Annotated in this window: 61 protein-coding genes (2 of these 61 running past the window's edge); 31 read left to right on the forward strand and 30 right to left on the reverse strand. The window is 54.7% G+C overall.

Going from position 1 to position 54,996, the window contains the following annotated elements; all coding sequences use genetic code 11:
- A protein-coding gene (locus FEE96_RS18430; RefSeq protein WP_138164598.1) for a primosomal protein N' crosses the window boundary here: on the reverse strand, positions 1-1,887 show its 5' portion. It extends 309 nt beyond the left edge of the window; the window shows 1,887 of its 2,196 coding nt (coding positions 1-1,887); its start codon is at positions 1,885-1,887; its stop codon lies beyond the left edge, outside the window.
- 125 nt (positions 1,888-2,012) lie between these two features.
- Here FEE96_RS18430 and fsa point away from each other — a divergent pair, with 125 nt between their 5' ends.
- Positions 2,013-2,666 (forward strand): fructose-6-phosphate aldolase, encoded by a 654-nt coding sequence (gene fsa / locus FEE96_RS18435; protein WP_138164599.1) that lies wholly within the window; start codon positions 2,013-2,015, stop codon positions 2,664-2,666.
- Positions 2,667-2,814: 148 nt separating this feature from the next.
- Here fsa and FEE96_RS18440 read toward each other — a convergent pair whose 3' ends face one another.
- Together FEE96_RS18440 and FEE96_RS18445 are read right to left on the reverse strand one after the other, a co-directional pair.
- Positions 2,815-3,999: a hypothetical protein gene (locus FEE96_RS18440; RefSeq protein ID WP_138164600.1), complete on the reverse strand. Its 1,185-nt coding sequence runs from the start codon at positions 3,997-3,999 to the stop codon at positions 2,815-2,817.
- 145 nt (positions 4,000-4,144) lie between these two features.
- Complete coding sequence (locus tag FEE96_RS18445) at positions 4,145-4,546, reverse strand: NUDIX hydrolase (protein ID WP_138164601.1); 402 nt, start codon at positions 4,544-4,546, stop codon at positions 4,145-4,147.
- 790 nt (positions 4,547-5,336) lie between these two features.
- Here FEE96_RS18445 and FEE96_RS18450 point away from each other — a divergent pair.
- The 4 genes from FEE96_RS18450 (at position 5,337) to FEE96_RS18465 (ending at position 8,479) form a co-directional block, all read left to right on the forward strand.
- Complete coding sequence (locus FEE96_RS18450; RefSeq protein WP_138164602.1) at positions 5,337-6,044, forward strand: DUF484 family protein; 708 nt, start codon at positions 5,337-5,339, stop codon at positions 6,042-6,044.
- Positions 6,041-6,961, forward strand: a complete 921-nt coding sequence (locus tag FEE96_RS18455) for a tyrosine recombinase XerC (RefSeq protein WP_138164603.1) — start codon at positions 6,041-6,043, stop codon at positions 6,959-6,961. The genes FEE96_RS18450 and FEE96_RS18455 overlap by 4 nt, the downstream gene beginning before the upstream one ends.
- A 101-nt stretch (positions 6,962-7,062) precedes the next feature.
- Entirely contained in the window at positions 7,063-7,650 is a 588-nt protein-coding gene (locus tag FEE96_RS18460; protein WP_138164604.1) for a cytochrome P460 family protein, read from the forward strand.
- 121 nt (positions 7,651-7,771) lie between these two features.
- Positions 7,772-8,479, forward strand: a complete 708-nt coding sequence (locus FEE96_RS18465; RefSeq protein ID WP_138164605.1) for a CDP-alcohol phosphatidyltransferase family protein — start codon at positions 7,772-7,774, stop codon at positions 8,477-8,479.
- A gap of 6 nt (positions 8,480-8,485) precedes the next feature.
- On the opposite strand, the gene FEE96_RS18470 is transcribed toward FEE96_RS18465, so the two are convergent.
- Both FEE96_RS18470 and FEE96_RS18475 read right to left on the reverse strand, forming a co-directional pair.
- On the reverse strand, positions 8,486-9,322 hold the full coding sequence (locus tag FEE96_RS18470) for an EamA family transporter (RefSeq protein WP_138164606.1): 837 nt from the start codon (positions 9,320-9,322) through the stop codon (positions 8,486-8,488).
- Between the two features lie 7 nt (positions 9,323-9,329).
- Positions 9,330-9,782 (reverse strand): methylated-DNA--[protein]-cysteine S-methyltransferase, encoded by a 453-nt coding sequence (locus tag FEE96_RS18475; RefSeq protein WP_138164607.1) that lies wholly within the window; start codon positions 9,780-9,782, stop codon positions 9,330-9,332.
- A gap of 197 nt (positions 9,783-9,979) precedes the next feature.
- On the opposite strand from FEE96_RS18475, the gene FEE96_RS18480 reads away from it, so the two are divergent.
- Together FEE96_RS18480 and FEE96_RS18485 are read left to right on the forward strand one after the other, a co-directional pair.
- Positions 9,980-10,411: a hypothetical protein gene (locus FEE96_RS18480; RefSeq protein ID WP_138164608.1), complete on the forward strand. Its 432-nt coding sequence runs from the start codon at positions 9,980-9,982 to the stop codon at positions 10,409-10,411.
- A 229-nt stretch (positions 10,412-10,640) separates the two neighbouring features.
- The gene (locus FEE96_RS18485; protein ID WP_138164609.1) at positions 10,641-11,009 is read left to right on the forward strand and encodes a hypothetical protein; all 369 of its coding nucleotides are present in this window, start codon (positions 10,641-10,643) and stop codon (positions 11,007-11,009) included.
- 64 nt (positions 11,010-11,073) lie between these two features.
- Here FEE96_RS18485 and FEE96_RS18490 read toward each other — a convergent pair whose 3' ends face one another.
- Both FEE96_RS18490 and ileS read right to left on the reverse strand, forming a co-directional pair.
- On the reverse strand, positions 11,074-12,030 hold the full coding sequence (locus FEE96_RS18490; RefSeq protein ID WP_138164610.1) for a P1 family peptidase: 957 nt from the start codon (positions 12,028-12,030) through the stop codon (positions 11,074-11,076).
- The gene (gene ileS / locus FEE96_RS18495; protein WP_138164611.1) at positions 12,030-14,936 is read right to left on the reverse strand and encodes an isoleucine--tRNA ligase; all 2,907 of its coding nucleotides are present in this window, start codon (positions 14,934-14,936) and stop codon (positions 12,030-12,032) included. Before ileS ends, FEE96_RS18490 begins: the two co-directional genes overlap by 1 nt.
- Positions 14,937-15,288: 352 nt before the next feature.
- On the opposite strand from ileS, the gene FEE96_RS18500 reads away from it, so the two are divergent.
- On the forward strand, positions 15,289-15,774 hold the full coding sequence (locus FEE96_RS18500; RefSeq protein WP_138164612.1) for a hypothetical protein: 486 nt from the start codon (positions 15,289-15,291) through the stop codon (positions 15,772-15,774).
- Positions 15,775-15,821: 47 nt separating this feature from the next.
- On the opposite strand, the gene FEE96_RS18505 is transcribed toward FEE96_RS18500, so the two are convergent.
- Positions 15,822-16,322, reverse strand: a complete 501-nt coding sequence (locus FEE96_RS18505) for an Lrp/AsnC family transcriptional regulator (RefSeq protein WP_138164613.1) — start codon at positions 16,320-16,322, stop codon at positions 15,822-15,824.
- 213 nt (positions 16,323-16,535) lie between these two features.
- Here FEE96_RS18505 and trxB point away from each other — a divergent pair, with 213 nt between their 5' ends.
- From trxB to FEE96_RS18535, 6 genes are all read left to right on the forward strand, one after another.
- Positions 16,536-17,480, forward strand: coding sequence for a thioredoxin-disulfide reductase (trxB, locus tag FEE96_RS18510; RefSeq protein WP_138164614.1), 945 nt, complete (start codon positions 16,536-16,538; stop codon positions 17,478-17,480).
- On the forward strand, positions 17,480-17,983 hold the full coding sequence (locus FEE96_RS18515) for an RES family NAD+ phosphorylase (protein WP_138164615.1): 504 nt from the start codon (positions 17,480-17,482) through the stop codon (positions 17,981-17,983). The genes trxB and FEE96_RS18515 overlap by 1 nt, the downstream gene beginning before the upstream one ends.
- A gap of 61 nt (positions 17,984-18,044) precedes the next feature.
- The gene (locus FEE96_RS18520; RefSeq protein ID WP_138164616.1) at positions 18,045-19,736 is read left to right on the forward strand and encodes an adenylate/guanylate cyclase domain-containing protein; all 1,692 of its coding nucleotides are present in this window, start codon (positions 18,045-18,047) and stop codon (positions 19,734-19,736) included.
- 295 nt (positions 19,737-20,031) lie between these two features.
- Complete coding sequence (locus FEE96_RS18525) at positions 20,032-21,747, forward strand: bifunctional sulfate adenylyltransferase/adenylylsulfate kinase (RefSeq protein ID WP_138164617.1); 1,716 nt, start codon at positions 20,032-20,034, stop codon at positions 21,745-21,747.
- A gap of 378 nt (positions 21,748-22,125) precedes the next feature.
- Entirely contained in the window at positions 22,126-23,250 is a 1,125-nt protein-coding gene (locus tag FEE96_RS18530) for a glycosyltransferase family 10 domain-containing protein (RefSeq protein WP_138164618.1), read from the forward strand.
- Between the two features lie 55 nt (positions 23,251-23,305).
- Positions 23,306-24,178, forward strand: coding sequence for a glycosyltransferase family 10 domain-containing protein (locus FEE96_RS18535; protein WP_138164619.1), 873 nt, complete (start codon positions 23,306-23,308; stop codon positions 24,176-24,178).
- Positions 24,179-24,199: 21 nt separating this feature from the next.
- On the opposite strand, the gene FEE96_RS18540 is transcribed toward FEE96_RS18535, so the two are convergent.
- The 3 genes from FEE96_RS18540 to FEE96_RS18550 form a co-directional block, all read right to left on the reverse strand.
- The gene (locus FEE96_RS18540; RefSeq protein ID WP_138164620.1) at positions 24,200-25,084 is read right to left on the reverse strand and encodes a PhzF family phenazine biosynthesis protein; all 885 of its coding nucleotides are present in this window, start codon (positions 25,082-25,084) and stop codon (positions 24,200-24,202) included.
- A gap of 62 nt (positions 25,085-25,146) precedes the next feature.
- The gene (locus FEE96_RS18545; protein WP_138164621.1) at positions 25,147-25,371 is read right to left on the reverse strand and encodes a DUF1150 family protein; all 225 of its coding nucleotides are present in this window, start codon (positions 25,369-25,371) and stop codon (positions 25,147-25,149) included.
- Positions 25,371-25,787, reverse strand: coding sequence for an Hsp20 family protein (locus FEE96_RS18550; protein ID WP_138164622.1), 417 nt, complete (start codon positions 25,785-25,787; stop codon positions 25,371-25,373). The genes FEE96_RS18545 and FEE96_RS18550 overlap by 1 nt, the downstream gene beginning before the upstream one ends.
- Before the next feature lie 177 nt (positions 25,788-25,964).
- Between FEE96_RS18550 and FEE96_RS18555 the strand changes: the two genes are divergently transcribed.
- On the forward strand, positions 25,965-26,189 hold the full coding sequence (locus tag FEE96_RS18555) for a YdcH family protein (protein WP_138164623.1): 225 nt from the start codon (positions 25,965-25,967) through the stop codon (positions 26,187-26,189).
- A 234-nt stretch (positions 26,190-26,423) separates the two neighbouring features.
- Here FEE96_RS18555 and FEE96_RS18560 read toward each other — a convergent pair whose 3' ends face one another.
- From FEE96_RS18560 to FEE96_RS18575, 5 genes are all read right to left on the reverse strand, one after another.
- On the reverse strand, positions 26,424-26,840 hold the full coding sequence (locus FEE96_RS18560; RefSeq protein ID WP_138164624.1) for a VOC family protein: 417 nt from the start codon (positions 26,838-26,840) through the stop codon (positions 26,424-26,426).
- A gap of 76 nt (positions 26,841-26,916) precedes the next feature.
- Positions 26,917-27,231 carry a DUF1272 domain-containing protein gene (locus tag FEE96_RS18565; RefSeq protein WP_138164625.1) on the reverse strand — a complete coding sequence of 105 codons (315 nt, stop codon included), beginning with the start codon at positions 27,229-27,231 and terminating at the stop codon, positions 26,917-26,919.
- A gap of 35 nt (positions 27,232-27,266) precedes the next feature.
- The gene (locus FEE96_RS18570; protein WP_138164626.1) at positions 27,267-27,488 is read right to left on the reverse strand and encodes a hypothetical protein; all 222 of its coding nucleotides are present in this window, start codon (positions 27,486-27,488) and stop codon (positions 27,267-27,269) included.
- Between the two features lie 116 nt (positions 27,489-27,604).
- On the reverse strand, positions 27,605-27,739 hold the full coding sequence (locus FEE96_RS24010) for a hypothetical protein (protein ID WP_281278371.1): 135 nt from the start codon (positions 27,737-27,739) through the stop codon (positions 27,605-27,607).
- Positions 27,740-27,809: 70 nt separating this feature from the next.
- Positions 27,810-28,106: an SMI1/KNR4 family protein gene (locus FEE96_RS18575; RefSeq protein ID WP_138164627.1), complete on the reverse strand. Its 297-nt coding sequence runs from the start codon at positions 28,104-28,106 to the stop codon at positions 27,810-27,812.
- Positions 28,107-28,334: 228 nt separating this feature from the next.
- Between FEE96_RS18575 and purE the strand changes: the two genes are divergently transcribed.
- Together purE and FEE96_RS18585 are read left to right on the forward strand one after the other, a co-directional pair.
- Positions 28,335-28,823: a 5-(carboxyamino)imidazole ribonucleotide mutase gene (purE, locus tag FEE96_RS18580; RefSeq protein ID WP_138164628.1), complete on the forward strand. Its 489-nt coding sequence runs from the start codon at positions 28,335-28,337 to the stop codon at positions 28,821-28,823.
- Positions 28,816-29,895: a 5-(carboxyamino)imidazole ribonucleotide synthase gene (locus FEE96_RS18585; protein ID WP_138164629.1), complete on the forward strand. Its 1,080-nt coding sequence runs from the start codon at positions 28,816-28,818 to the stop codon at positions 29,893-29,895. Before purE ends, FEE96_RS18585 begins: the two co-directional genes overlap by 8 nt.
- Positions 29,896-29,956: 61 nt before the next feature.
- On the opposite strand, the gene FEE96_RS18590 is transcribed toward FEE96_RS18585, so the two are convergent.
- Genes FEE96_RS18590 through FEE96_RS18600 form a run of 3 tightly spaced genes read right to left on the reverse strand, consistent with a single transcriptional unit; the run spans position 29,957 to position 32,041 of the window.
- A complete protein-coding gene (locus FEE96_RS18590; protein ID WP_138164710.1) occupies positions 29,957-30,760 on the reverse strand; it encodes an esterase/lipase family protein in 804 nt (267 codons plus the stop codon).
- A gap of 41 nt (positions 30,761-30,801) precedes the next feature.
- Positions 30,802-31,650 (reverse strand): DMT family transporter, encoded by an 849-nt coding sequence (locus FEE96_RS18595; RefSeq protein ID WP_138164630.1) that lies wholly within the window; start codon positions 31,648-31,650, stop codon positions 30,802-30,804.
- 34 nt (positions 31,651-31,684) lie between these two features.
- Positions 31,685-32,041: a hypothetical protein gene (locus tag FEE96_RS18600; protein WP_138164631.1), complete on the reverse strand. Its 357-nt coding sequence runs from the start codon at positions 32,039-32,041 to the stop codon at positions 31,685-31,687.
- Positions 32,042-32,226: 185 nt separating this feature from the next.
- On the opposite strand from FEE96_RS18600, the gene FEE96_RS18605 reads away from it, so the two are divergent.
- Together FEE96_RS18605 and FEE96_RS18610 are read left to right on the forward strand one after the other, a co-directional pair.
- Entirely contained in the window at positions 32,227-32,520 is a 294-nt protein-coding gene (locus FEE96_RS18605) for a putative quinol monooxygenase (RefSeq protein WP_138164632.1), read from the forward strand.
- A complete protein-coding gene (locus tag FEE96_RS18610) occupies positions 32,520-32,945 on the forward strand; it encodes a MarR family winged helix-turn-helix transcriptional regulator (RefSeq protein WP_138164633.1) in 426 nt (141 codons plus the stop codon). The genes FEE96_RS18605 and FEE96_RS18610 overlap by 1 nt, the downstream gene beginning before the upstream one ends.
- A 41-nt stretch (positions 32,946-32,986) precedes the next feature.
- On the opposite strand, the gene FEE96_RS18615 is transcribed toward FEE96_RS18610, so the two are convergent.
- Both FEE96_RS18615 and FEE96_RS18620 read right to left on the reverse strand, forming a co-directional pair.
- Positions 32,987-33,217, reverse strand: a complete 231-nt coding sequence (locus tag FEE96_RS18615; protein WP_138164634.1) for a hypothetical protein — start codon at positions 33,215-33,217, stop codon at positions 32,987-32,989.
- Between the two features lie 360 nt (positions 33,218-33,577).
- A complete protein-coding gene (locus FEE96_RS18620; RefSeq protein ID WP_138164635.1) occupies positions 33,578-34,198 on the reverse strand; it encodes a glutathione S-transferase family protein in 621 nt (206 codons plus the stop codon).
- Between the two features lie 216 nt (positions 34,199-34,414).
- On the opposite strand from FEE96_RS18620, the gene FEE96_RS18625 reads away from it, so the two are divergent.
- Positions 34,415-34,705: a PilZ domain-containing protein gene (locus FEE96_RS18625; RefSeq protein WP_138164636.1), complete on the forward strand. Its 291-nt coding sequence runs from the start codon at positions 34,415-34,417 to the stop codon at positions 34,703-34,705.
- Positions 34,706-35,283: 578 nt separating this feature from the next.
- On the opposite strand, the gene groL is transcribed toward FEE96_RS18625, so the two are convergent.
- Positions 35,284-36,936: a chaperonin GroEL gene (groL, locus tag FEE96_RS18630; protein ID WP_138164637.1), complete on the reverse strand. Its 1,653-nt coding sequence runs from the start codon at positions 36,934-36,936 to the stop codon at positions 35,284-35,286.
- Positions 36,937-36,999: 63 nt separating this feature from the next.
- Complete coding sequence (locus FEE96_RS18635; protein WP_138164638.1) at positions 37,000-37,287, reverse strand: co-chaperone GroES; 288 nt, start codon at positions 37,285-37,287, stop codon at positions 37,000-37,002.
- A 362-nt stretch (positions 37,288-37,649) separates the two neighbouring features.
- Here FEE96_RS18635 and FEE96_RS18640 point away from each other — a divergent pair, with 362 nt between their 5' ends.
- The gene (locus FEE96_RS18640; RefSeq protein WP_138164639.1) at positions 37,650-38,675 is read left to right on the forward strand and encodes an acyltransferase family protein; all 1,026 of its coding nucleotides are present in this window, start codon (positions 37,650-37,652) and stop codon (positions 38,673-38,675) included.
- On the opposite strand, the gene FEE96_RS18645 is transcribed toward FEE96_RS18640, so the two are convergent.
- Positions 38,672-39,346, reverse strand: coding sequence for a DUF2161 domain-containing phosphodiesterase (locus FEE96_RS18645; RefSeq protein WP_138164640.1), 675 nt, complete (start codon positions 39,344-39,346; stop codon positions 38,672-38,674). The two genes, FEE96_RS18640 and FEE96_RS18645, sit on opposite strands and share 4 nt — an antisense overlap.
- A 142-nt stretch (positions 39,347-39,488) precedes the next feature.
- On the opposite strand from FEE96_RS18645, the gene FEE96_RS18650 reads away from it, so the two are divergent.
- Positions 39,489-40,472: a TraB/GumN family protein gene (locus FEE96_RS18650; protein ID WP_138164641.1), complete on the forward strand. Its 984-nt coding sequence runs from the start codon at positions 39,489-39,491 to the stop codon at positions 40,470-40,472.
- Between the two features lie 242 nt (positions 40,473-40,714).
- The gene (locus tag FEE96_RS18655) at positions 40,715-41,635 is read left to right on the forward strand and encodes a manganese-dependent inorganic pyrophosphatase (protein WP_138164642.1); all 921 of its coding nucleotides are present in this window, start codon (positions 40,715-40,717) and stop codon (positions 41,633-41,635) included.
- A 68-nt stretch (positions 41,636-41,703) separates the two neighbouring features.
- Here FEE96_RS18655 and FEE96_RS18660 read toward each other — a convergent pair whose 3' ends face one another.
- Entirely contained in the window at positions 41,704-42,510 is an 807-nt protein-coding gene (locus FEE96_RS18660) for a M48 family metalloprotease (protein WP_246079515.1), read from the reverse strand.
- 150 nt (positions 42,511-42,660) lie between these two features.
- Between FEE96_RS18660 and FEE96_RS18665 the strand changes: the two genes are divergently transcribed.
- Positions 42,661-43,212 (forward strand): ankyrin repeat domain-containing protein, encoded by a 552-nt coding sequence (locus tag FEE96_RS18665; protein ID WP_138164643.1) that lies wholly within the window; start codon positions 42,661-42,663, stop codon positions 43,210-43,212.
- 104 nt (positions 43,213-43,316) lie between these two features.
- Here FEE96_RS18665 and FEE96_RS18670 read toward each other — a convergent pair whose 3' ends face one another.
- Positions 43,317-44,927 (reverse strand): putative bifunctional diguanylate cyclase/phosphodiesterase, encoded by a 1,611-nt coding sequence (locus FEE96_RS18670; RefSeq protein WP_171021753.1) that lies wholly within the window; start codon positions 44,925-44,927, stop codon positions 43,317-43,319.
- A 527-nt stretch (positions 44,928-45,454) separates the two neighbouring features.
- On the opposite strand from FEE96_RS18670, the gene FEE96_RS18675 reads away from it, so the two are divergent.
- The 6 genes from FEE96_RS18675 to FEE96_RS18700 all read left to right on the forward strand — a co-directional run bounded on the left by FEE96_RS18675 (position 45,455) and on the right by FEE96_RS18700 (position 50,154).
- Positions 45,455-46,330, forward strand: a complete 876-nt coding sequence (locus tag FEE96_RS18675) for a TIGR01459 family HAD-type hydrolase (protein ID WP_138164645.1) — start codon at positions 45,455-45,457, stop codon at positions 46,328-46,330.
- Positions 46,331-46,430: 100 nt separating this feature from the next.
- The gene (locus FEE96_RS18680; RefSeq protein WP_138164646.1) at positions 46,431-46,874 is read left to right on the forward strand and encodes a MaoC family dehydratase; all 444 of its coding nucleotides are present in this window, start codon (positions 46,431-46,433) and stop codon (positions 46,872-46,874) included.
- A 199-nt stretch (positions 46,875-47,073) separates the two neighbouring features.
- On the forward strand, positions 47,074-47,586 hold the full coding sequence (locus FEE96_RS18685) for a hypothetical protein (protein WP_138164647.1): 513 nt from the start codon (positions 47,074-47,076) through the stop codon (positions 47,584-47,586).
- Positions 47,587-47,720: 134 nt separating this feature from the next.
- Positions 47,721-48,653 (forward strand): bifunctional riboflavin kinase/FAD synthetase, encoded by a 933-nt coding sequence (locus FEE96_RS18690; protein WP_138164648.1) that lies wholly within the window; start codon positions 47,721-47,723, stop codon positions 48,651-48,653.
- A complete protein-coding gene (locus FEE96_RS18695; RefSeq protein ID WP_138164649.1) occupies positions 48,650-49,120 on the forward strand; it encodes a YcgN family cysteine cluster protein in 471 nt (156 codons plus the stop codon). Before FEE96_RS18690 ends, FEE96_RS18695 begins: the two co-directional genes overlap by 4 nt.
- On the forward strand, positions 49,120-50,154 hold the full coding sequence (locus tag FEE96_RS18700; protein WP_138164650.1) for a threonine aldolase family protein: 1,035 nt from the start codon (positions 49,120-49,122) through the stop codon (positions 50,152-50,154). The genes FEE96_RS18695 and FEE96_RS18700 overlap by 1 nt, the downstream gene beginning before the upstream one ends.
- Before the next feature lie 48 nt (positions 50,155-50,202).
- Here FEE96_RS18700 and FEE96_RS18705 read toward each other — a convergent pair whose 3' ends face one another.
- Both FEE96_RS18705 and FEE96_RS18710 read right to left on the reverse strand, forming a co-directional pair.
- Complete coding sequence (locus FEE96_RS18705; RefSeq protein WP_138164651.1) at positions 50,203-51,024, reverse strand: alpha/beta fold hydrolase; 822 nt, start codon at positions 51,022-51,024, stop codon at positions 50,203-50,205.
- Positions 51,024-51,623, reverse strand: a complete 600-nt coding sequence (locus FEE96_RS18710; RefSeq protein WP_138164652.1) for a 2-hydroxychromene-2-carboxylate isomerase — start codon at positions 51,621-51,623, stop codon at positions 51,024-51,026. Before FEE96_RS18710 ends, FEE96_RS18705 begins: the two co-directional genes overlap by 1 nt.
- Positions 51,624-51,731: 108 nt before the next feature.
- On the opposite strand from FEE96_RS18710, the gene FEE96_RS18715 reads away from it, so the two are divergent.
- Entirely contained in the window at positions 51,732-52,754 is a 1,023-nt protein-coding gene (locus FEE96_RS18715) for a ribose-phosphate pyrophosphokinase (RefSeq protein WP_138164653.1), read from the forward strand.
- A 130-nt stretch (positions 52,755-52,884) separates the two neighbouring features.
- Here the strand turns inward: FEE96_RS18715 and FEE96_RS18720 are convergent, their stop codons facing one another.
- Both FEE96_RS18720 and FEE96_RS18725 read right to left on the reverse strand, forming a co-directional pair.
- Entirely contained in the window at positions 52,885-54,438 is a 1,554-nt protein-coding gene (locus tag FEE96_RS18720) for an ATP-binding protein (protein ID WP_212744795.1), read from the reverse strand.
- Positions 54,439-54,720: 282 nt separating this feature from the next.
- On the reverse strand, positions 54,721-54,996 hold the 3' portion of the coding sequence (locus FEE96_RS18725) for an H-type lectin domain-containing protein (protein WP_138164655.1). The gene runs 75 nt beyond the window's last position; only the last 276 of its 351 coding nucleotides appear in the window; its start codon lies off the right edge, out of view; its stop codon occupies positions 54,721-54,723.

Consider the following 54,996-nt stretch of genomic DNA (forward strand, 5'->3'; position numbering starts at 1 on the left):
TTGGCGTTCCGCGGCTTCGGCCTTCCAGAACCCTTCTTCATCCCCTGACAGGATAGCGCGGATCACCGGGTGCTCGGGTTGGAAGCTCTGCAACAGGGCCTCGCCTGGTTTCTCGGCCCGCCCAGCGCGGCCGGCCACCTGCCGCATCAGTTGGAACGTCCGCTCGGCTGCGCGTAGGTCTGATCCTTGCAGGCCCAGATCAGCATCAATCACGCCGACCAGTGTTAGCAGTGGAAAGTTGTGCCCTTTCGCCACCAGCTGGGTGCCTAAGATTATATCGGCCTCACCCTTGGCGATCTCGGATATCCGTTCTTTCAATGCCCGGGCCGATCCAAACAGGTCCGAGCTGAGCACTGCGATCCGGGCGTCGGGAAACACGCTTGCGGCCTCCTCACCCAGCCGTTCGATGCCCGGGCCAACCGGGGCCATTTTGCCCTCAACCTCGCAGGACGGACAGACGGTGGGCAGTGGTTTGGTCTCGCCGCATTGGTGGCACATCAAGCGGTTCTGGAACCGGTGCTCGACCATGCGCGCATCACAATGGTCACAGGCCACCTGCTCACCACAGGCCCGACAAATCGTCACCGGCGCAAAGCCGCGACGGTTCAAGAACAGCAGCGATTGCTCGCCGCGCTCCAACCGTTTGCTCATGGCCGAGCGCAGAGTGGGTGAGATCCAGGTCGCTGGGGCCAGTTTTTCAGTACGCATATCGATGGCGCGCATGTCCGGCAACACCGCAGCACCAAAGCGTGCGGTCAGGTCTAATCGGCGGTATTTACCTGCTTCGGCATTGGTCCAGCTTTCCAGGCTTGGCGTGGCCGAGGCCAAAACCACCTGCGCCGAACACATCGCCGCGCGCAGCACCGCCATGTCGCGGGCGTTGTACAGCACGCCATCCTCTTGCTTGTAAGAGGTATCGTGTTCTTCATCGACAATGATGAGTCCGAGGTTCTGGAAGGGCAGAAACAGCGAGGAGCGCGCGCCGATCACCAGTTGCGCATTGCCCTGCCCCACCATGCGCCAGACCCGGCGACGTTCGGTCATCGTCGCGCCGGAATGCCACTCTGCCGGGGTCGCGCCAAAGCGCGCCTCGACCCGGGTCAAAAATTCAGCCGTCAGGGCAATTTCGGGCAGTAGAACCAGCGCCTGTCGTCCCGCTCGCAGACAAGAGGCCACGGCTTCAAGGTAGACTTCGGTTTTGCCGGACCCGGTAACGCCCTTGAGCAGCGTGGTGCCATAGGCCCCCGATTGCACGGCCGCGGCCAGAACCGCCGCGGCCCCTGCCTGATCATCAGTCAGGGTTTTCCCCGGCAGTTCCGGATCCAGATGCGGATAGGGCAAATCGCGGGGGGCTTCTTCCTCGCGCAGCGCGTCCTGCTTTACCAGTCCCTTGACCACCGACGGTGTCACCCCGGCCAGATCCGACAGCTCCTTGGGGGTGAAAGCTAGCCCGCCGTAATCCTCGAGTGCGGCCAGAACCCGCGCGCGGGCATCGGTCATCCGTTCGGGTTCACTCAGCCCACGGCGCAAAACCTTGCGCATCGACACCGGATCAGACAGCCCCGGCGCACGGGTGGCCAGCCGCAGCATCGAGGACATTGGCGTCAGGGTGTAATCTGCGGCACGGCTGAGGAACTGGCGCATCTCTTCACGCATGGGGGCCACATCCAACACACGATTCACCGACCGCAGCTTGGCCGAATCGAAATCGCCCTGCCCCGGCCCCCAGATCACCCCCAAAACTTTTCGCGGCCCCAGTGGCACCTCGACATAGGCCCCACGAAAACAGCCGCCCTCAGGCGCGCGGTAATCCAGAACCCGATCAAGCGGTTGCGTGGTCAGAACCCCGACCCGCTCGCCTGCATGAAAAAACTCCTGTTCGCTCACGCTGCTGCCTTTCATCCTCAGGGGTTTTTAATGCCTCGCTATTGCGTTAAAGGCTAGCGCAAACCTACGCCGCTGCGTTAAAGGTTAGCGCAAACAATGGCCAACCCATCTAAAGGATCCGTCTGATGAAATTCTTCGTAGATACCGCTGAAATCGACGCCATTGCCGAGCTGAATGAACTTGGCATGGTGGACGGTGTGACCACCAACCCGTCGCTGATCAAGAAATCCGGACGTGACATCATCGAAGTCACCAAGGAAATCTGTGATCTGGTAGACGGTCCTGTATCGGCCGAAGTCACCGCTGTTGACGCTGAGACCATGATCGCCGAAGGCCGCAAACTGGTGGAGATCGCTGAAAACATCGCCGTCAAAGTGCCGTTGACTTGGGATGGGTTGAAAGCCTGTAAAACCCTGACCGACGACGGTTACATGGTCAATGTCACCCTGTGCTTTTCGGCCAATCAGGCGCTGCTGGCGGCAAAAGCGGGCGCAAGCTTCATCTCGCCTTTCATCGGTCGTCTGGATGACATCAACCTGGATGGAATGGAGCTGATCGAAGATATCCGCACTATCTATGACAACTATGGTTTCGACACTGAAATCCTGGCGGCCTCTATCCGCACTGTGAATCACGTGCTCGACTCTGCCCGTCTGGGTGCCGACGTGATCACTGCCCCTCCTGGCGTGATCAAATCGCTGATCAACCACCCGCTGACCGACAAAGGCCTGGCGCAGTTCTTGGCTGACATCAAAGCGGCAGACATCAAGATCCTGTAAGGTCACCGACAACGACAAGATTGAGGGAGGCGCCAAACGGTGCCTCCCTTTTTTTGAAGCGTCGCCTCAATGATCTACTTTTGGGCGTCAGTGAACTGTGGATCTCGCCGCACCTCTCAAAACACGATGCCGCCTTCTGCAAATGAGGTTAGCCGAGCTCTGAGGCCAGCGCCCCAAGGCCCTTTCCTATGCCGTCGGCGGCTTTGACCAGATTTTGCCCGCCCGCAGCAATCGTCGAAACGCCTGCAGAGAGACCAAGGCTACCGATCCAGACCGCCCATTTAGCCCAGGTGGGATCTTTGTGGCGCAGTGCATCCACAGCCTTTTGGGTGCTGTCGCGAAATTTCTCGGCCGGTTTCAGTCTGGCATCAAAGTCTTCGATGTCTTTGATAAGCTGTGATGTAGCTTTGCGCGCCTGCTCCATCGCCTCAAACAGACCGTCAATCTTCTTGCTTTTGTATTTTCGGTCTTTGACCATTTTACCAAGCTTTTTGTCGATCTCCTTGTCGAGTTTGCTTTGCTGATCGAGGATTTTGTTTAGCTCTTTGCCCAGCTTGGCAGCTTCCAGATCAAGGTTCTTGAGCTTGGCCTTGTAGGTTTCAAGATGTTTGTCGACCCGGTTGAAACCCGAAGTTTCTATCATCAGGAAATCAGCCAGAAACTCTTTGCCGATTTCCTTGGCCTTCACCTTGGCTTTTGATTGCTTGGTATAAGCTGCAACGAGTTCCTTGATCGCCTTTTCGAGGTTCTTATGAACCTTCTCCAGATCTGAGGTGACTTTCTGAATTGCCCTTGCCACAGAGACGACGCTTTGGGCGATGCCATAGATACTTGCCGCGATAGAGACCCCGCCTGTCACCGCACCTGCCGCAAGTGACGCGGTGCTGCCGATGGCACAGGCGCTGCCGATAACGATCGTGCTCACCACTTTTAGACGATATTTCTTACGGTCTTTGTTGGCCTGTTTCCACTTACTAAAGTGGGCATTGGCGACACCTTCGATCGACTTCTGGTACTTCGCGAAGATCTTGTTGATGTCAGCGTCGAACTCTTTGCATTCCTTGTCGGTCAGCGGCATGACCGACCCGAGGTTATCAGCGGCTTGCACACGCAGACTGACTTCGCCCAGCAATTTTTTGTACTCTTTGGTTGCGTCATCATAAAGTTTGGCAACAAATCTGGCGTCGGTATCGAGCTCTTTGGCAACGCTGCTGTCAACTTCGCAGCTCGCTACAAAGGTCATTTTCCCCAGCTCGACGAATTTTGGTTTTACTATCTTGGCGACCTCGTTTTTGACGTCAGCCTTTATAATCGTTAGTTTTTCCTTGCCCACGCAAAGCGCTCCTTTTTGCACCTCTCAAAAGTGTAACGGATATTTGCCAAACCTGTCTTCCTTTAATTTCAGATTTCCAAGACGGCCCTTTAGACGTGAGACAGAGGCTATAGATTTGGGTCAAGGCAACCGCAGTTCGGTTGTTTTACTGAACCATCAGGCTGGCAAACACATCCTGATAGGACTCCAATGCGAGGTCCGGTAACGCAGAGGCAAGGCTAAATGAAGCCCAGCGCAACTCGCTATGTTCATCGCCTAAATTGGCGGGCTCTTTGTCCCATTCTTCAACGATAAAGAGGTGAAACGTCACATCGGTTCCATCCGATTGCTGGCGGTCATAAAGCCGTGTCAGCAGCCTCACTGATTTGGGTACAATGCCAATCTCTTCGAACAGTTCCCTTTGCAGGGCTTGTTCTAGCGTTTCACCCGTTTCGACATGCCCGCCAGGGAAGCTCCAAGTGTTGGGATATAGACGTCGGTTGGCACAGCGCCGGGCCATCAGGACTTGCCCATTTCTAACAAGTAACCCGTTTACGATATCTACCATGCAAGACACATCCAATAACCCTTTCGCGAAACGAACCATTTCCAATCACTGCAGGCCTCAAATGGTTACTCGCAATGCAGGCATGACCAGACCTGCGTCTTTACAGATATACGAAAATGGGAAATTGGCATGTACGAATGTATTTCGTAGTAATTGTAATTTTTTATGTGTCGGTTCAAATTGTTTTCTGTCGTGGCCTTGGGAATATTCTTGCTCGCGGGTGCCTCAACCGCGCAATCGCAAATCAGTGGAACATATGAGGGAGTCATTCATAGTTCCGGCAAAAACTATCCGGGATTGACTGAATTCAAACAGACCGCATCAGGTGAGTTTACAGGAACCTATGTATTTCAGGGGCGGTCCCAGTACGAAACCGGAACCCTCTCGGACTGCAAGCTTAAGCGTTTAGTTTTGCAGTGCATTTGGACAGATGCCTATGGATCGGGTGATTGGCGGGTAAAATTCTCACGCGACTTTGTAAAGTTCCAAGGCCTGTGGTTTGGGAGTGTTGGGCAGATAGAAGAATTCGGCAATAAAGGTGGCATGCGGTGGAATGGCGTCCGAAAGCAGTCGCTTTCTTCATCAAGTACCGGCGCGTAGGTGTTTTCTAGATACGAGATAGAAGACTCGGCCCCCGCTTTTGATACACGCCGGATCAATTCAAGCTTAGTCGCCATTTGAGAGCATGTTACGCCCCGCACTGCGCAAAAAACTGCCCCTGCATAAAAAATCCCCACTTTTCATTAAAACCCGTGTTATACCGTGCGCCAAACCCAGCAGAGGTCAAAGAATGAGCAGCAGTCCCGTCCTAGAAGAATCCCTACGCAAAGCAATTGTCGACAAGCCCGATGCAGTGCTTGAAGATCAAACCGTGATGAACGCGCTGGTTTCGGCCAATGAACGTTCCATGGGGGCCAATATCGTCGATCTGCGTGGCATTGCCATGGACCGGATGGAGGCACGTCTGGACCGCCTGGAAGACACTCACCGGTCAGTGATTGCGGCAGCTTATGACAATCTGGCGGGCACCAATCAAATTCACCGCGCTGTGCTGCGGCTGATGGATCCCACAAATTTTGAAGACTTCCTCCAAAACCTGCGGGGCGAACTGTCCGAGATCATGCGGCTTGATGCTATCACTCTGGTCCTGGAATCGGCCCAGAACGATCAGACCAACGCCGTAGAGCGCATGGGTGAGGTTCTGAATATTGTCGAACCTGGCTTTATTGATGACTACATCAGCCAGGGTCGCGGCGGCATGGTCCGCCCTGTCACTCTGCGTCAAATGCAGGGTGGGATGCCGCAGCTTTATGGCGACAAGGCTGACTGGGTCCGTTCCGAGGCCTGCCTGAAGCTGGACTTTGGTGACGGGCGCCTGCCCGGCCTGCTGGTTATGGGCGCCGAAGACCCTCATCAGTTCACCCCGCAGCATGGCACTGAACTGCTCACCTTTTTTGGCGGCGTGTTTGAGCGATCGATGCGTCACTGGCTGTCGTGAGCCTGATCTCGCCAGCTTGTCGTGATGCGTTGCAGAACTGGCTGGCCAGCAAAAAGGCGCTGAATGGTGCCGCTGAAAATACCCTGACCGCGTATAATGGTGACGTGAGCGAGTTCCTGTCGTTCATGACATTGCATTTTGGTACGCCTCAGGGGTTGGGCGCTCTACAGTCGATCTCTACCGCCGACATGCGCGCCTGGATGGCAGAGACGCGCAACAGTGGCACTGGCGCCCGCTCGCTGGCCCGCAAGCTGTCAGCCGTCAAAAGTTTCTACCGCTGGCTGGCAGAACGTGAAGGGTTTGAACCCACTGCCGTTTTGATGGCCCGCACCCCCAAGTTTCAAAAGAAACTGCCGCGTCCGCTGGCCGCTGATGCTGCCAAGGCTGTACTGGATACAGTTGAATTTCAGTCAGGCTCAGACTGGGTCGCCGCCCGTGATGTGGCTGTGGTTACCCTGCTTTATGGATGTGGGTTGCGGATTTCCGAGGCGCTGGGATTGCAAGGTAAAGACGCCCCGATTGCAACGGTAATGAGAATAGTCGGTAAGGGCGGCAAGGAACGCATCGTTCCTGTGATCGACGCCGCCCGCACTGCAGTTGACCGTTACTTGGCCTTGTGTCCGCACCCACATGAGGCGAATGGACCACTATTTCGTGGGGTGCGCGGTGGCGCACTGAACCCCCGCATTATTCAGGGTGTCATGGCCAAGACCCGTGCCCAATTGGGGCTACCTGCCACGGCCACCCCACATGCCTTGCGCCACAGCTTTGCCACCCATCTGCTGGAGGCCGGCGGCGACCTGCGATCTATCCAAGAATTGTTGGGACACGCGTCACTGTCCACAACTCAGGCCTATACAGCCGTTGATAGCGCACACCTGATGGACGTTTACAACCGCAGCCACCCCAAGGCCTGATGCGTCACGGGCTTGTGTAGCATCGTGCACAGCAAGGCCGCCAAAAACCTGTAATTTTGTTCTGCCTATCTGGTGAGAGCAAAACAACAGGAGCCAACACTATGACCCATGTCTTGAAATTTGCGACTGTATTGTCAGCCATGATATTCTCTGGCGCTGCCGCGCAGGCACAGGATTGCCCCGTTTCAATCACTGAACCGTTTGATCTGGAGGCCGCTGACATTGCCAGCATCTATGACTGCATCGGCGATAAAATGCCCGAAGGATACAGCAAAGGCGGCGATATGGTGGCCAAAGACTACCGCAATTGGACCGTCACCGGCACCCGGCATGGCGTGGCTGGAGCCCATGGTAACCGGTTGCTGATGACCTATGCCAACGACATTGCTGCCGAACAATATCTGAAGTTTGCCGAAGATGGTGTCGTGATGCCGGTTGGATCAATATTGGCCAAGGAAAGCATCAAGATCAACAAGAAGAAACAGGCCGCTGTGGTGGGGCCTTTGTTTATCATGACCAAACTGGAAGCCGGCGCCGCCGCTGAGACCAATGACTGGTTGTACGGTGGGATCCAGCCCAATGGGAAACCCATGAAGTTCCGCCAAGCATTCTGTCACGACTGCCATAGCAGCTGGGAAGATCAGGATTTTCTGGCTTATCCACTGGAAGAGGTACGGGTCGGCAACTGACGCTTTCAGCTGCGACAACACCTGGCAAGGTAGCAGGATCCAAGTCTACGCACTGATGGAAATTCGCCGATCTGACAGCTGGCCTCTTGCAGGCCGTGGGGAAATTCGCCATCACATGTAAATGACTCCACAGATCCGCGCCCTTAGTGTCCATCTTTTCACCGCCACTGGCGCCGTTCTGGCGATGCTGGCGATGTTGGCAGCTGTTGAACAGGAATGGAGCCTGATGTTCCTGTGGCTTGTGGTGGCTTTTGCCGTCGACGGTGTTGACGGCCCCCTCGCCCGCCATTTCGATGTTAAAACCTATGCGCCTGAATTTGACGGCGTGTTGCTGGATCTGATCATCGATTATCTGACCTATGTGTTCATTCCTGCCTTTGCCCTGTTTAATTCGGGTTTGATGGCTGGCTGGACAGGCTGGTTTGCGATCATTGTCATCACATTTGCCAGCGCGATGTATTTTGCCGACACCCGGATGAAGACCAAAGACAATTCGTTTGCCGGTTTTCCTGGCTGCTGGAACATGCTGGTCTTGGTGATCTTTGCGCTACAGCCCAGCCACTGGACCAGCCTCGCACTGGTCACCCTGCTATCTGTCGGCATGTTTGTTCCACTGAAATTCATCCACCCCGTCCGCACCGAACGCTGGCGCTGGGTCTCGCTGCCCGTGGCACTGGCCTGGACCTTCTTTGCTGGATGGGCTGCATGGGTCGATTTTCACCCGCAAAGCTGGGCGCATTGGGGATTGGTTGTGACATCCCTGTACCTGCTGTTTGTCGGCATTGTTCAGCAGATTATCCCTGCTCGGTCCAAGTCCAGCGCAAGCTGAAGCTCGCTAGATCCGCGTCAACACCACACCGCCAACGATCAATACGGTGGCTGCTGCTTTGGCGCGGTCAAACTTCTCGCGAAACACCACCACACCAATGAGCACGGCAAACAGGATCGATGTCTCGCGCAGTGCTGTCACCAGTGCAATTGGGGCCTGTGTCATCGCCCAAACAGCGATCCAATAGGCCCCCAGCGACGCCCCGCCTGCCATGCAGCCGCGCAGCCAGACCCGACGTCGCGCCGACAGCACAGACGGACCGCGCCGCCACAGCGCCCATGAGCCAAAAATCACCCCATCGATCAGGAACATCCAGGCGACAAAAACAGTGGCGTCGCCAGCCGCGCGGGCGCCCAGCCCATCAATCAGGGAATAGCAGGCCGTCATCAGAGCTGATGCAAAAGCAAATCGCAGCATATGCTGGCTTTCGCCATTGCTGAACACACCGCGCGCCATCGCGATGATCCCGCAGCCGAGCGCCGCAATTCCCACGTACTCAAGCACAGACAACTGATCGGACAGGAAAAACACCCCTACGAGTGCCACCAACATGGGCGCCAACCCGCGGGCAATTGGATAGACCCGGCTTAGATCACCGTGTTCATACGCTGAAGTCAGAAAGAACTTGTACAGCGAATGCACCAAGCCCGAGGCCAGCAACCACAGCCAGACCTGCCCCTGTGGCATCGGCAGCACGAGGGCCATCAGCAGCCCCATCGCCCCTTGCGAGGTCGACAGGATGAACATCGCCTGAAACTTGTCGCCGCCCGTTTTGACCAGCGCATTCCATCCCGCATGCAAAAAGGCCGCAAACATTACGGCCAGAAATATTGTCGCGCTCATGCGGCCCTCAAATCAGCAGCCCGGCTGCGCCTTCGTGTTTCAGCAATGTGACCTTGGTCTCGACACCACCAGCACCAGAGAACCCGCCCAATCCGTTTGCCCCCAGAACACGGTGACATGGGATGATCACCGGGATTGGGTTGGCCCCACAGGCATTACCTACCGGCTGCGCAGAGCCACCCAGGTCACGCGCAATATCGCCATATGTCAGGGTCTCACCAAAGGGGATGGCCGACATGGCATCGCAAACGGCACGCTGGAAATCAGAGCCCTGCACATAAAGCGGCAGATCGAAAAGCTGCAATTCCCCTGCAAAATAGGCCTGCAGTTGATCCAGCGCCGCATCCAGCAGCGCAGTTCTGGCAGTGCCTTCGCTGGACCAGCTCAGGCGTACAATCGCGCCGTCCTGCTCTTCAAGTGAGAGCAATCCGACGGGTGTATGAAGGGAAGCAATGGGCATAAGGCGCACCCTCATTCATTCCTACCGCCAGCGCAAGAGGCGACAGATCTTAACACCTTCATCAATGAAATCAGCCGACGGATAGCAAACAAAAGGTACCCGGATCGCCTGCGCGTTAACCTTTACTAAAATTTGCGCCCCAGTTTTCCTAAAATTCAAGTAAACCTTAGGAAGGATTTAAACGAAGAGCGAAGCAAATGATCTCAGCAGTCTCCGGCAGCATCAACGTCTACAAGCCCGTTCAGCGGACCGTTAAGTCCGCGATGGTCCAGGCCGACGCGATTGCCTCGTTGGAGACCAACAAAGAGATCATCCGCACCTCCATCGCTGCCAAGACTGTTGAAGATCAGCGCCAAAAGTACCTGCAGACCGAATATGTAGGCCCAGCGCGTGAAGCCGCCCGTCAGGCCGCGCTTGGTGGTGCACAGGCGCAGCTGTTGTTGACACCACACGTTGGACCCGCCCGCGCCGAGGCCCGTCTGACTGCTCTGGGCAAAGCGCCAAACGGTGCCGCGGTCCTGCAGTCCGATGCTCAAGACCTTCGGTCGGGTTGTTATGCAGGTCCAAAACCTGTCAGCGTGATTCAAGCGGATCAGCAATACCGCTTGGCACTTGGCGTGCTATCGTAAGTTCCGCTGCACGGATTGGCGGCCCAAATGCCCGGTCCGCTAAAGTTTTAGGCGATATATGGTTTCTCCCGGAGGAAATTCCCTCAGCCCTTTCAGCCCTTTGTTCATCTAAGATAAATTCTAATCAGTCTGGGCAGGCTCCGACCGTCCTCGTCATCCATTTTCTAGTAGTTTCACCGTAATTTGGTGACAGCACACATTTGCCATCACTCTACGTTGGAGAAACTCTATGAACTCGGTCTCATCAGTTGGCGGCCTTAGCAACGCGCTTAACTCTACAACCAACAGTAAACAACCTGGCCCCCCAGATCATGCCAAAGCCTGGGGTTGGCGGGCTAAACAAGCTGCCGCTGCCGAGGAAACACAGACCGCGCAAACGGCCACGGTCACCGACGCAACAGCGACAACCGAAACGCCGGACGCTGTGACACCCGCGACTGCAATGGACGAGACATCGCAGGATGCGGCGGCAACCCTGCCTCCGCCAGACGAGGCGGACATGGGATCGGTCATTGCCGGTCTGATTGCAGGATCATCCGAGACAACCACAGTTGACGCCAGCGCCGAATACAACGTCGTTCAGACCCTGCTCGGCTAAGACAAGGGGCAACCCAACACCTTGGGTTGCTTTTCTCATCACCTCACGGCCGTCAAAAGACAGTTCACAACTTGAGAGATCGGATCAGGTTTGGACGATCTTTTAACGCGTCGTAGCCTTGCATGTCTCTTGCCGCTAAAAGCGCGTTTAAGATGGCCTCTTCCGTGGCTTCGATCACCGCTTCGAACAGCGGCGAACACTGGTCGTTGGGCATGGCGCCAGACGCGCTGGTGAAGGCCAAAGCATAATCACCGGATCCATTTGACAGGCTGGAGCCAATGCGCGCCAGTCCCGCAAAGCTGCGCGTTGCCAGACGGGTTAGATTGCGCGCACAAAGCGGTGCATCGGTGGCTATGACGATGACGATGGACCCATCAGCATCTGCTTCGGATGTTTCATGGAGATCTTGCCCATTGACCCGCAGTGTGCCGCCAAAATTGGACTGCACCAACACCCCTAGGGTATGCCCCTCTACCTGACGCGACGCGGTGCCAATTCCGCCCTTCAGACCAAACGAGATAGTCCCTGTGCCAGCCCCAACTGCGCCCTCTGCGACGGGACCTTTGGATGCTGTGTTTAGCGCCACGCGCATTTCTTCAATCGATGGGCGTGCAGCACGAATGTCATTGAGCCGCCCGTCATTGGTTTCGCCAACCACGGCATTGATAGAGGTCACCAGTTTGTTTTCGGGATGTGCCAGAGTATGCTGCACCAGCGCCTCTACTGCCCGCCCGGTGGCAAGCGTATTGGTCAGCAGGATTGGGGTTTCCAGCTCACCCAGCTCTTGCACCTGGGTGGCGCCAGCAAATTTACCAAACCCGTTGAGCACCGACAGACCTGCCCGTGGTCGGTTGGTAAATACATTGTCAGAATGAGGCAGGATCGCAGTGGCACCTGTGCGGGTCCGCTCCCCTTCGATCAGAGTGACATGGCCGACTTTAACACCGGCCACATCAGAAATGGCGTTTAAGGGACCGGGCGCAAAGCGCCCGATCTTGATGCCATGTTCACGGGCGCGCATTAGCCCAGCGCATCATTACAGCGTCCACAGACATCCGGGTGCGCATGATGGCCTACGTCTGGCAGGATCTTCCAGCACCGTTGGCATTTGTCGCCTTCTGCCTTCTCGAACACCACCGAGATCCCGTCATATTCGGGCATACGGAAGGCTTCGGCCGGGGCCGGATCACCCGTCAGAACAACACCAGAGGTGATGAACAGATCATCCAGTGGCACGGTGCGCAGGATCGCAACGACCTCGGGATCTTCGACATGCACCACTGGCGCGGCCTCAAGGCTGGAACCGATCACCTTATCCTGACGCTGCAACTCCAGCGCCGCCGTGGTCACCCGGCGCACGCGGCGGACTTTGGCCAGGTTCTCGGCCAGTGGCTCGTCCAGCCAATCGGCAGGTGTATGTGGGAAGTCCGTCAGGTGGATCGATGCATCCTCTTCCGAATACCGCTCTAGCCAGACCTCTTCCATGGTGAACACCAGGATTGGTGCCAGCCATGCAGTGATACGGTGGAATAGCATATCCAGCACGGTCCGCGCCGAACGCGCTGCCAGTGTGTCGCCATCGCAGTACAGCGCATCCTTACGCACATCAAAGTAGAAGCTGGACAGGTCTACAGTGGCAAAGTTGAACACGGCAGAGAATACACCCTGGAAATCAAACGCCTGATAGCCACTGCGCACTTCGTGATCCAATTCGGCCATGCGGTGCAGAACCCAGCGCTCCAGACGCGGCATGTCTTCTGGCTCAACCTTTTGTGCTTCATCAAACCCATCAAGACTGCCGAGCATGAACCGCATGGTGTTGCGCAGGCGGCGATAGCTGTCGGCCACACCTTTCAGGATTTCCGGGCCGATCCGCTGATCTGCCGTGTAATCGGTTTGGGCCACCCAGAGACGCAGGATATCCGCACCATATTGCTGGATGATCTTCTCCGGCACGATGGTGTTGCCCAGCGATTTGGACATCTTGTTGCCCTTGGCATCCAGAGTGAAGCCGTGGGTTACAACATTGCGATAGGGCGCACGACCAGTTGTTCCGCAGGCCTGCAACAGCGAGGAATGGAACCAGCCGCGGTGCTGGTCGGTGCCTTCCATATAGACATCTGCAATGCCATCCTTGGTACCATCTTCGCGGTCACGCAGCACAAAGGCATGAGTCGAACCGGAATCGAACCAAACGTCGAGCACGTCGAACACCTGTTCATAGTCGTCCGGGTTGGCGGCATCCCCGATGAACCGCTCTTTGGCGCCATCCATGTACCAGGCATCCGCGCCTTCGGCCTCAAAGGCCTCGACAATACGGGCGTTGATGGCAGCGTCTCGCAGCAGGAAGTCCGGATCCGTTGGCAGCAAGCCTTTTTTGACAAAGCAAGTCAGCGGCACGCCCCAGGCGCGTTGGCGGGACAACACCCAATCAGGGCGGCTTTCGATCATCGAGAACAAGCGGTTGCGGCCCTTTTGCGGGGTCCATTTGACCAGTTCGTCGATCGAGGTCAGCGCCCGGTCCCGGATGGTTTTACCATACTGGTCCTGGCCGTCACCGATTTCACGATCCACCGAGGCAAACCACTGTGGTGTGTTGCGGAACACAATCGGTGCCTTGGAGCGCCAGGAATGCGGATAGCTGTGAGTGATACGACCACGGGCAATGATGCCGCCTGCCTCGACCAGCTTGGCGATGACGGCGTTGTTGGCCTTGCCCTCTTTGCCTTTGCGGTCAAAGATCTGCAGCCCGGCAAAGAACGGTACATGCGGCAGGAACTCAGATTCTTCACCCACGTTATGGGTCATCCGGTCCAGCCAGTTGCGCGCCATGAAACATTCATAGTCGTCCGCGCCGTGGCTGGGCGCGGTGTGCACAAAGCCTGTACCCGCATCATCGGTAACATGATCACCGTCGATCATCGGCACATCATAGTCCCAATAACCGTTGGCTTCATCCAAGCCCGCAAAGGGGTGGTTCAGGATCAGCCCGTCAAACTCAGATGGTTCAACATCGCGGACCTTATTATAGGCCGTGACCCGCGAACGGTTCATCGTATCTGCGACCAGTGCATTGGCAAACAGATACAGCTCACCCGGCTTGGTCCAGCTTTCTTCCTCGGTCGACTCAACGCGGTACAGACCGTAAGCGACCTTGTTGTTATAGGCGACGGCTTTGTTGCTGGGGATCGTCCACGGTGTTGTGGTCCAGATCACCACACGGGCCTCAGCCAGATCACCACTCGCGTTCTGGAAGCCAAACGGCACCCAGATGGTGTGGCTTTTGTGATCGTGGTATTCGATCTCAGCTTCGGCCAGCGCGGTTTTTTCCACTGGCGACCACATCACAGGCTTGGAGCCCTGATACAGAGTGCCGTTCATCAGGAACTTCTGGAATTCACCGGCAATCACCGCTTCGGCGTGATAGGCCATGGTCAGATATGGGTCTTCCCAGTTCCCAGCAATGCCCATGCGCTTGAACTCTTCGCGCTGGATATCCACCCAGCCCTCGGCAAACTTGCGGCATTCTTGGCGGAAGTCGACGACATCTACATCGTCTTTGTTCTTGCCTTTTTGGCGATACTTTTCTTCGATCTTCCACTCAATGGGCAGACCGTGACAATCCCAACCCGGCACATAGCGCGCGTCAAAACCCATCATCTGGTGGCTGCGCACGATCATGTCTTTGATGGTTTTGTTCAGCGCGTGACCGATGTGCAAATGCCCATTGGCATAGGGAGGACCGTCATGCAGCGTAAAGGGCTCGCGACCCTCTTTCTCGCGCAGGCGATCATAAACGCCAATTTTTTCCCAGCGTTCCAGCCATTGAGGCTCGCGCTTGGGCAGACCTGCGCGCATTGGGAAGTCGGTTTTGGGCAGGTTCAGCGTGGATTTATAGTCGGGTGTTTCGGGCGTGTCGGCGCACATGGGGGCGTCCTTTGGATGGTCTGTTCGTGAATATCAATTGCGGTCGGTGTGACGGATCAAACACCTTGGCCCGGCGTCTCATGGTTCAGAGAGCCGGGGATATAATTCGAATAATGATGGCCGCACGGTGGGTCATAGGCGCGTTATAGGCTGAGGTGGTCCAAGGGTAAAGCGCAGAAGCTTGTTAAGAGGTAATCGCCGGACCAACTGGAATTTCTTTGGCAGGTCCTGTTGAAGGGCAATTTACACGTTCTTAGATGCTGGGTGCGGCCAACCCGAAACCGGATCGGTATCCCGATGGTTTTCGCCAACTGAAGCAGTACAGCCAAAACGGCCACCCGAAAGAAAAAGAATGAAACTCAAGACACTCGCCCCCCTTGTCACTGCTGCGCTTGTTGCAGCCAACCTGGCCGTCGGCTCGTCCGCTCAGGCAGGACGCTGGGCTGAAGAGACCAGGCTTGATGGTTTGAGCCATCGATCAGCAGAACATGTCGTGCTGGAACTGGACCGCAGGAGTCACGACGACCCGAGCGCGATTGCAGTCAGCTGTGTGCGAGGGCAAGAAACACTGGTGATCGATACCCGCGGCTACCAACCTGAAAGATCAACTCTGATCACCATCATGACCGACGGGCGGCCCCATAAAATCCGCGCACGAACGTCGGGTAAAACCAGCTCGCTTTATGCTGATCCTAACCGGGATCTGCTGAGGGATCTGGCCAAAGCCGACGACATCGTGATTGGGTTCAAAGACCGGCGCGGGAAAATGAGAACCGCCAAAAGCGAAAACACCCGACGGGGTGTTCTGTTGACGCTGTTCACAGCGGATTGCAGATGATCACTTGGGGAGACTCTCTGCGCCTTCCCAGCCACCCAATTTATCAGCTAGGCCTCTTTGGCCAGTCGCTCTTCCAACACCTCAAACGGCACACCAGGTTCATCCTTAGCACCGCGGATCACCAGTGAGGTCTTAACCGAGGCCACATTTGGCGTGCTCAGCAAATCCCCTGTCAGAAAGCTCTGGAAAGTGCTCAGATCCGGGGACACGCATTTCAAAATGAAATCCACTTCACCGTTCAGCATGTGGCACTCGCGCACCAAGGGCCAGCTGCGGCATTTCTCTTCAAAGGCGCTCAGCTCGACTTCGGCCTGACTTTCCAACCCGACCATGGCAAAAACCTGCACTTCGAATCCCAGTTCACGTGCATTTACTTCAGCATGGTAGCCTCGGATAAACCCGGCCTCCTCCAGCGTGCGCACCCGGCGCAGACAGGGTGGCGCAGATATGCCAACCCGTTTGGCCAGCTCCACATTGGTCATGCGCCCATCGGCTTGTAGCTCCGAAAGTATCTTGCGATCAATCGGGTCCAGGCGTGTCGTGACCATGTTAAGCTCTCCATCAGATTTGCGTTTCTTATAGCAGCGCCAGAGATGCGCGCAATTATATTTCACGTTAGCGCAATAATCTTTGCTGACCGGCAATCAGGCCCTATCAGAACAGCAGAGTCACTGCGAGGGGTTTAAGCCGCCCAGCTGGGTCGTTATATGACATCGCAACCGGCGGACCATCCGCCCAGCTGCATATTTGGGGATGCTTTGATGACTGACACGCGCCACACCAAGGTTCTGATCATTGGCTCGGGGCCTGCGGGCTATACGGCCGGCGTCTATGCCAGCCGCGCCATGCTGGAGCCAATTCTGGTTCAAGGGATCGAGCCCGGCGGCCAGCTGACAACCACCACCGAGGTCGAAAACTACCCCGGCTACACCGAAGTGCAGGGCCCGGACCTGATGATCAAGATGCAAGAGCACGCGCAGGCGATGGGCTGCGAGATCATTGGCGATATCATCACTGAACTGGACACCTCCAAGCGCCCCTTCACAGCCAAGAGCGACAGCGGCACCATCTACACCGCTGATGCTGTGATTCTGGCCACTGGTGCACGCGCCAAATGGTTGGGGCTGGAGAGCGAAGAGAAATTCAAGGGCTTTGGCGTTTCCGCCTGTGCCACCTGTGACGGATTCTTTTATCGTGGTCAGGAAATTGTGGTCATTGGTGGCGGCAACACCGCAGTTGAAGAAGCCCTGTTTCTGACCAAGTTTGCCTCTAAGGTCACGCTGGTCCACCGCCGCGACGAGCTGCGGGCTGAGAAGATCCTGATCGACCGGTTGGAAAAGAACGAAAAGATCGTACCGCTGTGGTTCAACACCCTGAAAGAAGTTGTTGGCACCGAGAACCCATTGGGTGTTGAGGGTATTGTCACCGAGAATGTCAAAACCGGCGAACTGACGGAAATTCCTTGCAAAGGTGTGTTTGTTGCCATCGGCCACGCGCCTGCCAGCGAGCTGGTCAAGGACACATTGGAAACCCACTCCGGTGGATATGTGACAACCGAACCCGGCACCACCAAGACCAGTATCCCCGGCATTTTTGCAGCGGGTGATTTGACTGACCATGTGTATCGTCAGGCCGTTACCTCGGCTGGCATGGGGTGTATGGCGGCACTGGACGCTGAAAAGTTCTTGGCGGAGGCCGACGACTAATGAAAACTGTCAGCGGGCTTTTCTACCGGATTGTGTATGAAAAGTTCGCTGATCAGGTTTTGAACGGTGTGATTTCGCCCGAGGGGCGATTTCACCATTCGGGGCAGCCTGCCCTTTATCTTTCCCCATCTGTCGACTCAGCTGGCTATGCGGTCTTCAATTACGTCTCAGACAATGACCCGCCCCGCGTTTCGATCCCCCTACAATTGAACAACGCGAGACTGCTCGACGTTCGTGATCCAGAAACCTGCAAGGATTTGCAGATTTGCCCCAAAGCTGCCGATACGCTCTGGCGACCGCAGCGTGAAGCCGGAGAACCCGCAACCACTTGGCAAGCCAGCGATGCAGTTCGCAGCGCTGGTGCAGACGGAATGATATACGCCGCCCGCACCAACGCCGCACGTTGGCATATCGTTCTCTTTCGCTGGGATCAGGTCACGGGCGCCGCCTTAGCCCCCACTGGGACAGCAACCCCTTGGCTGCCCCCTAACAGCATGACTTGACGGATTTTCTCTCTGCCCGCACAGTTTGGGTCAGATTTGAGCCAACCTGGAGGGCCAGACCTTGAACGACCTGTGGCGCGGCAATTGGGCTACGCGGACCCGGATTGTCACCGGATTAATTCTGTTCACCTTTGCCTTTTTTCACTTTCTCAACCTTGGCCTTGGGTTGTTTTCGGATGAGGCACTGGATTGGGGGCAAGACGCCCGCCTAGCAATAACCCGCAGCGAAATTGGCGAGTTCGTGTTGATGGCGTCACTTCTCATCCATGCTGGGCTGTCGATTTACACACTCGCCCTACGGCGTACATTGCGAATGCCCGCATGGGAGGCAACACAGGTTGTTCTGGGCCTTCTCGTCCCCTTACTGTTGATCAAGCACATCGTCCATACACATGTGGCGCATGATATGTTTGGCGTGAACGATGAGTACGGTTACGTCACCGTTCTGCTTTGGGATACAGTCGATGGCGCCTGGCAGGCGGTTCTCCTGCTGATTGTCTGGGTGCATGGCTGCATGGGACTACACTTTTGGATACGCGCAAAATCCTGGTGGCAGCGGTGGTTTCCCTTCTTGGTTGGCGTCGCCATGTTGGTACCAGCATTTGCCCTGTCTGGATTTATGGTTCAGGGGCGCCGGATGCTCTTGCTGTTTCAAGACGACCAAATCCGCAGTGCATTGATAAGAGACTATCATTGGCCCGATGCCGATGCGTTTGCCACTTTGGTCATGATCGCAGACTACATGCTCTACACGTTCTGGGCCGTTCTGGCACTGGCGGCGGCGTTCTATATGACCCGCAAAGTTCTGAGTTGGCGAAAATCCGTGCGCATCAAATACAGCAACGGACCAGAGGTATCGGCATTTAAAGGTTTAACGCTGCTGGAAATCTCACGAAACAACGGTGTCCCACATACGTCTCTCTGCGGTGGTCGGGGTCGCTGCACCACCTGCCGGGTCATTGTCGAAGATGGCGGTGATCTACTGCACCCCCCGTCTGCCGCAGAAGCCCGCAGTCTGGCGGCGGTCAAGGCTCCGGCCAATGCACGACTTGCCTGTCAGATCAGACCGACACATCCGCTGACCGTGCTGCGGGTGTTTCGCCCGGACGGCAAACGGGGCCGTGCACATGCCAGCCAGGGCGAAGAACGTCGACTGGCGATCCTGTTCCTTGATATGCGCGGCTTTACAGCCCGCACCACCGGGCAACTGCCCTATGATGTTGTGTTTTTGCTGAACCGCTTTTTTGACGCGATCGTGCCCAGCATTGTCCAGTCTGGCGGCACCGTGGACAAATATCTTGGTGATGGGCTGCTGGCGGTGTTTGAAACAGAGGACGAACACTCTTCGGCTCGAACCGCACTAAAAGCCGCTGAAAACATCAGTGCCGAACTGGCCAAGTTCAACCAGACATTGGCCAGCGAAGATGTCCCTCCGGTTGCCATTGGAATGGGATTGCATCTGGGAAATTTGGTATTGGGAGAAATTGGCGCCGCAGGAAATGCACCACGCACCTTGATCGGCGACACCGTGAATGCCACCAGCCGCCTAGAAGGCATGACTAAAGAACTGAAGGTTGAGCTTCTGGTGTCCGAAGTGCTGCTGCATAGCGCGGGCCATGACACCGCAGGATTGAAACTGGAAACTCTGGACCTGCGGGGGGTGTCTGAGCCGCTGTCGGCGCTCGCTGTTTCTTCCGGCACCGAGTTAATGCAGGTTCTGGAAACGGTGCACCGCAGCAAGAGACAAAACTAATGCCATCCCTCCACTACCTCCCTCCAAATCCTTAGGACTAAAATCGCCTCAGTTCGCAAAGGAGACAGTTTTCCCACTTCAAAGCCACCTCACCCCAAACAACGGACCAAAGACCTTCAAAACCGGCCCATCATAGAATTTCGTACCCATTGGTGGCACGGACGCGCCATTCCCTCCCTTTTCGTAAGCTTAGCTCACGTGATGCTAGACTTTATTCATACAGAAGCGTTATGCGCAGCAAATCTGCGGCAAACCGCACCCCAACATTGAACGCAAGTACAGCGAGAAATTTGACATGACGATGCTTAGCAACCTGGCGCCGGTTCCGGAGTTATTTGTTTCTTACGAGTCTGCCCAGAAACTGAAAGTCGAAGCAGGCACGCTAAAAAGCCACGATCTGACCCCGCGCCAGATCTGTGATCTTGAACTCTTGATGAATGGTGGTTTCAACCCGCTCAAAGGCTTCTTGTCGGAAGAGGACTACAACGGCGTGGTGGATAACATGCGCCTGTCGGATGGCCAGCTGTGGCCAATGCCGATCACTCTGGATGTCTCCGAAGACTTTGCCGCCTCTTTGGAAGACGGCGAAGACATTGCGCTGCGCGATCAGGAAGGCGTTATTCTTGCCACCATGACCGTCACCGACAACTGGCAGCCCAATAAGGCCCGCGAGGCCGAAAAGGTGTTTGGCGCTGACGATGATGCACACCCGGCCGTGAACTACCTGCACAATCAGGCAGGCAAGATCTACCTTGGCGGCCCGGTCATCGGCATTCAACAGCCCGTGCATTACGATTTCCGCGCTCGTCGCGACACCCCTAACGAATTGCGCGCCTACTTCCGCAAATTGGGCTGGCGCAAGGTTGTGGCCTTCCAAACCCGCAATCCACTGCACCGCGCCCACCAGGAATTGACCTTCCGCGCCGCCCGCGAAGCCCAGGCAAACCTGTTGATCCACCCGATTGTCGGCATGACCAAGCCGGGCGACGTCGATCACTTTACCCGCGTGCGCTGCTACGAAGCCGTTTTGGACAAATACGCGGCATCGACCACCACCATGAGCCTGCTGAACCTGGCGATGCGGATGGCTGGCCCACGTGAAGCTGTCTGGCACGGCTTGATCCGCGCCAACCACGGTTGCACCCACTTCATCGTAGGCCGCGACCATGCCGGCCCCGGTAAAAACTCGGCAGGTGAAGATTTCTATGGTCCCTATGATGCACAGGATCTGTATCGCGAAAACCAAAGTGAAATTGGCTGTGAAATGGTCGACTTCAAGCACATGGTCTACGTGCAGGAACGTGCCCAGTACGAACCCAACGACACCATTGAAGATCGCGATGATGTCACCATCCTGAACATTTCCGGCACCGAGTTGCGCCGCCGCCTGTCTGAAGGCCTGGAAATTCCCGAGTGGTTCTCCTTCCCTGAAGTTGTCAGCGAGTTGCGCAAGACCAAGCCAGCCCGTTCCAAGCAGGGCTTCACCGTGTTCTTCACCGGTTTCTCCGGGTCGGGGAAATCCACCATCGCCAACGCGCTGATGGTGAAGTTGATGGAAATGGGCGGCCGCCCGGTGACGCTGCTGGACGGTGACATCGTGCGTAAAAATCTGTCGTCGGAACTGGGGTTCAGCAAAGAACACCGCGATTTGAACATCCGTCGTATCGGCTATGTTGCCTCTGAGATCACCAAGAACGGCGGCATCGCAATCTGCGCGCCCATCGCGCCTTATGCCACCACCCGCCGCGCCGTGCGTGAAGACGTTGAAGACTTTGGTGCCTTTGTTGAGGTCCACGTTGCGACCTCACTTGAAGAGTGCGAGCGCCGCGACCGCAAAGGCCTGTACAAGCTGGCCCGGGAAGGCAAAATCAAGGAGTTCACAGGCATTTCGGACCCCTACGATGTTCCAACGGACCCGGAACTGTCAGTCGAAACAGAAAATGTCGAAGTCGACAACTGCGCCCATCAGGTCTTGCTAAAACTGGAAAGCATGGGACTGATCGCAGGCTGACCGGCATCAAATCCAAAGAATGGAAATGATGGCCGGGATACCTGCCTGTTTTTCTCTAAGTTTATACACCCATCGCCAAAGTTTGGCGGTGGGTTTTTTCATGGTCATGTGACGTGATTTTGGTGATTACTATCGCATTGCCCATCGCTCCTAGCTGGTGACGGTATGACTTCTTTGCTTGAAAAGGCATGAAAACCCTTGCCCATCGCAGCAGCGTCAGGAGGGGATAGATTATGCGATTAACAGCGGGGCTTTGCCACCGGCGATCATAACTTGGGATTGGATACTGCTTTTCTAATTGACAGTTTCACGTATTCCGGTTTTCCAAGTTAAATTCCTGTGCCAAAATGGCGTATAATAGCAAACACACGGGTGCCCATGCACAATCAGATAAAAGCTCATGTCTTCACTGATGTGCCGGAAGTAATGTTCCTCAAGCAGGCTCCGGGCCAAAACCCGGTTGTAGGCGATGTCTCCCTGACATTTGGCCTAGATATCCCCGATGACATCGACGTGCTAATTGTGTTCAACCGCGCCTCTTTTTCGGTGGAAACAACACTTCCTAAAGCACGCACAGTGTTTGTTGCTGCTGAACCGGACGTCATACACCCCTATAGTCGCCGTTTTCTCAATCAGTTTGGACTGGTTTTGACCACGACGCCGAAATCATTGAACACAGAGAAATGGCAACGCAGTACCTGCTGGTACTGGTTTGCCGGCGTCAATTTTTCAACCACAGGCGATGCGCCTCCTTTGCGGGACCACGATTGGTTTTCAGCTCTTGAGATGCCCCCAAAGGTCGACAAGATATCAATTGTAACGTCAACCAAATCTCACACTGAATATCACCGAAAACGGTTGCGGTTTGTTGAGACACTGATCGAAAAAATCCCAGAACACTTAGAAATATATGGGCGCGGCTTTCAGTCCATAGACGACAAAGCTGACGCAATGCTTCCCTGTCAGTATCATCTGGCAATCGAAAACGGTGACGGACCGCATTCCTGGACCGAAAAACTGGTGGATCCGTGGCTATGCTGGGCGTTTCCCTTCTATGCGGGCTGTGACAACGTTCAAGACTATTTTCCACGTGATAGTTTTGATTACCTGAATTTGGAGCAGCCGGAGCAAGAAGCTGAACGCATGATCCGCGACATCCAGAACGGTCGTTGGAAAACGGCGTTGCCGACCATAACGCAGGCCCGGCAACGGGTACTGGACCAGCACAATCTTATGATCCTAATTGGGGAACTGGCCACGGCCGCCGCACAGGCGCCATCCCCCGTGCAGTCATCAAAAAACCGTCGCTACATCTGGTCCGAGCGCTCTCTTCTGCCAGAAAAAGGCTGTCGTGGTAGCCTTCCAGAATGGGCCTTTCGAAACGCCATTCTAATGTTCGATCCCAAAGCCGAGTTGAAAACGGTGGCGTTGAGGCGGTGGCGGGACAAGCGCCGGTCTGATCGTCGGGCAGAAAAACTGGCCAAACGAGAAGGTTCTCGATAGGGGCTACTGCACCTGCACCATTGCGTTGGATATTGAACAGAAAGTGAAACTCAGCATGCACGACGAAGAGCCCGCGGTTGGAATCCTATCCCCGGCTGCAAAACTCGGGCTAGTGCCAAGCCGGTACTCACTGGACAATTTGTCCTGGCCTTTAGGGCAACCACAACGATTGCTGGGGAAACAACTCAAAGACCTGGATCGCCGCGATCACCTGCTCTTGCATCCGCGTACTACGTCTTATTACCGGCCTAGTTTTGGCACCCGCGCGCAGGTATCGGTGATGGTTCTTGAACCGCGTATCGTCCACGAACGCCATATTGAAAAGCTCCGGCGGTTTCATTGGCGGTTTCACAAAGTGCTGACAGCTGTCGAAGATGATCTGATCGCTCATATTCCAAATGGCGTGTTTTTCCCGTTTGGCAGTACATGGGTGGAAAACTGTGATGATCTAGATGTAACCAAGACTAAAATGACATCGCTAATTGCTTCGGCAAAACGATCCCAGCCGGGTCATTTGATCCGTCATGAAATTGTAGACTGGGCAAAGGCTAACGCCATGGACTTGGTCGCATTGGGTGGAGGCTACCAACCCTTTGCCCAGAAGCAAGAAGGCTTGGCGCCGTATCGGTTTTCGGTGGTAATCGAGAATTCCAACGAGCCCAATTATTTCACCGAAAAACTGATCGATACTATATTATGTGGCGCAGTACCAATTTACTTGGGTTGCCCCAACATCGATCGGTTTTTTGATACCTCTGGCATGATCATCTGCAAAAATGCAGACGACATTCGCCAAGCCGTTAAAAATACCTCCGAGCAACTCTACCAATCCAAATTACCAGCCCTGCGTGCGATTTACGACAAAGCAACCTATTGGGGAGATCTTGAAGGTCGAGCCGCGCGGGTTCTTTTGAGCGATCACCGCTAGACATCAAGCGCGACGAATGCGCTAGAGACTGCTAGGCAGATCGACCGTACCGCGCATCAGAATAAAACCTCGGCCCGCGACCTTTATACCGCTCATTTTGTCAACTGGCCCAACCCGGGTCACACGCGCCTGGCCGGGGCGACCCAGCCCATGCCCCTGCTCTGCGGTAAAACTGTCGCCAGCCATCAATCCGTTTCGCCACAGATAGGCCGCCATGGCGCCAGTGGCCGAACCGGTAAAGGGATCCTCTGGCGGGCTGGGCGGTGCCATGAGCAAGCGAGAATAGGTATCCCCTTGCGATGTTGCGCCCTGCAGAGTCACCAGAAACGGCTCCATCATGTCGATGTCATCTGCCCCCAACGCCTGCCCAAGCGCAGCCAAAGCGTCCACATTCAGTACAGCAGCCTCCAACGCGGCATGATCTTTGAGCACGGTGATACAAAACGGCAGCCCGGTTGACACTTTCTGCGGTTGACCGACAATGGCATCCACAGGCAATGACACCGCTGCAGCAACCAGTGCCGGATTTGGTTGTGGGCCAAATTCTGGGGCAACCTGGGTCATTTCAATCAGATCGCCCTCTAACCGTACCGGCACCAGACCGGCAGCCGTTTCCAGCACCAGTTCATTGCCATGGATCAGCCCCCGATCCCGCATTGCCGCTACGGTGGCAATTGTTGGATGACCAGCAAAGGAAATTTCACGGCTGGCGAGGAAGTAACGCACCCGGATATCCGCGACATCGGATGGGCCGGTAAAGGTGCATTCCACCAGCGAGGTTTCGCGAACATAGGCAGTGCAGACCGCTTCGGGCAGATGTGCGCCGTCATGGACGACTGCACAGCCATTGCCGCCAAAGGCATGCTCGGAGAACGCATCTACCCAGTCAAAATCAAATCGGCTCATCAGTCTCCGCCCCGCTCAAGCATCTTGTTCAGCGTGAGACTACACAGGGCCGCACATTGAGATCAATGCACGGGAACGGGCGCGTAGTCGTTTTGACGTGCCAGCACAAAGGCCATGTGGCGATCAGCGACCAATGCCAGCTGTTCGCCTTCAGCGTCATGCACGGCATATAATTGTGTGCGCCCTTTGGCTCCCTCCTGCACTTCAGCAGGAAGATCGGCGACATCCACAGTTTTTACATAGGCCATACGCGGCTCGAATTCAGTCTGCTCGGTTGTAGCCTGCATCACTCACCCTTTCTGATATTGATAGTTTGCACCACTGTTTCTGGCTTTGATCGGGTTAAATCGACATGAAGAAGCCCATTTTCCATGATCGCTTCTCCAACCTCGACCCCATCCGCCAGTACAAACATGCGCTGGAACTGCCGGGCGGCGATGCCCCGGTGCAGAAACACCCGGCCGTCACTGTCTTCACCCTGGCGACCACGGATCACCAGTTGGCGATCTTCGATGGTAATGGACAGATCTTCCTCGGCAAACCCTGCTACAGCAAGGGTGATGCGATACGAAAAATCAGAGGTTTGTTCTATGTTATACGGGGGATAACCTTCGTTTCCCGACTTAGCTGAACGCTCTAACAGGCGTTCCAGCTGCTCGAATCCCAGCATATGTGGGTAAGAGCCCAGAGTGAGTTTTGACACGTATTTCGTCCTTCAAGCATAAGCGACGGTCCCAACAGGCCCCGTTTTGGCGACCCATTCCAGTGAATATGGGAAGAAATTATCATTTTAACAAGAGCAAGACCTACAGGGTCTAGGCGAAAAGAGTGTAAACGCTTATCCTGCGCCGACGTCTTTCCTTACATTTCTGAGTCGCCAATGAACGCCCCCACTGACATTTCCATGAAAACCGATGAGGTGCTGAAGGTCGAACTTGAAGTGTTCCGCCGCCAGCACCGCGATTTGGACGAGGCAATCCATGCGCTTCAGGAAAAGAGTACCAGCGACCAGCTCACCCTACGGCGCCTAAAAAAGCAAAAGCTATGGCTCAAAGATATCATCGCTCAGATTGAAGACCGGCTTTTGCCGGATATCATTGCCTAAAGTTCGCTCGTGTTCTGGGTTTCGTATAAGTACACGGCCTCTTTGGTCAACATGTAACCTATACGATATTGGCCATCAGTAATGACCATCGAAAAACGCGTTAACTGGACAAACGACCAACAGGATTCGGCCGGTTCCAGTGAGACGCGTGAACTACTTTCATAATTCCTCTGCAAGGCTTGCTCAGTATTTGCCACGAAATCTCCTACCAATTCGACACCTCGATAGCCTGCGCTATTCGTCTCGTCCGGGTTCGTCTGAATTGCTGGAGAACAATGCGATTTTGTTGCCTTGCGGGTCGCGAAGGTAGCCAACATAGAAATGAGGCCCATACGAGTCGCGAAAGCCCGGCTGACCCTCGTCAAAGCCGCCAGCGGCAAGTGCGGCAGAGTGAAGGTCACGAACCAGTTTTTGACTGCGAGCCTCAAATGCGATCATAGCACCGTTCCCAGCCGTGGCCGGACCTCCATCGAAGGTTGGTTTTACGTAGAAATCTGGCAAAGCGGCAGGTTGTCCCGGATGTGCGGGCAGCGTGTAGCTTAGCCCTTCAGGCCCCTCCTCCACCCTGTACTCAAGGGCTGGCAGGAGCGCAGCGTAAAACCGTTTCGCCCGAGCGATGTCATCAGCCCCAACAGTAACGTAGGCAATCATGTGCTGTGTTCCTTTCCAAACATTTGGTCATTGCAACGAGATCGCTGCATCCTGGCAGGCCAACACAAGGATCACCTCACCGCTCTTCTGGCTTCAAATCTCGGATACGCTCAACATGCGTTTTGATATCCTCTAAACTGAACTTGCTGTGTTTGCGGTTTGTGCCAGCCGGATGATTGCCCAACCCCAGTTTCAACCCTGCCCGCCAGGCATTTTGTGGCCGGATTGGACGCGGGGCAAACCCGCCTCCGCAAGTCGGGCAGACATTGTGTAATATGGTTTCGACGCAGTTTTTGCAGTAGGTGCATTCATAGCTGCAAATCCGCGCATCGGGTGATTGGGGCGGCAGGTCGCAGTCGCACAGTTCACAATTGGGGCGTAGCTCCAACATGGGGAATTTCTCCAAAACGGATTTCGGTAACCCTGTCACAGGCCTCGCCCCATGCCAATACGATGGTCATTTCCAACTAAGGTCCCACCCGGCATCGAGCCAAACTCTCCCGCCCCCTTTGGTCCGGACGGCTGCGCCGCACGTTCTGCGGGGTTGGGCATGGCAGCGCGCAGGGCGCGCTGCGGTTGCGTCCAGAAGCCATCCGCGCCGCGTCCTTGCGCGGCGCTATGCCCAACGGGAGGCCCGGCATGTTGCATGCCGGGTCGACGGACGGGAGCACACCAGAAATCAGTCGGTCATTTCAGGATTTTTGGCTACTTCTCACATGGCGCAGCCGCAAGGGCGCCAAACCGAGACAGGGCAATTCCACGGCTTAGTATTCCTCCTCATCAACCTCGCCTTCATGCTTTAATCCGGCGATGAAGGCAGAAAAGGTCTCGGCAATGGGCTCCAGCGTGGCAACCAGCTCCGTCGCTGTTTCGACTGCAAAGTGATCGGGATCATGCATCGAAACCTGACCTTTCTCGAGATTCAGCAGGACACATACGCCACAGGTCCCTGAACCAATAAAAATATCCTTAGATTAAGCCCGTCGCAAACTCACCCAAATCGCAACTCTCAGCGAAGTTCCAATTTTCATTCAAGTTGCGGTAACCTTCACCGCAGTTCAAAGAGAACAGCTCCTCTAGCACCAAATAGTCCTTTGGGTTGCTCTTGGTTGAGAAATGGTTCTTTTCAAAATCTCCACCATTATGAGCAGCGAGGTAGGCCTTGTAGCCCTCAGGCAAGGTCAACGAATTTTCCGTTTCAAAGGCCTGAATATCGGCTGAGCTCACAGCGCCGAACGGATTGGATTGAATAATTTTGTTGGTCATAAACTGTGCTCAATTGCGATTTTCTATGTCGCGGAAACCTAACCTAGCCCCCAGAGCGTTCCAAATGTCTTTTAGATCTACATACTAAACTGTATCCAGGCCTAATAATCGTCAAACCATCGGCTTTGCCGCATTGCCTAAACCTGCGGTACCCCTATAGTGCCCGCTTCTCTTTCACCCCGGCGGTGGCATCCCGCGCACCGCAGTAAAACAAGGGACAGGGCACAAATGGCCGACATTAAAGTGGGTATCATCATGGGCAGCCAATCGGATTGGCCCACCATGAAAGAAGCCGCCAATATACTGGACGAGCTGGGCATCGCATATGAGGCCAAAATCGTCTCGGCCCATCGCACGCCAGACCGGCTGTGGACCTATGGAAAATCCGCTGCTGAGCGTGGTTTGCAAGTGATCATCGCTGGCGCTGGTGGCGCGGCGCATTTGCCTGGCATGGTGGCCTCCAAAACCCGGGTGCCGGTTGTTGGTATTCCGGTACAGACACGGGCCTTGTCTGGTGTCGACTCGCTCTATTCCATCGTGCAAATGCCCAAGGGTTTCCCGGTTGCCACAATGGCCATTGGTGCTGCTGGTGCGGCCAACGGTGGCCTGATGGCGGCAGGTATTTTGGCGCTGCAAGACCCGGCACTGGCTGAACGGTTGGACGCTTGGCGCGCAGCCCTGTCTGCTTCGATCCCTGAGGAGCCGGTAGATGACTGAGGCGCTGAAATCGGGTGCCACCATTGGCATCTTAGGTGGTGGTCAGTTGGGCCGCATGTTGTCGGTGGCTGCCTCGCGCCTTGGCTTTGTCACGCATATCTATGAACCCGGTGCCAACCCGCCCGCGGGTCAGGTGGCCGACCGTGTCACCACCGCCGGCTATGAAGATGCCGAGGCCCTGGCTGCATTTGCCGCCTCGGTGGATGTGATCACTTATGAATTTGAAAACATCCCCACCGCCGCATTGGATGTCTTGGAAAGCCACCGGCCAATCCGTCCGGGCCGCGAAGCTTTGCGGATCAGTCAGGACCGGTTGACCGAGAAGAATTTTCTGCAGGATTTGGGTCTAAAAACCGCTCCCTTTGCGGACATCACAGATCAGGCAAGTCTGGATACTGCCCTGGCAGAGATTGGTGCGCCCGCAATTCTGAAAACCCGCCGGTTTGGCTATGACGGCAAGGGACAGGCGCGGATCAAAACTTTGGACGACGCCCAACAAGCCTTGGGCGACATGGCCGGAGCCCCTGCCCTGCTTGAGGGTTTCATCACCTTCAGCCACGAGGTTTCAGTTATCGCTGCGCGCGGGATCAAGGGTGATGTCTCCTGTTATGACCCGGGCGAAAACGTCCATACCGACGGCATTCTGGACACGACAACCGTTCCAGCCAAACTGTCCGCCGGGCAGCGCATGGATGCGGTTCTGCTGGCTGCCAACATTCTGAACAAGCTGGATTATGTCGGCGTCATGGGGGTTGAACTGTTTGTCACACCTCAGGGGCTGGTGGTGAACGAAATTGCCCCGCGCGTGCACAATTCCGGCCATTGGACCCAGAACGGTTGCACCGTTGATCAGTTCGAGCAGCACATTCGCGCTGTGGTTGGCTGGCCACTGGGCGACGGCCAACGACACAGCGATGTGGTGATGGAAAACCTGATTGGAGACGACATGGATCGGGTCCCGGAACTGGCAAAGGAAGCCGATTGTGCCCTGCATCTGTATGGCAAGGCCGAGGTCAAACCGGGCCGCAAAATGGGTCATGTAAACAGGGTGATCCGGTCACAGAGCAAGTAGCGGATCTATAGGTGCCCGGTCAGTGGGTCGGGCGCCCTCTCTCTCCAGCCTGCCAACAAACTCATTGCGTCGATTTTGCCCCTACCCCACCAAGACACCCCGTGCTGCCACACATTTCCTCGATGGTGCCCAGTAGTGAATCCATCCAGCTGACGGTGGCATTAAACCCGCCAAACTCGATGAAATGCAGCGTTTGCGCGATCACCCGCGGATTGTTCATCATGAAGGTATGGGTAACTGGTAGGGTCAGGTGATCTGACATTCCGTCTACCTTGGTGGATGCAACCGAAACCTTGCCATCATCCGGTCCCGGGATAAGCTTCGAAAACACCGGGTTCAGCGATTTATTGCCTGCAATGACCCCCAGTGGAAAATTCACCTCCGGTAACTGCGCTGGTACGCCGTCAGGCCCTGTTCCCAATTGCATGCCCGCAGGCCCGTTCAACAGCCCAAACACCTCCCAGTCGCCCAGCTCATCCACCAGTTCACTGCCGTGGTTGGGAGGCCCCAGCATCACCGTATAGCCCAGTTGCTCTGGCTGATGGGTCCCTAGCCAATACCGCAGCAGGATCCCACCCATGGAGTGGGTGACAAAATGCACCCGCTGGTCGCCACAGTCCGCCAAAGCACCCGGCAATGTCTGCGCGGCCAACGCTGGGACTGGCAGGTCAGTGGATGGATAGCCCGGTCGCACAACCTGATAGTTGCGGGCTTTTAGCACCTGTTCCATCACCGCAAAGGAGGCTTCGGTCCGGGCCAAGCCATGTAACAGCACCACACAATCAGCGGAAGCCGTTCGGGCCAAAGACAGGGGAAGCAGTGAAATCAGCAGGGCAATACAAATACGGGATCTACAATGTAACATCCTTCGCAGATAGGCAAAAACCGAGCCTGGGAAAACCCCGTTCATCCAGCTTTACGCGGCGCAGCCATGATCACCAGCGCAATACCGCCCAACACCACCAGAGTGCCAATCAGTAAACGGAGCGTCAGAACTTCGCCCAGTCCAACCACACCTGCCATCATCGCAATCACCGGCACGCTCAGCTGTACAGTGGCTGCAACTGCTGGCTGTAACTGCGGCAGAACCCGGTACCAGAGCGCATAACCCAATCCAGACGTCACCGCCCCAGCGGCCACCGCCAGCCCTGCACCAAAAACAGAAACTCTCTCTGCTTCGCCCAGCAGCCAAACCAGTGGAACCACCATCACACTGGCCCAAAGGAAATTCATAGTTGTGGCAGCCAATGGGGTTTTAACCTGACGCCCAAGCAGACTGTAGATTGCCCAGCCAAGCCCAGCCGCCGCCATGAAAGCAGCGCCAATCAACGGCACTTGCACGGAACCAGCGGGCCATAGAACATAAGCAAGGCCGCCAAAGGCAACTACCGCCCCTAGATACTGCCCAGAAGACACCGCTGCCCCCCGCAGCGCGCCCCAGCCAAACATGGTAATCTGCACAACACCAAACAGGATCAGCGCCCCTAGTCCGGCATCCAAACTGCGGTAGGCGAGTGAAAACCCGATCATATAAAGTGCAAGTGACCCGCCGCCGAGCAGGCTGAGCCTAGCTGGTTGGGCAATGCGTTGCCGCCGATATCGACACAGCATTAACAAGGTAGCTGCGCCTGCGACAAGCCGGACCAGAGCGAATTCCATCGCACCGATCTCGCCTGCGCCAACAGCCATCCGATTTAAGACCGAGTTGGCAGCAAATGCCATCATGACCAACACGGTCAGAGCAACTAGTCGCATATCCACCCCCAAGTTCAGACCGGATATGCCCGGCTTAGTTGTTCAAAATACGCAAATCAGTATCACCTTGACCGCAAGTATAACAGCAATCACTACAGCCATTTGCGTCATTCAGGCCAACACCCCAATAGCTGTCGGAATCGCCACGTACCCAAGCGCCATAACAGATCGTCTCGCCGCTTTGGCACTGAAGATTGTAACTGTGAGTATCGTAGTCATCCAGAATATAGACCTCTCCGTCACCCGGCCAGGCGCGGCTATAGTCCTGACTATAGAACTCCAGACTCACAACATTTGGATGTTCACTGCGGATCCTCCAATTCAAGTTGTCGGCAATAGCCGGGCCTGCCAATGCCAGTGTGAGCACAATCCAACTTATCAGTTTACCCATGAGTAGCTCCTCCATTTTGTCATTTCCCGCCTTTAAACTGCAACAACACCGGGAAAAATCAAAATCAATCTGCAGCTTCCTAAACAAAAACCACCCTCTTGCAGTCATGTTTCGCCTTTGGACCCTTGAAGAACTCGTTCATCAAACAATATAGTTAGCATCATAACCAATAACGGAATACCACTATGACCGAATTCAGCCTGTTTGCCACAATCACCCCGAAGCCCGCCCACTACGCAGAAGCACTTGCTGCCCTGCAGGGGATCATTCCTCAGACACTTGATGAACCGGGTTGCCTACGATTTGAGCTGAACACCGGCCAAGGCGACGATGGAAATCTGTATCTGGTGGAACACTGGGCCGATCCTCAGGCACTGGAAGACCACTATGCGCAACCCTACAGCACTGCTGTTTTCGACGCCTATCAAAACTGGTTGGCGAAACCTCCGCAGATCGTCAAAATGAATCGCGACACCTGATGTTCTTTCTCAAAGATCTGCCCACGCGTGAGATGATCAGCGGGTTTGCACATTCGCTTGACGTGGTGGATGTGCAAAAAACCGGTGATGCGCTGCAGATGCTACGTCGGGCCAGCCTGCTCATCCGGCAACTAGAGCGCTACTTTGCGTTGCATGGGTTGTCCCAAACCCAATTTCTGGTGCTGATGATCCTGCATCGGGATCAAAGCAAACACAGCCACTTAGCGGCTAAGATCTGCGAGAAACTGGATGTCTCCAAGCCCGTTATCAGTACCACGCTTAAAACTATGCAGCGGCGTGGGTTTATCGTTTATTGTGAAAAAGCGGAAGATTCACGAATGAAGCCCTTGCGCATTTCTGACGCCGGACGGGAGCTTCTTCTCAAGCTGCTCCCCGGCTATTTCGAAATTCTACAAGCAGGTTAGGTTCAACGAAAGATGGGGCTGCCACAAGGCAGCCCCATCCTTTAGAAGCGAGGTGGAAGGCGATCTATCGCCAGATCACCTAAAGGCTGCAGGCCGATGTCCCTGCGCATGTGGGCATTTAGTGGTGGCGATAGCATTGCAACCGGCCGCTTGCGCACGAATAGGTGACGCAACAATGCACTCAGCACGCGCCATTTTCCAAAGTCAGCTGTGATTTGCGACAAAGCTGCGTTTAGGTCAGCAAAGGGAGTCGTAGTTTCAAGTCGAGTCATGGTGATCAAGCTTCCGCATAAACGGAAGACTCCTGTTGTAAATTGAGAGTTGGAAGGACAGACCCGCAACGACAAAAAAGGTCGTGGGTCAGGCCCGATTAGACTTCAGCTGTGAAGAAACGTGTTCAGTCTTAGACGTAGTCAGCTGTTACGCTGCGACGCCCAAATTATCCGATTGCCACACAGCGCGAGGCGGTCATTGGTTGAAACATTGATCATAAGACGCCTCCTGTGGCTAAGGGTTGAACACGAGCTATCGTCTAACATGTACGTTGGATTCGCCAAATGGCAAAAAATAGTAAGCGCACCGACTGTTGCCATCGGGGCACGGCTGCCCCTGTGGGCCGCGTGGTCGAAGCCTTAGGTGAGCGGCAACATGACATGAGTTTGGAAGGCTGGACGCTCTGATATACGGGTCCACCAATCCTGCAATGCAGGCAGATCAGGGCGTTCAAAATTCATGGAGTGCCAGCGATAGGCTGCGCATCCCAGTGGGACGTCTGCCATGCTGATGTGTTCACCCAGAATGTAGTCCCTATCGGCGAGATGGTGATCCAGCATCCGCCAAAAACCGGCGCATTCCTTGATCGCATCGTCGACGGCGGCTTGATCTCGTTGTTCGGGGCTGGTTCGGATCAGCTGCCAGAACAGGGTTGTCATGGGGCGATGCAACGCAGTTTGATACCAGTCCATCCATTGATTGGCATGTCCGAGCTTTTGCGTTGTATCGGGGTACCAGTGCCCTGCCCGGTATTGATCGCACAGGTAGCGCACGATGGCATTGGATTCCCACAACACATAATCCCCATCGATCAGAGTTGGGATTTTCCCATTTGGGTTCTTCCCCAAATAGTCTGCGGCATCATTCCCCCCAAAGGCACCACCGATGTCACTGCGATCTGCGGTAAGCCCCAATTCAACCAGGCACCACATGACTTTTTGAACATTGACGGAGTTTGGGCGTCCAAGAACTTGCAGCATAGTCTCATCTCTTTTGAGGTCTGATCTCATGAATTTGACAGACACCATGAATTGTGACCAATGGCGACCGAAAAGTGCCAGCTGCACCGCAGAATGAACCAAGTTTGCGATAATGAGTTATTAGTGAAACCTGCCCTACTATTCGTCTTACCCGAGAGCCAAGGCAGAACCTTTGTCTTGCTCAATTGAGACGCGAAATGAGGTTGCAAGCCCCCTATGTCCCAGATGCCCGATGAAGAAGAAACACGCGTGCCGCTTAGGAAATCCTGCACATTGCACTATTCGGGTGGAATTTTGGCGGCTGAGACATTCAACATCAGCCAGAAAGGTGTTGGGATCGAACTGCCCAGCGGCTCACAATGGCTAAACCCGGCGGCAATCCAGTCTGTTTCCATCCGCAAGATTGGTGTTTTCGACGTCAGCGTGCGCTGGAAAAGAGGCACCCGCGTTGGGCTGTCTTTCCGCTCTCAAGCGCCAGCACAGCAGACGCTTGATTCATATTTGTGAGGAAACTGGAAGTAGCCCCCTCTTCTTGCATTGAAAGAAATACCCGCCTAGCGTCCTTATATGGTTTTCAGAATTCTTGAGCTCGACACAGGAAATATCTCGCTCGAATTTTGCGAAGCAGATATCGCCCACCTGCGAGCCACAGTCCAGGACGCGTATGGGGAAATACGCTCCAAGCCCCACATAATGCACGACAACATTTCCTTCGGCGGTTGCGAGTTCCTTTTCTACAATGAATGGGATGACCCTTGCTTGATCTCGCAGTGCTCTAAAGGGCAGGACATGTTGCTGTCGCTTGCCCACCTGCTTTCCAGTTGACGCGGTCTGCTTTCTCCGTTTTGAAAATCAAACTGGTTAGCAATAACTTCTGATGTGCGTTCGTGTTTGCCCAGAAAACCAATCTGAAAGCCCCCCACCAAAGTGCTTGCTCGATCTCGATTGAGCACATCGCAGTCAGCTGCGATCAGAGTAAATTAGTTTAACACACAAAAAAGGGGCCGCCCGAAGGCGACCCCAAATTCATCCGGTAGGATGGCGTGATATCCCTTGCGGGCCTCACAAGTCCAAAGGACTTGTGATTACATCATGCCGCCCATGCCGCCCATGCCGCCCATGTCGGGCATGCCGCCGCCTGCTGCGCCGCCGTCTTTCGACGGTTTGTCAGCAACCATGGCTTCGGTAGTGATCAGCAGACCAGCAACCGATGCAGCATCTTCCAGAGCTGTGCGCACAACTTTGGCTGGGTCGATCACACCAAACGCGAACATGTCACCATATTCTTCGGTCTGAGCGTTGAAGCCGAATGCAGCGTCGTTGCTTTCGCGAACTTTGCCAGCAACAACCGCACCGTCAACACCAGCGTTTTCAGCGATCTGACGCAGAGGCGCTTCGATGGCTTTACGCACGATGACGATACCAGCGTTCTGGTCAGAGTTTGCACCTTCCAGGGTATCCAGTGCTTTACCGGCCTGAACCAGAGCAACACCACCACCAACGATGACGCCTTCCTGAACAGCGGCGCGTGTCGCGTTCAGTGCATCGTCAACACGGTCTTTGCGCTCTTTAACTTCAACTTCGGTCATGCCGCCAACGCGGATAACAGCAACACCGCCGGCCAGTTTGGCAACACGCTCTTGCAGCTTCTCTTTGTCGTAGTCAGAAGACGTTTCTTCGATCTGAGTGCGGATCTGAGCAACACGTGCTTCGATCTCAGCTTTCTCACCAGCACCGTCAACGATAGTGGTCTCGTCTTTGGTGATTTCGATCTTCTTGGCAGTGCCCAGCATGTCCATAGTCACGGACTCAAGCTTCATGCCCAGATCTTCGGAGATCACCTGACCACCGGTCAGAATGGCGATGTCCTGCAGCATGGCTTTGCGGCGATCGCCGAAACCAGGAGCTTTAACAGCAGCGATTTTCAGACCGCCGCGCAGTTTGTTCACAACCAGAGTTGCCAGGGCTTCGCCTTCAACATCTTCAGCAATGATCAGCAGAGGCTTCTGCGACTGGATAACCTGCTCGAGCAGAGGCACCATGGCCTGCAGCGAGGACAGTTTCTTTTCGTGCAGCAGGATCATGCAGTCTTCGAGGTCTGCAATCATCTTGTCAGCGTTGGTCACGAAGTAAGGCGACAGGTAGCCGCGGTCGAACTGCATGCCTTCAACAACATCGGTCTCTGTTTCCAGGCCTTTGTTTTCTTCGACGGTGATAACACCTTCGTTGCCGACTTTCTGCATTGCGTCAGCAATTTGCTGGCCGATAGCAGCTTCGCCGTTTGCAGAGATTGTACCAACCTGAGCAACTTCAGCAGTGTCTTTAACTTCGCGAGCCGAGCCAACGATGCCTTCAACAACTTTAGCAGTTGCCAGGTCGATGCCGCGCTTCAGGTCCATTGGGTTCAGGCCAGCAGCAACCTGCTTCAGACCTTCTTTGACGATGGCTTGGGCCAGAACTGTTGCGGTTGTTGTACCGTCACCAGCTTCGTCGTTGGTCCGGGAAGCAACTTCCTTGACCATCTGAGCGCCCATGTTTTCGAACTTGTCTTCCAGTTCGATTTCTTTGGCTACGGATACACCATCTTTGGTGATGCGCGGTGCGCCGAAAGATTTGTCCAGAACCACGTTACGGCCTTTAGGGCCCAGGGTTACTTTGACAGCATCAGCCAGAATGTTGACGCCGGCCAGCATACGGTTGCGGGCATCGGTGTCGAATTTGACGTCCTTAGCAGACATAGTGTCTCTCCTCGAGAATATCTGTGTAGTTTGCGATGTTAGGGATCAGAGAAGCCGGTGGGCTTACTCGATGATGCCCATGATGTCGCTTTCTTTCATCATCAGCAGCTCTTCGCCGTCGACGGTGACTTCGGTGCCGGACCATTTGCCGAACAGGATGGTGTCGCCAGCTTTTACAGCCATTGCGATCAGCTCACCGCTGTCTTTGCGTGCGCCTTCACCAGTTGAAACAACTTGGCCTTCGCTCGGCTTTTCTTTGGCGGATTCAGGAATGATCAGTCCACCAGCAGTTTTTTCTTCGCTCTCAGTGCGACGAACCAGCACGCGGTCGTGAAGCGGTTTAAGTGCCATCTTTGATGCTCCTTAAGGCTCAAAGGTTGTTATCCTTGCGATCCCCGTTGGTAATGCCGGGAACCGTTATCACTCACTTGGAGCGAGTGCTAACGAGGGATAGCTAGGGTTCCGGGAAAGACGAGTCAACCGTATGCGCCATTTTTCTTTTGCTCGCTTGAAACCTGTCAAAAATACTCAAAACGAACCGGTAACTCAGGAAACAAATGGGGGGTCATGCTTGCAACTGCAACCTCAGATGGCAACCAACTGAACACAAACTGTAACTCGATATTATATTAAACTGATGATATTGATCAGGTAGCACGCTAACTCAACGTTTTTTCAGTCTTTATTACCGTATTAAAAGTACCAGATCACGCATGAACCAGACTATTGATTACACATCCCCCCCGCCAAAAGCCCGTCTGGATTGGGTAGATACCGCGCGCGGTTTGGCAATCATTCTTGTCGTTTTTGGGCACTGCTGGCGCGGCTTGGATCAAGCTGGTATTATCAGCAATCAGTTCCTGATCCGTCATGTAGATGACTTTATCTACATGTTCCATATGAACGCGTTTTTTGTGCTGGCGGGTTGTTTTCTGATGCGGCATGTCCAAAAAGCGTCGGCCAGTGGCTTTGTCTGGCGCCAGATTGCTCGACTACTCTATCCATTGGTTTTGTGGACCTATATTTTCATCGGGCTCCGAATTTTAGCCGGTGACGGCACCAATTCTCAATCCGGTCTGTCCGACTTATGGACATCACCACTGCCGCCGCTGGAGCATATGTGGTTTCTCTGGGCTTTGTTCATAGGCATGACCCTATTGGGCCTGCTGATGAAGCTATTCCCAGCTTTAACAACCCACAAACGCGCCTGGTACGCCATCGCATCAGCCGGATTGGTGTTTTGGGCTGTCGTGGATATTCCCCTGCCGTTGATCCCATGGCTGGGTGAAACCATGCGCCACACGCCATTTCTGGCCTTCGGAGTTGCTCTTGGATTGAGCACGAAGTGGATGTCTGGCCGCTACCCTCTCCCCATGGTCAGCTTAATTGTATTTTTGGTACTTGGGATTGCCGCCGGCTATTTCCCGGTCAAATCCCTGAGCCAGGGCACTGCATCAGCTGTGATGACTGTTGTGTTTTTGCAAATGGCGCAATGGCTTTCACATAGGTGGAGCGGGAAGACTTTTGGAAACGTCCTGCAACAGTTGGGGCAGATGACAATGGCTATCTTTTTAGCCCATACCATTTTTAGTGCCGCAACGCGCATCGTGTTTCTGAAGCTTGGTGTGAATGATCCAATCATACACCTGACACTTGGCACAGCAACTGGAGTGATTGGCCCAACGGTGATGTATCACCTAGCCCAGCGTTTGAACCTTAGTCGGGTCTTGGGATTCTAATCTTCAACATCCCAACTATAGGCCCAGTGTTTCAAGCCAGCAGCGCCTGCTTCCGTCAGCTGATAAATCCCGGTACTCACCCGTTCAAACCAGCCATAGTGATTGGCGGCCATCAGTTGTGTCGCCTTGGCAACCCCGGCTTGGGCCGCAACATCTGACCCTTTGGTCGCGCCGTTCTGAGCCAGATGTGACGCGCACCGCAGGGCGTCCTGCCGATATGCAGTGACAATCCCATGTCGCGTCGCGCCGCCCGCATTCGGGTCCCCCTGCAACCGGTCAAATTCTCGCAGTAGCCGTGTCGCCTTTTTCTTGGATTTGCGCGGCGCATAAGGACCCGGATCACACTGCACCTCGGCCCGGCCGTCGGGTAATACGATGATTAGCCCAATCCCCAACCGGCGCGACATCGCCAGATTGTCCTTTAACATCCGCCGCGCCTGTTTACCCTTGGGTTTGGGCACTGCGATATAGACCAGATCCGTGACCGCCAGACGGGTGATCGCCTGATGGAACAGCGACAGAGAAAACCGTAGCTTTAGCTCAACGATCACTGGGTCCTCATCCCCACGTCGCGCCACCACATCCGCTGCCCCGACCTCACCTTTGACGGTATAGCCCTGACGTTCAAGAAGAGCCTTGATCGGCGGATATAGTTGATCTTCACGGTCCATGGCGAGCACCCTACCTGTAACCAACACATTGCAACAAGAGCTGTTGTATGCCTTTTAATCAAGAGGTTATACTTCCGGACAAACGGGCCTGCGTGTTCCGCATCTACTCCATTTTCTCAAAAGTGAATTTCTGAGGCTTACTATGTTACGACTTCTTTCTGCTCTGCTTTTTTCTATTGCTGCAACCATGGCCAATGCCCGCTGCGAAGGTGTTGATCTTCGCCCACATCTGTCTTCAGAAACTCGGGCTAGGCTGGAACGCGAAGCTGCTAAAGTGCCCTTTGCATATGGCAATCACTGGATTGCAACAAAGGGCAGCCAGAGTATTCACGTTGTAGGCACTCTTCACATTGGCGACAAACGCATGCGATCTACAATGCGTAAGCTTAAGCCAATTATCAAATCTGCTGACCTGGTGTTTTTGGAAAGAACCACCAGCCAAATGGCCGAGGTAGGTTCCCCTATCAAGGCCTTTCCAAAGCTATTCCTCATGCCCCAAGGGCGGTCCTTGCAAACCATGATGTCGCAGAAGGATTGGGAGCAATTAAACTTCAAGCTGGCTTTTGAAAGGGCCAGTCCCGAACAGGTGGCACGCCTGCAGCCTTGGGCAGTGTCCTATATCATGTTGGGAAGCCGCTGTGGTGGGTTGGGGCTCACTTCTTTCAAAGGTTTAGACAGCCGCATCGAGGCCATTGCAAAGCACGCCCGCGTCCCCCTTTCTGGCCTCGAAGAAAACGGGATAGGTTATCGCGCAATGTCGCGACAACCCATGAAAGATCAAATGCGCCTTCTTAAGCTTGGCCTGAGCAGCCGCAAGGGATTTGATGATCACAGAATGACAATATTTGGTGCCTATTTCGATGAAGCTGTGACAGAGGCCCAGATACTTGGAAATTGGACGCTTTTTGACGACATGGACGTGTCGAGGGCCGAAGTCACCCGGTTACGACGCCAAGTTGACGCCCAACTCCTTGACTGGCGCAACCAACTGTGGATGCCGGTCATTCTAAAACGGCAAGAAAAAAACCTGTTCATTGCAGTCGGTGCAGCGCATCTGCCCGGACGCAACGGCATTCTGCAACTCTTGAAGAACAAGGGCTATTCGCTGACTAGGGCTGCGTTCTGACATCCTTTTTCTTGGGCAGCACGTTGACATACAGTCCAGAGGCGAGGCCATTGGAGGAACGCCATCCACTGTAACCTCGCTCCCAAACGGGAGATACTCTTGCAAAACCTTAAACCAAAGTCGAGCCTGTTTGTCTGAGCTATGCAAGGGACCAAGCGCCGCATTGCAGCGTACGCGGGGTGACATGTCTGTTTACCCTGCTATAACGCCCGCAAACTCGCTGTTACTTTTAGGATTGCATGATGACCATCCAGATTTTCGGACATAAATCCCCCGATACAGACTCCACCGGCTCGCCCATCGTTTGGGCCTGGTACCTGAACGAGATCAAAGGCATCGATGCTGAGCCAAAGCTGCTGGGCGAGCCCAACACAGAGGCCTTGTTCATGCTGGACCGCTGGAACCTGGATAAGCCGGAAATCATTGCAGATGTAGCCGACGATCAGCCGGTGATCATCGTTGACACCAACAATCCAGCCGAGCTGCCGGTCAATATCAATGGTGCCGACGTTCAGGCCATCATCGACCACCACAAGCTGGTTGGTGGGTTGGAGACAAAAGGCCCTATCGACATCACCATCCGTCCGCTGGCCTGCACCGCCACCATCATGCTGGACCTGATCGGTGATGATGCGGCCAAGATGCCAAAAGAGATCATGGCGGCGGCTTTGACCTGCATCCTGTCCGACACACTGGAATTCCGCTCGCCCACCACCACCGATCATGACCGGGCCACAGCCGAAACGCTGGCCGCTGATCTGGACCTCGACATCGCAGAATACGCCGCCGAGATGTTCGCTGCGAAATCCGACGTCTCGTCGTTTTCCGATGCCGAACTGCTGCGCATGGACAGCAAGGAATATGCTGTCGACGGCACAAAGTTCCGCGTTTCCGTGTTGGAAACCACCGCGCCCGGCGTTGTACTGGACCGCAAGGACAGCCTGATGGAGAGCATGAAAACTGTCGCTTCTGAGGATGGTGTTGAGCAGGTTCTGCTGTTTGTTATCGACATCCTGAACGAAGAAGCCACCCTGCTGGTGCCCAATGATCTGGTCAAAATAGTCGCCGAGAAGAGCTTTGGTGCGTCGGTAGACGGCGACCTGGTTGTCCTGCCCGGCGTGATGAGCCGTAAAAAGCAAATCATTCCCAGCCTGAAGGTCTGAGACTTTTCATACCAATGAGAAAAGGCGCCCATTGGGCGCCTTTTTTTGATGGCAGCACAGGCCAAATTTTAGCGAGCTTTTGCTAACCCAACGTTTGCATTTATCTGTTCAACCGTTGCCAGAACGATGGCCAACCGCTTTTCATCAGGTGGATGTGTTCCCCAGAACGACAGATTGCCAGATGAGGTTCTAACCTGTTCAGGCCGCGCAAAGAACTTGGCACCTTTAACCGGATCATATCCGGCAGCATAGGCAATCCGCGTTCCCAAGGTGTCGCTCTCCAACTCATAGGTCTGCGAATAGGCGCGTGACCCTGCGGCTGCGCCAATCCCCATGCTAGCTGCAACAAGACCCGCGTCGTAATCTCCGGCGTCTGAAGTTGCCGCCGCTGTAATTGCCCCAAGGATCAATGCGCCAGCCAGCTGCTGCTGTTGTTGTTTCTCGACGTGGCGCCCAACCAAGTGACCATATTCATGGCTCAGGATAAATGCCACTTCGTCGTCACTGGCTGAATCACGAAGCATCGGCATCGAGATCCGAATGATCGGGCTGTCGCCGTCATAGGTGAAGTAGGCGTTGCGCGAGGTCATCTTGCGATCGATTGCCAGATCGACATTACAGTCAAACCCACTGCGGTCAGCGGTCAACGTCTGACAGTACTGCGTCCCGGCCCGGCCAACCCGCGCTGAAACCCGGCGAAACCGTTGTTCAGCTGCGGAAGATGACAGCTGCTGTCGTGGCCCCTCTGCGCGCGCTTCTGCGAACATTCGTTTGGCCGTCACGTTTTGCGCCGAGCCGGTTTGCGGTAACTGATAGGTGGTCCCACAGGCCGACAAGGCGGCGGCAAAAACCATCGAGATGTAAAACGTCTTCAACGAATTCTCCTATCGAAACTGATTGGCGTCACAAATTGCACCCCAAGACAATCGTTAAGGGAATTATCCATTGCCATCAAGAAGTGGCAGGGCCTACGCTTGCTTGCAGATCCCGGTATTTTGGGAACGTCTGTTTTGAAAGGTTACCTTATGAACAAGTTACTCTTGGGGTTCATTGCAGCAATTGCTGCATCCCCAGTGCAGGCTGCTGATACCTGTACCGTGTTATGCCAAGCCGAGTTTTACCAAACCGCAACAGCCATCTCTGTTGCACAGGTGATAGAAGATGGGGCCAGCGCTACCGGCAGAGACACCGCGGGAAAAACACCGCTGCACTGGGTGAGCAAGGCCACACCGGCAACAATCAAAGTTCTGCTGGCCGCCGGAGCAGACGTAAATGCCAAGGACGACCTTGACCGCACGCCGCTTCATTTTGTGTCGGCAGCGGGCACACCAGAGATCGCAAACCTGTTGCTACAGGCCGGGGCAGACGTGAACGCGAAGACAGCAAACGACTGGACGCCACTGCATGGTGTGGCCAAGTTTGGTGTCCCCGAGACCATCAAGGTCCTGCTCGACGCAGGCGCAGATCCTTCCGTCGAAAATGAAATGGGAGAAACCCCGTTTGATCTGGCAGCGACCAACGAGCGCGTAAAGGCTTCACCCGAGTATCAAATCCTAAAGGCCGCTGTCGAAAAGTAGCGCTCAAATCAAAAACCACTGCCGTGGTTTCAAAAAGGCGCCTCAAAAGAGGCCTTTTTGCTGCTCTTAGCTCACTGAGCTAAGACACCCTGCTCAGTACTCTTTCAGGCGAATTTGGCAAACGGTACCGGCTCAACACCGTCTTGATCGCCGTTTCGATGCAGGTTTGACCACTTTGTTTCCAGCAGCCTGTCGATTTCATCTCCCGGCAAGGGTTTGGCATAATGATATCCCTGTCCTTGCTGACACTGGTACTCCATCGACATTAGGAACTGGTGGTCTTGCAGATTTTCAACACCCTCTGCGGTGACCGTCAATTCCAATTCATTGGCTAAAGCCAGAATACCGGCCACAATCTTTTGATTTTCCAGACAGCTATATATCCCAGTTACAAAGCTTCGGTCGATTTTCAGACGGTCGAATGGCAGCAACCGCAGGTTCGAGAGTGATGAAAAGCCAGTCCCGAAGTCATCCAGCGCAAGTGACACACCCAGCTCACGCAACTGTTCGATGGACCGCTTGGCCAAGTCAAAATCCAGAACAATCGCAGTTTCCGTGATTTCAATCTCCAGCCGCTGGGGATCAAATCCTGTCTCTCTCAGAATTTTTCGAACCATAACAACAAGATTTGGATCGCGGAACTGCACCGGAGAAAAGTTTACCGCCAGTTTCAACGAAGGGTCCCATTCACCGGCGTACTTGCAAGCCTGCTCCAGCATGCTCCAACCTAGCTGAGATATCAGACCAATATCTTCGGCAATTTCGATAAATATCTCTGGCGAAATCATGCCTTTATCAGGATGTCGCCAACGGGCCAACGCCTCAAACCCGCAGAGCTTGCCCGTTGCCATGCAAAACACCGGCTGAAAGTAGGGAACGATTTCTTCATTGCGGACAGTCAGCCGTAGGTCCTGCTCTAGTTGTTGGCGTTCCTTAGCAGATTCATCCAATTCGACATTGTACCAGGCAAACTGGCCGCGTCCTGCCTTCTTCGCGGTATAGAGGGCTTGATCCGCCAACTGCAGCGCAATTGAGACCCGCTGCCCCAGAACAATCCGGGAAATACCGATGCTCGCTCCAAGTGGAATTTTGGTGCCCTCATTGTTAACGGGTTTGGCAATCGCCGTCAGCAACCGCCGCGCTATGCGCTCTGCTCGTTCTACTGTTGAGCCGGGAGCAAGCGTAATTGCAAACTCGTCCCCGCCCAGCCGGGCCGCAAAGTCCCCATCTCTCATGACATCAGTAATGCGCTTTGCAGTCTCGGTCAGGACGTAGTCGCCGCTTGCGTGGCCATGCAGGTCATTAACGGCTTTAAACCGGTCAAGATCCAACATCATGACCATGATGCTTTTTTCTGTCGTTTTCTCAGACAGTTTCAAGTTCTCGATGTGATCTGAAAAAGCACGCCGGTTTGCAAGACCCGTCAGGGCATCATGGCGGGCAATTTTTTGAGCCGCCTTTTCAGCCTTATCCCGCTCTTTCACTGCGCGGGACAACTGGCGCGATCTGACAATCAGAAACCAAATCAAACCCACCGACAAATTCAAAACCAAGACCGCTAACTCGTCCAGCTCCCAATCCTCATGGGTCCGGCTTGCCTCATAAAAGGCTTCCAGCAGCTCATACTCAGCACTAATCGAAAACGTCAGCAAGGTGGTGAGGGTGATGACTATCGCTGTCGTATGCGCTTTGAGGCCATTCAGGAGCTTGTACAAGCCACCCTCCATTCGAAATTACTTCATTCACCACCAATCGTAATTTGGTCTATCTAAAAATTTGTTTACCTCAAAATTTAAGTTTTCAATAGGACCTCATAGATCCAGCTAGATCTAAGCACGCCATTTTGCCTCACGACGCGCCACCCTCGCAGTGCAGCGGAGCCTCTAACCGCTGAAAAACAAACACTTACCAGGAAAGACAGCCCCTCTCATCTGCATGATTGAAAAACTTCACCCGAGCATCGCAACCCAACGCCTTCAGTTTCAATCTGCGGCATTATGCGGCAAGTCACTGAAGTCCATCTCGAAATAACTTAATTTGACGCGGGGGTAGCGTCAGGTTTCTCACCCTCTGGCTGTAGGCGCACCCATAGGGCTAGCGTTAAAAGCTAAACGCCCCCCCATTCGAATCGCTACACCTTCAAAACGACATCAGCACACTGCGACCAAGCGATGGTTTCCTTCGATGGCCTTTAGCGTTGGGTTGCGCCATACATGGGTCAGGACCAACCCAAGGACATCCCATGACGCAGATCATCGCCGCCCTATCCGACGTTTCTTCACGCTATAAGGCGCTTTTTGTTGATCTTTGGGGATGTGTCCACAATGGCATCACCGCCTACCCCGAAGCGGTCGCAGCCTTGCAGGCTTACCGGGCGACGGGTGGTATCGTGGTACTGGTGACCAACTCGCCCAAGCCCCGCGCTGGCGTGGCCGAACAGTTGGGTCAGTTCAACGTCCCCGCTGACGCATATGACACTATTGCCACCTCTGGAGACTCGGCCCGGTCTGCGATGTTCCGCGGCGCAGTGGGAGAGAAAGTCTATTTCATGGGCGAATGGCAACGCGACGCTGGCTTCTTTGAACCGCTGCACATACTTGAAAACCCCAGCAACATTCAGCGGGTGCCACTGGCCGAGGCCGAGGGCATTGTTTGCTGCGGCCCCAATGACCCTATGGCTGACCCTGACGTGAACCGGTCGGATTTTCTCTACGCCAAGCAAAAGGGCATGAAACTGCTCTGTGCCAACCCAGATATCGTGGTGGACCGCGGCGAGACCCGTGAATGGTGCGCGGGCGCCCTCGCACAGCTTTACACCGAAATGGGCGGCGAGAGCCTTTATTTTGGCAAGCCACATCCGCCGATCTATGATCTGGCCCGCCGCCGACTGGCTGAACTGGGGCAGGACATCCCAGATGGCGATATTCTGGTCATTGGCGATGGGCCCCATACTGATATCGATGGCGGCAAGGGAGAAGGAATTGATTCTCTGTTCATCTCGGGCGGTTTGGCAGCCAAAGAGACAAAGACCGAGACCCAGCCGGATGCGCAGGCGCTAGAGCTTTACCTGAAACAGGAACAATCCAACCCGACCTATACCATTGGGCGGCTCCGCTAGCTGAATTAGCTCTTGATTTTCTGCACCTGCAAAGTAATAAAGTTGCGAAGCGTTCGAGTTTGACGCTTTATTATTTCACGAGCAAAATGTCGGAGGCGATATGTTGGACAACCAGCCACGCGGAACCATCTGCATCGAAGACATCGAAATGGGGATGACCCGGTCGTTGCGTAAAGTTGTGACCGACGAAGACATCGAGATGTTTGCCCAGGTATCAACCGACCGCAATCCGGTACATCTGGACGATGACTATGCACGTGACACCATATTCCAGGGGCGCATTGCGCATGGGATGCTAACCGCCGGGCTGATCTCGGCAGTGATTGGTGAACAGCTGCCTGGACATGGGACCGTTTATATGGGCCAAACGCTGAAATTCCTGGCCCCGGTGCGCCCCGGTGACATGGTATTTGCAGAGGTCAAGGTGATCGACATTGATATGTCCAAGCGCCGTGTCAAACTTGACTGCCACTGCAGCGTGGATGGAAAGAAGGTTCTGGCTGGCGAAGCTGTGGTTTTGGCCCCGTCACGCAAGTTTGACTGACCATCGCAGTGGTGCGTGCCAGCACGCACCCTACCCCCACCTCAAGATGTGGCATGAAATGGCCTAGTCTTAGGGCGTTCCGACATAGATGCCCCTCCAGCCCTCAAATCCGGTTGTCTCCGGGCTTTCAACCTTTAGAGTTCTCTCTGTCCGGCGGGCTGACCTCCGGTGTTGTTCATAGTGAATTTGAGGACTTAGAATGTTAAACCGGAAATCTGTATTTGCAGGCGCAGCTCTGGCTGCCCTGACCGCAACCGCCACCATCGCAGAGGATGCACCGTTTTTGAAATACGGCGATGTTGAAGGCTGGGGTATCTACATTGATACAGCCAAAAAGTCCTGCCTGATCGAAAAGACCGATACTTTGGGCAATGTTGTACAGATGGGCCTGACCGAAGATCGCGCGGTTGGCTATGTCGGCGTGTTCACCACTGCCGAAACAGATATCAAAAAAGGGGATACCCAGGCTGTTTTGATCTCAATGGATGGCAATCTCTATGCCGGTGAAGCTACAGGTATGCGCGGCAATATCACCAAGGGATATACAGGGGGATATGTTTTGTCTGAAGATCCACAGTTTGTGGATGATCTGGCGCGCAAGCATGTCATGGAAGTCTTCCCAGAGAAATCCTATGGGTTTTCAGTCAATCTGGCAGGAACATACAAGGCGATTGAACTGGCCCGCACCTGCAACTCTGAACAGCTTGGCTGATAGCTACACGTAAATCTGACGGCCGCCTCGGATCGCTCCCGGGGCGGCGAATGTGATGAACCGGGTGCACACTCCGTTCATCACCTTAAACAGGCGGCTTGAACCGGCTGGCCTGTACAGGTACGGATGCCTTCATGCGCATCATCCGAGATCACCAGTTTATAGAACCCCAAAGCCGCGGCGCCAGCGTTGCGATTGGCAATTTTGACGGCGTCCATCTGGGCCACCAATCGGTGATTGATCTGGCGCGGCGGGCTGCTCCGGATGCGCCGCTTGGTGTCATGTCGTTTGAACCACACCCACGTGAATACTTTGCCCCGGATGCACCGCCTTTTCGGTTGATGTCGCCAGAGGCCCGCGCCTCCCGGTTGGAAAAGATGGGTGTCGAGCATCTGTACCAGCTGAACTTTAACGCCGCCCTGTCTGGCCTGACGCCTGAAGAATTTGCCCGTGATGTTATTGCTGAGGGTCTGGGGCTGGCACATGTGGTGGTGGGCGCTGATTTCTGCTTTGGCAAAGGCCGCGCCGGCACCCCAAAGGACCTGCGACGCTATGGTCAGCAATATGGGTTTGGCGTCACCATTGCGCCACTGATGGAATATTCCGAACACACGGTCTCTTCGACCGCAATCCGCCAGGCGCTGAGCGATGCACGCCCGCGAGATGCGGCCGCAATGCTGGGTCATTGGCATCGCATCGAAGGTCCGGTGATTGGTGGTGAACAGCGCGGGCGTGAACTGGGCTTCCCAACCGCAAATATGTCGATCGATGGGCTGCACCTCCCCGCGTTTGGTGTCTATGCCGTCTTGGTGGATGTGCTGGATGGCCCACATACTGGCAGTTACCATGGTGCGGCCTCGATGGGTGTGCGCCCGATGTTTGATGGGGATCACCCCAATCTTGAAACCTTCATCTTTGACTTTTCTGGTGATCTGTATGGGGCAACCCTTTCGGTTGGTCTGGTCGACTATCTGCGCCCCGAGTTGAAATTTGACGGTTTGGACGCGTTGATCGAACACATGAATGCAGACTGCACACAGGCACGCGAGATACTGGCAAAGACATGACCGACCTCATCGATCGATCCGGGCTGGCCAAACGGTTTTGGGAAAAAAAGCCCCTGACCAAGCTGAACCAAAAAGAATGGGAAGCCCTGTGTGACGGCTGTGGCAAATGCTGCCTGAACAAGCTGGAAGATGAAGACACTGGCGAAGTGGCCCTGACCCGTGTGGCCTGTCGACTGCTGGACGATGCGACTTGCCTTTGTGCGCAATATGATATCCGGCACAATTTTGTTCCGGAATGTATCGTGTTGAAGCCGAGCAATCTGGACACCCACGCCTATTGGATGCCGCAGACCTGTGCTTACCGGCTGCTGTGGGAAGGTAAACCCCTGCCCGACTGGCATCCGCTGTTAACCGGTGATCCTGACAGCGTGCACAAAGCTGGTGTTTCGGTCAAAGGCTGGACAGTATCCGAGTTTGAAACCCCCGAAGAAGACTGGGAAGACCACATAATCGAGGAACCTATTTAATGCATTTTGCCTCTGACAACTCTGGGCCTGTTCACCCGCAAATTCTGCAAGCCCTGACCGAAGCAAACTCGGGATATGCTATGGGTTATGGCGATGACGCGCAGATGGAGACCCTGCGTCAGACCCTGCGCGAGCTATTTGAGGCCCCCGACGCGGTAATCTATCTGGTTGCCACTGGCACAGCTGCCAATTCACTGGCACTCGCAACTCTGAGCCAACCCTATCAAACCGTGTTTTGCTCGTCGGTTGCGCATATCCACGAAGACGAGTGCAATGCACCTGAGTTTTTCTCAGGCGGCGCCAAGCTGACGCTGGTTCCAGGTGGAGACAAGATGACGCCGCAGGCCCTGCGCAACAGCATTGAGGGCGAAGAAACCCGTGGAGTTCATGGGCCGCAGCGCGGGCCGGTCGCAATCAGTCAGGTGACCGAACGCGGGTCAGTCTATTCGCTGGATGAGCTGCAGGCACTGTGTGCTGTGGCTGCTGAATTTGATTTGCCAGTCCATCTGGATGGTGCGCGTTTTGCCAATGCGATGGTTTCCCTTGGATGCACCCCGGCAGAAATGAGCTGGAAAGCTGGAGTAGACGCGGTCAGCTTTGGCGGCACCAAGAACGGTTGCATGGGCGTTGAAGCCGTTATCTTCTTTGATCCGAAACACGCTTGGGAATTTGAACTACGCCGTAAGCGCGGCGCCCATCTGTTTTCCAAAAACCGCTATCTGGCAGCGCAGATGCTGGGCTATCTGAAAGACGGATTGTGGTTGGATAATGCGCGGAACGCCAACGCCAATTGTGACTATCTGGCCGAAGGATTGCGCAAGGCCGGTGCAGAATTTTTGCACAGCCCCGATGCCAACATGATCTTTGCCTCCCTGCCGAGGGCAACCCACCAAAAAGCCTTTGCAGCTGGTGCCAGCTACCACCTGTGGGATGGCAGCCTAGAGGGCCCTGAAGACGCGTTGGTGGGGGCAAGGTATGTTTGCGACTGGTCAATTGGCCACGATCAGATCGACCAACTTCTGGCGTTACTTTAGTCAGGCCGGGGCGAATGGGGGCTTTGCCCCCAAACCCCCAGGATATTTCTAGCTAGATGAAGATGGATCTGGGCATGTGTTCCACAGCTCTCTCAGTTTGGCTGCGACGTCTGTCGGATGGGAGATCGGTACCATATGGCCCGCGCCCTCGATCACTGATGACATTGCATTTGGAAGACGTTTGCACAGACTCTTATTCACCGACGTGATGATCTGTTTGGTTTCACTGCCTCGCAGCAGCAGCGCGGGCATGGTCAGGCCTTTTAAGCCCCCAGGCGCCAGTAAACCAAACGGATCGGTCAGGATTGCCTGATCGCAAGCTGGAACAATTTGAATTGCCCGGGTCATAGCTGCACGGGTTGGTTCTGGCAGATCCGGCCAACGCGGTGCGCCCGAGCTCCACATCCGATTGAACAGGCGCGCGGCCAGCGCAGCATCACCTACTTCAAGTGCGTCTAAGAAAGGTCTGTTCTCAACCTCGAGGTCTTGCAGAGCATTCGGGTCCTCTGCCATAGCTGCTGCAAAGAACACAGGTTCAATCAGGGTCAGGCTCCGCACCAGATTTGGGCGCTGTACGGCCATCCGAAGAGCAACCGTTGCGCCAAACGAGTGACCAATCAGATCCACGGGTTTTTCCAGCAGGGTCAGGCCTGCCTGAACGTTACGGTCCTGAAAATCCCCCTGCCCATCCCAATCCGGGCTGCGTCCATGTGTCAGCATGTCAAAGGCGGTCAGGGTGACATCCCCCTCCAAAGCTGTCTCCAGCCCGCGCCAGGTGCCTGAATGCGCCAGTGAACAGTGCACGGCCAGCAGTTGACGTGCGCCCGTGCCAAAACTGCGCGAAAATACCGGCTGTGGCAAATCCGCCATTAAGCGATGTCCTCCAGATGCTGATCCAGGTCATCCAACCGGTCCTGGCCCCAGAATCTGGCCCCGTCCGAGGTGATGTAAAACGGCGCGCCAAAGACACCCTCACTGACGGCCTCCTCTAAGTTTTGCGCATAGGTCTCGGCGCCGGTCAGCAATCCACTATCCGCCAGCGCAGGGTTGAAACCGGCGCTTTGTAAACAATCACGAATCACATCGTCCTCAGCAATGTTTCGCTCTTCGGCCCAGACCGCACGGGTAAACGCGTGATGCAGTTTGCCCAGATCGCCGCCACCCGCATTTTGAGCCGCAATAAACGCATAAGACGATGGCGCTGGATTGGTTGGCCAATAGGCAGGTTTCAGGTTTAGCGGCAAACCGAGCTTTTTGGCCTGCCGTTCCATTTCAATCAGGCGGTACTCCTGCCGTGATGGATGCCTGTCTTTGGGCGGCTGACCTCCAGTGCGGCCAAACAGGCCCGCAATATCCAGTGGTTTGTAGTCAATACTCGCGCCATGTTTGTCGGCGATCTCCTCCAACCGTGTGCCCGCCAGATAGGTATAGGGCGACAGCGTGGAAAAGTAGAAACGGATCTGGGTCATTTTGGCACTCTCCTGCCTAAGAACTTTGCCCGACGCTACGCCCATGCTAAGCGGTGTTCAACATCACGAATCTGTCACACTGCTCAGCTGCCTGGGGATATTCAGCTTATGCCGACACTCAACGAACCCAAACTCATTTCTGGGAATGCTAACCCACCTCTTGCCGAGGCAATCAGCCGTCGGATGAGCCTGCATCGCGGCGTCGACCAAGGGCTTGTCGATGCCCGCGTCGAACGCTTCAATGACGGTGAAATCTTTGTCGAGGTCTATGAAAACGTCCGCGGCGAGGACATGTTCATTATCCAGCCGACATCAAACCCGGCCAACGACAACCTGATGGAATTGCTGATCATCTCAGACGCGCTGCGCCGGTCATCAGCCCAGCGGATCACTGCTGTGATCCCCTACTTTGGCTATGCCCGTCAGGATCGCCGCACAAAAGCGCGGACACCGATCACCTCCAAGCTGGTGGCCAATATGTTGGTCGAAGCTGGCATCGAGCGGGTCCTGACCATGGATCTGCACGCAGCCCAGATTCAGGGCTTTTTCGACATTCCAGTTGATAACCTCTACGCCAGCCCGATTTTTGCACTGGATGTCAAAAACCAGTTCAAAGATCGCATGGATGAATTGATGGTGGTGTCGCCTGATGTGGGCGGTGTTGCCCGGGCGCGCGAACTGGCCAAACGGATCAGCGCACCGCTGTCGATTGTCGACAAACGCCGCGGCAAGCCGGGTGAAGTTGCCGAAATGACAGTGATCGGGGATGTCAAAGACAAGATTTGCCTGATCATCGATGACATGTGCGACACAGCTGGAACTCTGTGCAAGGCGGCCCAAGTGCTGCTGGACGAGGGAGCCAAAGAGGTGCATGCCTATATCACCCACGGCGTGATGAGCGGCCCAGCTGTTGAACGTGTGTCCAACTCGGTGATGAAATCTCTCGTTTTGACGGATTCGATCCAACCAACCGAGGCAGTCCTGAACACGCCCAACATCCGTGTTCTGCCCACCGCGCCGCTGTTTACCCAAGCGATCCTGAACATCTGGCACGGCACCTCTGTATCGTCACTGTTTGACGACAAGACGCTGATCCCGATCTACGAGTCATTGTACTCCAACAACATTTGATTGCGGCTCACAGCCCAGTCAAAGACCCGTGCAGGACACTGCGCGGGTTTTTTATTGGCTCAGACCAACGTCCACAGGTCCAGCACGCTCGTGGTATCAAGGTGCTACTCTTTGAAATTGGGTCGCCCTATCAGTCGTCGTCAGTCGTAAGTTCGGTCAAGGTTTGGATGAGATCAAAACGGCTAACAGGCTTAATCAAATGCACATCACCACTCTCAATTCCCTTGCTGTGCGTTGCAACATCAGTGGGATGGCCAGACATAAAGACAACAGGAAGTTCTGGAAACACCTGACGACAGAGCTCAGCAAGTTCTGGTCCCTGGACTGAGCCTGGCATGACAACGTCTGTCAATAAAATGTCTGGGCGCAGACCCGCCTGGATCTGTTGAAGTGCCTCGTCACCATCAGGACAGGCTACAACACGATAGTTCGCTTTCTGCAGTTGGCGCACAATTATGTTGCGAACTTTACTTTCATCCTCGGCACAAAGGACAAGCTTTTCCAGCGGTGCTTTGGCACAGTTCTGCGTCTCAATTTTTTGTGCTTCCAGGTCAGATAACTCCGCCGGGAAATACAAATTCATCGACGTACCTGCACCCTTTTCACTGTAGGCGCTTATCGTCCCATTTGATTGACGCATAAAACCGAAAACCATAGACAGCCCCAGCCCCGAGCCCTTCCCCACAGGCTTGGTCGTAAAAAACGGATCGAAGATTCGACTCATTGTATCTGGGTCCATTCCCTCGCCGGAATCAGAGATGACCAGCTTCACATAGCGGCCGGGATCAATGCTTTCACCAGAAGTCTGGATGTAGTCACTGTCTATCTGCACATTGCTTGTTGTGATTGTGATACGCCCCTCTTCGGTTAAGGCGTCCCGGGCATTATTCACAATGTTCAAGATTGCAGTTTCCAACTGGGCGGCATCTATCTTGGCTTTCCACAAATCGGACTCGGTTACTGTTTCGAACTCAATATTTGGTGGCAATAATCTGCGGATCATTCTGGCAAATCCAATGACCACCTTGTTCAAATCAATGACACTTGGTGTCAGGTGGGCTTTTCGTCCATAACTCAACAATTGCTGCGTAAGCTTTCCCCCTTGCAATGTCGCGGTCATCGCATCTTCGATGTATTCAAGTCGTTCCTTTGCATCAGGGTCATCTTGGAGAAACTCCAAGTTCCCCAAGACAACCGCCAAAAGATTGTTGAAATCATGAGCTACGCCGCCGACAAGAGCGCCAATGGCTTCCATACGCTGTTTCTGCTGTAATTGTGCAGCGGCGCGTTTTGCCTCTGAGTTGTCAAAGATAATGGCCAGGGAACGAATATGATCCCCATTTCCATCATATTCTGAAATTGCAGAAAGCAGGACAGGTAGCAGCGTTCCATCTTTACATACAAAGTCATACTCAACGTTGTAAATTTTCCCTGCTTCGAAGACCTTTGGCTGCCCCACTTTTATCGCGTACTCGCGGGACTTCTCGCTCAGGAAGTCAAAACTTTTCTTTCCTTCCATTTCTTCAACCGTGTAACCAAGCTTGTCAGCCCAAAACTGACTGACTCGAACAAGGGTTCCGGATCTGTCAATTGCGTGCATCAGAACTGGCGCCGCCTTGAACAGGGGGTCCAAAGGGTCATCTGTCTCTAATGATTGCCAGAATCGCAAAATGTTATCGGTCATTGGAGCACCCTTCAAAAGCGGCGTTGCCTTCAATGCGCCTTGCCTCAGAGTGCCTCTTAGGAGAATGAATTCTTTCGCCATCCTTCCTTTATTCAACGTTGCATAGCTGATTACAGCTGTCTACCGATCCTCATCTCCACCGTGATCTCAAGCAGCTAAAGGAACCGTGCACCGCCTTTTTGCCGCAGCAGAATTTTATAAAATCAACTACCGATCCGGCTATGTTCAGGCGAAAAATGCAGTGTTGCCTCTGAAGCGAGAGAGTATCAGCGGAACGAGTTCCTACTGCACGTCCCAGTCATCCGCAAACGGCAGATCACCGATTGCCGTCCATGAGGCCCGCAGCCGCGCGATGCGGCTGTCGGCCCAAGTGCGGAACACAATCTCAAACCCTTTGGCGGTCACATTCTCAGCCACCAGCTCGGCGCGGATTGAGACTGAGGTGTCCATGTCCCAGAGCGAGATCGCCAGCTGCACAGCAGGAGGTGAGGCAAATGTCTCGTCAAAGCGTACTTTTTTGCGGCGTTCGCGCGGGCCGGATCCGGTCCACATTGCACC

Origin of the sequence: Parasedimentitalea maritima (assembly GCF_005771405.1) — a bacterium.
GTDB classification, from domain to species: Bacteria; Pseudomonadota; Alphaproteobacteria; order Rhodobacterales; family Rhodobacteraceae; genus Parasedimentitalea; species Parasedimentitalea maritima.

What these genes read in the sequence shown, in the direction of transcription:
- FEE96_RS18685 (WP_138164647.1), top strand. Translation starts at nt 47,074, where the DNA reads ATGTTAAACCGGAAATCTGTATTTGCAGGCGCAGCTCTGGCTGCCCTG.
- FEE96_RS18590 (WP_138164710.1), bottom strand. Translation starts at nt 30,760, where the DNA reads ATGTTACATTGTAGATCCCGTATTTGTATTGCCCTGCTGATTTCACTG.
- FEE96_RS18525 (WP_138164617.1), top strand. Translation starts at nt 20,032, where the DNA reads ATGACGATGCTTAGCAACCTGGCGCCGGTTCCGGAGTTATTTGTTTCT.
- FEE96_RS18655 (WP_138164642.1), top strand. Translation starts at nt 40,715, where the DNA reads ATGACCATCCAGATTTTCGGACATAAATCCCCCGATACAGACTCCACC.
- FEE96_RS18615 (WP_138164634.1), bottom strand. Translation starts at nt 33,217, where the DNA reads ATGACTCGACTTGAAACTACGACTCCCTTTGCTGACCTAAACGCAGCT.
- FEE96_RS18475 (WP_138164607.1), bottom strand. Translation starts at nt 9,782, where the DNA reads ATGCCCATTGCTTCCCTTCATACACCCGTCGGATTGCTCTCACTTGAA.
- FEE96_RS18690 (WP_138164648.1), top strand. Translation starts at nt 47,721, where the DNA reads ATGCGCATCATCCGAGATCACCAGTTTATAGAACCCCAAAGCCGCGGC.
- trxB (WP_138164614.1), top strand. Translation starts at nt 16,536, where the DNA reads ATGACTGACACGCGCCACACCAAGGTTCTGATCATTGGCTCGGGGCCT.
- FEE96_RS18445 (WP_138164601.1), bottom strand. Translation starts at nt 4,546, where the DNA reads ATGGTAGATATCGTAAACGGGTTACTTGTTAGAAATGGGCAAGTCCTG.
- FEE96_RS18565 (WP_138164625.1), bottom strand. Translation starts at nt 27,231, where the DNA reads ATGTTGGAGCTACGCCCCAATTGTGAACTGTGCGACTGCGACCTGCCG.
- FEE96_RS18605 (WP_138164632.1), top strand. Translation starts at nt 32,227, where the DNA reads ATGACCGAATTCAGCCTGTTTGCCACAATCACCCCGAAGCCCGCCCAC.
- FEE96_RS18705 (WP_138164651.1), bottom strand. Translation starts at nt 51,024, where the DNA reads ATGGCGGATTTGCCACAGCCGGTATTTTCGCGCAGTTTTGGCACGGGC.
- FEE96_RS18505 (WP_138164613.1), bottom strand. Translation starts at nt 16,322, where the DNA reads ATGGTCACGACACGCCTGGACCCGATTGATCGCAAGATACTTTCGGAG.
- FEE96_RS18625 (WP_138164636.1), top strand. Translation starts at nt 34,415, where the DNA reads ATGTCCCAGATGCCCGATGAAGAAGAAACACGCGTGCCGCTTAGGAAA.
- FEE96_RS18715 (WP_138164653.1), top strand. Translation starts at nt 51,732, where the DNA reads ATGCCGACACTCAACGAACCCAAACTCATTTCTGGGAATGCTAACCCA.
- FEE96_RS18720 (WP_212744795.1), bottom strand. Translation starts at nt 54,438, where the DNA reads ATGACCGATAACATTTTGCGATTCTGGCAATCATTAGAGACAGATGAC.
- FEE96_RS18635 (WP_138164638.1), bottom strand. Translation starts at nt 37,287, where the DNA reads ATGGCACTTAAACCGCTTCACGACCGCGTGCTGGTTCGTCGCACTGAG.
- FEE96_RS18595 (WP_138164630.1), bottom strand. Translation starts at nt 31,650, where the DNA reads ATGCGACTAGTTGCTCTGACCGTGTTGGTCATGATGGCATTTGCTGCC.
- FEE96_RS18620 (WP_138164635.1), bottom strand. Translation starts at nt 34,198, where the DNA reads ATGCTGCAAGTTCTTGGACGCCCAAACTCCGTCAATGTTCAAAAAGTC.
- FEE96_RS18675 (WP_138164645.1), top strand. Translation starts at nt 45,455, where the DNA reads ATGACGCAGATCATCGCCGCCCTATCCGACGTTTCTTCACGCTATAAG.
- FEE96_RS18500 (WP_138164612.1), top strand. Translation starts at nt 15,289, where the DNA reads ATGAAACTCAAGACACTCGCCCCCCTTGTCACTGCTGCGCTTGTTGCA.
- FEE96_RS18700 (WP_138164650.1), top strand. Translation starts at nt 49,120, where the DNA reads ATGCATTTTGCCTCTGACAACTCTGGGCCTGTTCACCCGCAAATTCTG.
- FEE96_RS18710 (WP_138164652.1), bottom strand. Translation starts at nt 51,623, where the DNA reads ATGACCCAGATCCGTTTCTACTTTTCCACGCTGTCGCCCTATACCTAT.
- FEE96_RS18530 (WP_138164618.1), top strand. Translation starts at nt 22,126, where the DNA reads ATGCACAATCAGATAAAAGCTCATGTCTTCACTGATGTGCCGGAAGTA.
- FEE96_RS18680 (WP_138164646.1), top strand. Translation starts at nt 46,431, where the DNA reads ATGTTGGACAACCAGCCACGCGGAACCATCTGCATCGAAGACATCGAA.
- FEE96_RS18480 (WP_138164608.1), top strand. Translation starts at nt 9,980, where the DNA reads ATGATCTCAGCAGTCTCCGGCAGCATCAACGTCTACAAGCCCGTTCAG.
- FEE96_RS18535 (WP_138164619.1), top strand. Translation starts at nt 23,306, where the DNA reads ATGCACGACGAAGAGCCCGCGGTTGGAATCCTATCCCCGGCTGCAAAA.
- fsa (WP_138164599.1), top strand. Translation starts at nt 2,013, where the DNA reads ATGAAATTCTTCGTAGATACCGCTGAAATCGACGCCATTGCCGAGCTG.
- FEE96_RS18540 (WP_138164620.1), bottom strand. Translation starts at nt 25,084, where the DNA reads ATGAGCCGATTTGATTTTGACTGGGTAGATGCGTTCTCCGAGCATGCC.
- purE (WP_138164628.1), top strand. Translation starts at nt 28,335, where the DNA reads ATGGCCGACATTAAAGTGGGTATCATCATGGGCAGCCAATCGGATTGG.
- groL (WP_138164637.1), bottom strand. Translation starts at nt 36,936, where the DNA reads ATGTCTGCTAAGGACGTCAAATTCGACACCGATGCCCGCAACCGTATG.
- FEE96_RS18600 (WP_138164631.1), bottom strand. Translation starts at nt 32,041, where the DNA reads ATGGGTAAACTGATAAGTTGGATTGTGCTCACACTGGCATTGGCAGGC.
- FEE96_RS18555 (WP_138164623.1), top strand. Translation starts at nt 25,965, where the DNA reads ATGAACGCCCCCACTGACATTTCCATGAAAACCGATGAGGTGCTGAAG.
- ileS (WP_138164611.1), bottom strand. Translation starts at nt 14,936, where the DNA reads ATGTGCGCCGACACGCCCGAAACACCCGACTATAAATCCACGCTGAAC.
- FEE96_RS18545 (WP_138164621.1), bottom strand. Translation starts at nt 25,371, where the DNA reads ATGCAGGCTACAACCGAGCAGACTGAATTCGAGCCGCGTATGGCCTAT.
- FEE96_RS18485 (WP_138164609.1), top strand. Translation starts at nt 10,641, where the DNA reads ATGAACTCGGTCTCATCAGTTGGCGGCCTTAGCAACGCGCTTAACTCT.
- FEE96_RS18465 (WP_138164605.1), top strand. Translation starts at nt 7,772, where the DNA reads ATGACTCCACAGATCCGCGCCCTTAGTGTCCATCTTTTCACCGCCACT.
- FEE96_RS18490 (WP_138164610.1), bottom strand. Translation starts at nt 12,030, where the DNA reads ATGCGCGCCCGTGAACATGGCATCAAGATCGGGCGCTTTGCGCCCGGT.
- FEE96_RS24010 (WP_281278371.1), bottom strand. Translation starts at nt 27,739, where the DNA reads ATGCATGATCCCGATCACTTTGCAGTCGAAACAGCGACGGAGCTGGTT.
- FEE96_RS18470 (WP_138164606.1), bottom strand. Translation starts at nt 9,322, where the DNA reads ATGAGCGCGACAATATTTCTGGCCGTAATGTTTGCGGCCTTTTTGCAT.
- FEE96_RS18450 (WP_138164602.1), top strand. Translation starts at nt 5,337, where the DNA reads ATGAGCAGCAGTCCCGTCCTAGAAGAATCCCTACGCAAAGCAATTGTC.
- FEE96_RS18695 (WP_138164649.1), top strand. Translation starts at nt 48,650, where the DNA reads ATGACCGACCTCATCGATCGATCCGGGCTGGCCAAACGGTTTTGGGAA.
- FEE96_RS18515 (WP_138164615.1), top strand. Translation starts at nt 17,480, where the DNA reads ATGAAAACTGTCAGCGGGCTTTTCTACCGGATTGTGTATGAAAAGTTC.
- FEE96_RS18575 (WP_138164627.1), bottom strand. Translation starts at nt 28,106, where the DNA reads ATGACCAACAAAATTATTCAATCCAATCCGTTCGGCGCTGTGAGCTCA.
- FEE96_RS18665 (WP_138164643.1), top strand. Translation starts at nt 42,661, where the DNA reads ATGAACAAGTTACTCTTGGGGTTCATTGCAGCAATTGCTGCATCCCCA.
- FEE96_RS18460 (WP_138164604.1), top strand. Translation starts at nt 7,063, where the DNA reads ATGACCCATGTCTTGAAATTTGCGACTGTATTGTCAGCCATGATATTC.
- FEE96_RS18560 (WP_138164624.1), bottom strand. Translation starts at nt 26,840, where the DNA reads ATGATTGCCTACGTTACTGTTGGGGCTGATGACATCGCTCGGGCGAAA.
- FEE96_RS18585 (WP_138164629.1), top strand. Translation starts at nt 28,816, where the DNA reads ATGACTGAGGCGCTGAAATCGGGTGCCACCATTGGCATCTTAGGTGGT.
- FEE96_RS18640 (WP_138164639.1), top strand. Translation starts at nt 37,650, where the DNA reads ATGAACCAGACTATTGATTACACATCCCCCCCGCCAAAAGCCCGTCTG.
- FEE96_RS18650 (WP_138164641.1), top strand. Translation starts at nt 39,489, where the DNA reads ATGTTACGACTTCTTTCTGCTCTGCTTTTTTCTATTGCTGCAACCATG.
- FEE96_RS18570 (WP_138164626.1), bottom strand. Translation starts at nt 27,488, where the DNA reads ATGCAACATGCCGGGCCTCCCGTTGGGCATAGCGCCGCGCAAGGACGC.
- FEE96_RS18610 (WP_138164633.1), top strand. Translation starts at nt 32,520, where the DNA reads ATGTTCTTTCTCAAAGATCTGCCCACGCGTGAGATGATCAGCGGGTTT.
- FEE96_RS18645 (WP_138164640.1), bottom strand. Translation starts at nt 39,346, where the DNA reads ATGGACCGTGAAGATCAACTATATCCGCCGATCAAGGCTCTTCTTGAA.